Source organism: Grimontia marina, from assembly GCF_900060185.1.
GTDB lineage: Bacteria > Pseudomonadota > Gammaproteobacteria > Enterobacterales > Vibrionaceae > Enterovibrio > Enterovibrio marinus.
The window spans coordinates 1-57,100 of record NZ_FIZY01000028.1; the positions used below are offsets into that span (position 1 = coordinate 1).

The 57,100-nt window shown below is 46.0% G+C and carries 56 protein-coding genes (1 of these 56 cut by a window edge); 22 read left to right on the forward strand and 34 right to left on the reverse strand.

The features are described from left to right. On the reverse strand, positions 1–634 hold a 634-nt coding region (locus tag GMA8713_RS14780; protein ID WP_157515568.1), incomplete at its 3' end, for an IS630 family transposase. Between the two features lie 77 nt (positions 635–711). Between GMA8713_RS14780 and GMA8713_RS14785 the strand changes: the two genes are divergently transcribed. Then, entirely contained in the window at positions 712–2,256 is a 1,545-nt protein-coding gene (locus GMA8713_RS14785; protein ID WP_232314452.1) for a DUF2813 domain-containing protein, read from the forward strand. Here GMA8713_RS14785 and GMA8713_RS14790 read toward each other — a convergent pair. The 13 genes from GMA8713_RS14790 to GMA8713_RS14850 form a co-directional block, all read right to left on the reverse strand. After that, the gene (locus GMA8713_RS14790) at positions 2,253–2,765 is read right to left on the reverse strand and encodes a DUF3833 domain-containing protein (RefSeq protein WP_198159515.1); all 513 of its coding nucleotides are present in this window, start codon (positions 2,763–2,765) and stop codon (positions 2,253–2,255) included. The genes GMA8713_RS14785 and GMA8713_RS14790 overlap by 4 nt on opposite strands. 8 nt (positions 2,766–2,773) lie before the next feature. Then, positions 2,774–3,370 carry a chalcone isomerase family protein gene (locus GMA8713_RS14795; RefSeq protein ID WP_157515632.1) on the reverse strand — a complete coding sequence of 199 codons (597 nt, stop codon included), beginning with the start codon at positions 3,368–3,370 and terminating at the stop codon, positions 2,774–2,776. After that, a complete protein-coding gene (locus GMA8713_RS14800; RefSeq protein ID WP_062711378.1) occupies positions 3,316–3,852 on the reverse strand; it encodes a DUF2878 domain-containing protein in 537 nt (178 codons plus the stop codon). The genes GMA8713_RS14795 and GMA8713_RS14800 overlap by 55 nt, the downstream gene beginning before the upstream one ends. 24 nt (positions 3,853–3,876) lie before the next feature. Beyond that, complete coding sequence (locus GMA8713_RS14805) at positions 3,877–5,115, reverse strand: SAM-dependent methyltransferase (RefSeq protein WP_062711401.1); 1,239 nt, start codon at positions 5,113–5,115, stop codon at positions 3,877–3,879. A 2-nt stretch (positions 5,116–5,117) separates the two neighbouring features. Further along, complete coding sequence (locus tag GMA8713_RS14810) at positions 5,118–5,855, reverse strand: DUF1365 domain-containing protein (protein ID WP_062711419.1); 738 nt, start codon at positions 5,853–5,855, stop codon at positions 5,118–5,120. Continuing rightward, positions 5,852–7,144, reverse strand: coding sequence for an NAD(P)/FAD-dependent oxidoreductase (locus GMA8713_RS14815; RefSeq protein WP_062711441.1), 1,293 nt, complete (start codon positions 7,142–7,144; stop codon positions 5,852–5,854). Before GMA8713_RS14815 ends, GMA8713_RS14810 begins: the two co-directional genes overlap by 4 nt. Beyond that, positions 7,144–7,872 (reverse strand): SDR family NAD(P)-dependent oxidoreductase, encoded by a 729-nt coding sequence (locus tag GMA8713_RS14820; protein WP_062711443.1) that lies wholly within the window; start codon positions 7,870–7,872, stop codon positions 7,144–7,146. Before GMA8713_RS14820 ends, GMA8713_RS14815 begins: the two co-directional genes overlap by 1 nt. Beyond that, the gene (locus GMA8713_RS14825; protein ID WP_062711445.1) at positions 7,869–8,318 is read right to left on the reverse strand and encodes a nuclear transport factor 2 family protein; all 450 of its coding nucleotides are present in this window, start codon (positions 8,316–8,318) and stop codon (positions 7,869–7,871) included. The genes GMA8713_RS14820 and GMA8713_RS14825 overlap by 4 nt, the downstream gene beginning before the upstream one ends. Next, positions 8,315–9,766, reverse strand: a complete 1,452-nt coding sequence (gene phrB, locus GMA8713_RS14830; protein WP_062711447.1) for a deoxyribodipyrimidine photo-lyase — start codon at positions 9,764–9,766, stop codon at positions 8,315–8,317. The genes GMA8713_RS14825 and phrB overlap by 4 nt, the downstream gene beginning before the upstream one ends. Before the next feature lie 12 nt (positions 9,767–9,778). Further along, complete coding sequence (locus tag GMA8713_RS14835; protein WP_062711450.1) at positions 9,779–10,618, reverse strand: MerR family transcriptional regulator; 840 nt, start codon at positions 10,616–10,618, stop codon at positions 9,779–9,781. Next, a complete protein-coding gene (locus tag GMA8713_RS14840) occupies positions 10,608–11,567 on the reverse strand; it encodes a YbgA family protein (RefSeq protein WP_062711452.1) in 960 nt (319 codons plus the stop codon). Before GMA8713_RS14840 ends, GMA8713_RS14835 begins: the two co-directional genes overlap by 11 nt. Positions 11,568–11,739: 172 nt before the next feature. Then, positions 11,740–12,744 (reverse strand): peptide antibiotic transporter SbmA, encoded by a 1,005-nt coding sequence (gene sbmA, locus GMA8713_RS14845; protein ID WP_062711456.1) that lies wholly within the window; start codon positions 12,742–12,744, stop codon positions 11,740–11,742. Positions 12,745–13,024: 280 nt separating this feature from the next. Then, entirely contained in the window at positions 13,025–14,548 is a 1,524-nt protein-coding gene (locus GMA8713_RS14850) for an EAL domain-containing protein (RefSeq protein WP_062711459.1), read from the reverse strand. A gap of 713 nt (positions 14,549–15,261) precedes the next feature. Here GMA8713_RS14850 and GMA8713_RS14855 point away from each other — a divergent pair. Next, a complete protein-coding gene (locus GMA8713_RS14855) occupies positions 15,262–17,343 on the forward strand; it encodes a putative bifunctional diguanylate cyclase/phosphodiesterase (RefSeq protein ID WP_232314453.1) in 2,082 nt (693 codons plus the stop codon). Positions 17,344–17,378: 35 nt separating this feature from the next. On the opposite strand, the gene GMA8713_RS14860 is transcribed toward GMA8713_RS14855, so the two are convergent. From GMA8713_RS14860 to GMA8713_RS14870, 3 genes are read right to left on the reverse strand one after another with little or no spacing between them, the layout of a single operon-like run. Continuing rightward, complete coding sequence (locus GMA8713_RS14860) at positions 17,379–17,927, reverse strand: YaeQ family protein (protein ID WP_062711591.1); 549 nt, start codon at positions 17,925–17,927, stop codon at positions 17,379–17,381. A gap of 13 nt (positions 17,928–17,940) precedes the next feature. Next, positions 17,941–18,252 (reverse strand): GIY-YIG nuclease family protein, encoded by a 312-nt coding sequence (locus GMA8713_RS14865; RefSeq protein ID WP_062711460.1) that lies wholly within the window; start codon positions 18,250–18,252, stop codon positions 17,941–17,943. A 14-nt stretch (positions 18,253–18,266) separates the two neighbouring features. Next, a complete protein-coding gene (locus GMA8713_RS14870) occupies positions 18,267–18,905 on the reverse strand; it encodes a YceH family protein (RefSeq protein WP_062711461.1) in 639 nt (212 codons plus the stop codon). A 273-nt stretch (positions 18,906–19,178) separates the two neighbouring features. Between GMA8713_RS14870 and GMA8713_RS14875 the strand changes: the two genes are divergently transcribed. Continuing rightward, positions 19,179–19,607 carry a bactofilin family protein gene (locus tag GMA8713_RS14875; protein ID WP_062711462.1) on the forward strand — a complete coding sequence of 143 codons (429 nt, stop codon included), beginning with the start codon at positions 19,179–19,181 and terminating at the stop codon, positions 19,605–19,607. Between the two features lie 114 nt (positions 19,608–19,721). After that, positions 19,722–20,156: a DUF3069 domain-containing protein gene (locus tag GMA8713_RS14880; RefSeq protein ID WP_062664349.1), complete on the forward strand. Its 435-nt coding sequence runs from the start codon at positions 19,722–19,724 to the stop codon at positions 20,154–20,156. Between the two features lie 77 nt (positions 20,157–20,233). On the opposite strand, the gene GMA8713_RS14885 is transcribed toward GMA8713_RS14880, so the two are convergent. The 3 genes from GMA8713_RS14885 to nhaD form a co-directional block, all read right to left on the reverse strand. Beyond that, complete coding sequence (locus GMA8713_RS14885; RefSeq protein ID WP_062711463.1) at positions 20,234–20,512, reverse strand: peptidylprolyl isomerase; 279 nt, start codon at positions 20,510–20,512, stop codon at positions 20,234–20,236. Between the two features lie 54 nt (positions 20,513–20,566). Then, positions 20,567–21,025 (reverse strand): dCMP deaminase family protein, encoded by a 459-nt coding sequence (locus GMA8713_RS14890; protein WP_062711464.1) that lies wholly within the window; start codon positions 21,023–21,025, stop codon positions 20,567–20,569. A gap of 113 nt (positions 21,026–21,138) precedes the next feature. Further along, a complete protein-coding gene (gene nhaD, locus GMA8713_RS14895; RefSeq protein ID WP_062711465.1) occupies positions 21,139–22,566 on the reverse strand; it encodes a sodium:proton antiporter NhaD in 1,428 nt (475 codons plus the stop codon). Positions 22,567–23,307: 741 nt separating this feature from the next. Here nhaD and GMA8713_RS14900 point away from each other — a divergent pair. The 4 genes from GMA8713_RS14900 (at position 23,308) to GMA8713_RS14915 (ending at position 26,782) form a co-directional block, all read left to right on the forward strand. Continuing rightward, on the forward strand, positions 23,308–24,276 hold the full coding sequence (locus GMA8713_RS14900; protein WP_062711468.1) for an ABC transporter substrate binding protein: 969 nt from the start codon (positions 23,308–23,310) through the stop codon (positions 24,274–24,276). Positions 24,277–24,294: 18 nt separating this feature from the next. Further along, on the forward strand, positions 24,295–25,206 hold the full coding sequence (locus GMA8713_RS14905; protein ID WP_062664361.1) for an ABC transporter permease: 912 nt from the start codon (positions 24,295–24,297) through the stop codon (positions 25,204–25,206). Further along, entirely contained in the window at positions 25,203–25,997 is a 795-nt protein-coding gene (locus tag GMA8713_RS14910) for an ABC transporter ATP-binding protein (RefSeq protein ID WP_062711471.1), read from the forward strand. Before GMA8713_RS14905 ends, GMA8713_RS14910 begins: the two co-directional genes overlap by 4 nt. Before the next feature lie 161 nt (positions 25,998–26,158). Next, positions 26,159–26,782 carry a LysE family translocator gene (locus tag GMA8713_RS14915; protein ID WP_232314454.1) on the forward strand — a complete coding sequence of 208 codons (624 nt, stop codon included), beginning with the start codon at positions 26,159–26,161 and terminating at the stop codon, positions 26,780–26,782. A 72-nt stretch (positions 26,783–26,854) separates the two neighbouring features. On the opposite strand, the gene viaA is transcribed toward GMA8713_RS14915, so the two are convergent. The 3 genes from viaA to GMA8713_RS14930 form a co-directional block, all read right to left on the reverse strand. After that, positions 26,855–28,303: an ATPase RavA stimulator ViaA gene (viaA, locus tag GMA8713_RS14920; protein WP_062711477.1), complete on the reverse strand. Its 1,449-nt coding sequence runs from the start codon at positions 28,301–28,303 to the stop codon at positions 26,855–26,857. Positions 28,304–28,312: 9 nt separating this feature from the next. Further along, complete coding sequence (locus GMA8713_RS14925; protein ID WP_198159516.1) at positions 28,313–29,947, reverse strand: AAA family ATPase; 1,635 nt, start codon at positions 29,945–29,947, stop codon at positions 28,313–28,315. A gap of 296 nt (positions 29,948–30,243) precedes the next feature. After that, positions 30,244–31,092, reverse strand: coding sequence for a sulfurtransferase (locus GMA8713_RS14930; RefSeq protein WP_062711481.1), 849 nt, complete (start codon positions 31,090–31,092; stop codon positions 30,244–30,246). Positions 31,093–31,179: 87 nt separating this feature from the next. Here GMA8713_RS14930 and GMA8713_RS14935 point away from each other — a divergent pair, with 87 nt between their 5' ends. Further along, complete coding sequence (locus GMA8713_RS14935; protein WP_062711484.1) at positions 31,180–32,082, forward strand: lipid A deacylase LpxR family protein; 903 nt, start codon at positions 31,180–31,182, stop codon at positions 32,080–32,082. Between the two features lie 54 nt (positions 32,083–32,136). Here the strand turns inward: GMA8713_RS14935 and GMA8713_RS14940 are convergent, their stop codons facing one another. After that, positions 32,137–32,658, reverse strand: coding sequence for an NUDIX domain-containing protein (locus tag GMA8713_RS14940; RefSeq protein ID WP_062711486.1), 522 nt, complete (start codon positions 32,656–32,658; stop codon positions 32,137–32,139). A gap of 499 nt (positions 32,659–33,157) precedes the next feature. Between GMA8713_RS14940 and GMA8713_RS14945 the strand changes: the two genes are divergently transcribed. The 4 genes from GMA8713_RS14945 (at position 33,158) to GMA8713_RS14960 (ending at position 36,766) form a co-directional block, all read left to right on the forward strand. Beyond that, positions 33,158–34,312 carry an HD-GYP domain-containing protein gene (locus tag GMA8713_RS14945; protein WP_062711489.1) on the forward strand — a complete coding sequence of 385 codons (1,155 nt, stop codon included), beginning with the start codon at positions 33,158–33,160 and terminating at the stop codon, positions 34,310–34,312. A gap of 104 nt (positions 34,313–34,416) precedes the next feature. Beyond that, positions 34,417–34,839: a DUF3010 family protein gene (locus GMA8713_RS14950; protein ID WP_062711492.1), complete on the forward strand. Its 423-nt coding sequence runs from the start codon at positions 34,417–34,419 to the stop codon at positions 34,837–34,839. Positions 34,840–34,987: 148 nt separating this feature from the next. Further along, a complete protein-coding gene (locus GMA8713_RS14955; RefSeq protein ID WP_062711495.1) occupies positions 34,988–36,274 on the forward strand; it encodes a bifunctional transcriptional activator/DNA repair enzyme AdaA in 1,287 nt (428 codons plus the stop codon). A 9-nt stretch (positions 36,275–36,283) separates the two neighbouring features. Continuing rightward, entirely contained in the window at positions 36,284–36,766 is a 483-nt protein-coding gene (locus GMA8713_RS14960) for a methylated-DNA--[protein]-cysteine S-methyltransferase (protein WP_062711498.1), read from the forward strand. Position 36,767: 1 nt separating this feature from the next. Here GMA8713_RS14960 and GMA8713_RS14965 read toward each other — a convergent pair whose 3' ends face one another. Together GMA8713_RS14965 and pdsO are read right to left on the reverse strand one after the other, a co-directional pair. Then, the gene (locus GMA8713_RS14965) at positions 36,768–37,217 is read right to left on the reverse strand and encodes a GNAT family N-acetyltransferase (RefSeq protein ID WP_062711501.1); all 450 of its coding nucleotides are present in this window, start codon (positions 37,215–37,217) and stop codon (positions 36,768–36,770) included. 12 nt (positions 37,218–37,229) lie between these two features. Further along, on the reverse strand, positions 37,230–37,958 hold the full coding sequence (gene pdsO / locus GMA8713_RS14970) for a sortase-associated OmpA-like protein PdsO (RefSeq protein ID WP_062711504.1): 729 nt from the start codon (positions 37,956–37,958) through the stop codon (positions 37,230–37,232). A gap of 224 nt (positions 37,959–38,182) precedes the next feature. Between pdsO and pdsR the strand changes: the two genes are divergently transcribed. Genes pdsR through GMA8713_RS14990 form a run of 4 tightly spaced genes read left to right on the forward strand, consistent with a single transcriptional unit; the run spans position 38,183 to position 42,409 of the window. Next, the gene (gene pdsR, locus GMA8713_RS14975; protein WP_062711507.1) at positions 38,183–38,878 is read left to right on the forward strand and encodes a proteobacterial dedicated sortase system response regulator; all 696 of its coding nucleotides are present in this window, start codon (positions 38,183–38,185) and stop codon (positions 38,876–38,878) included. Continuing rightward, complete coding sequence (gene pdsS, locus GMA8713_RS14980) at positions 38,875–41,061, forward strand: proteobacterial dedicated sortase system histidine kinase (RefSeq protein WP_062711510.1); 2,187 nt, start codon at positions 38,875–38,877, stop codon at positions 41,059–41,061. Before pdsR ends, pdsS begins: the two co-directional genes overlap by 4 nt. 41 nt (positions 41,062–41,102) lie before the next feature. Further along, on the forward strand, positions 41,103–41,726 hold the full coding sequence (locus GMA8713_RS14985) for a glutathione S-transferase (RefSeq protein WP_062711513.1): 624 nt from the start codon (positions 41,103–41,105) through the stop codon (positions 41,724–41,726). A 14-nt stretch (positions 41,727–41,740) separates the two neighbouring features. Continuing rightward, complete coding sequence (locus GMA8713_RS14990; protein WP_062711516.1) at positions 41,741–42,409, forward strand: glutathione S-transferase family protein; 669 nt, start codon at positions 41,741–41,743, stop codon at positions 42,407–42,409. A gap of 81 nt (positions 42,410–42,490) precedes the next feature. Here the strand turns inward: GMA8713_RS14990 and GMA8713_RS14995 are convergent, their stop codons facing one another. Next, entirely contained in the window at positions 42,491–42,838 is a 348-nt protein-coding gene (locus GMA8713_RS14995) for a helix-turn-helix domain-containing protein (protein ID WP_062711520.1), read from the reverse strand. Between the two features lie 175 nt (positions 42,839–43,013). On the opposite strand from GMA8713_RS14995, the gene GMA8713_RS15000 reads away from it, so the two are divergent. Beyond that, positions 43,014–43,220, forward strand: coding sequence for a DUF3283 family protein (locus GMA8713_RS15000; RefSeq protein WP_062711524.1), 207 nt, complete (start codon positions 43,014–43,016; stop codon positions 43,218–43,220). A gap of 31 nt (positions 43,221–43,251) precedes the next feature. Here GMA8713_RS15000 and GMA8713_RS15005 read toward each other — a convergent pair whose 3' ends face one another. The 5 genes from GMA8713_RS15005 to GMA8713_RS15025 all read right to left on the reverse strand — a co-directional run bounded on the left by GMA8713_RS15005 (position 43,252) and on the right by GMA8713_RS15025 (position 50,787). After that, the gene (locus tag GMA8713_RS15005) at positions 43,252–43,920 is read right to left on the reverse strand and encodes a methyltransferase domain-containing protein (RefSeq protein ID WP_062711527.1); all 669 of its coding nucleotides are present in this window, start codon (positions 43,918–43,920) and stop codon (positions 43,252–43,254) included. Positions 43,921–44,169: 249 nt separating this feature from the next. Beyond that, positions 44,170–45,783, reverse strand: coding sequence for a sensor domain-containing diguanylate cyclase (locus GMA8713_RS15010; protein WP_062711530.1), 1,614 nt, complete (start codon positions 45,781–45,783; stop codon positions 44,170–44,172). 181 nt (positions 45,784–45,964) lie between these two features. Further along, positions 45,965–46,630 (reverse strand): cupin domain-containing protein, encoded by a 666-nt coding sequence (locus GMA8713_RS15015; protein ID WP_062711533.1) that lies wholly within the window; start codon positions 46,628–46,630, stop codon positions 45,965–45,967. A gap of 316 nt (positions 46,631–46,946) precedes the next feature. Further along, entirely contained in the window at positions 46,947–48,818 is a 1,872-nt protein-coding gene (locus GMA8713_RS15020; protein WP_062711535.1) for a DEAD/DEAH box helicase, read from the reverse strand. 304 nt (positions 48,819–49,122) lie between these two features. Continuing rightward, positions 49,123–50,787 (reverse strand): GGDEF domain-containing protein, encoded by a 1,665-nt coding sequence (locus GMA8713_RS15025; RefSeq protein WP_062711538.1) that lies wholly within the window; start codon positions 50,785–50,787, stop codon positions 49,123–49,125. A 237-nt stretch (positions 50,788–51,024) separates the two neighbouring features. On the opposite strand from GMA8713_RS15025, the gene GMA8713_RS15030 reads away from it, so the two are divergent. Beyond that, entirely contained in the window at positions 51,025–53,022 is a 1,998-nt protein-coding gene (locus tag GMA8713_RS15030) for an exoribonuclease II (protein ID WP_062711541.1), read from the forward strand. 1,021 nt (positions 53,023–54,043) lie between these two features. On the opposite strand, the gene GMA8713_RS15035 is transcribed toward GMA8713_RS15030, so the two are convergent. Further along, on the reverse strand, positions 54,044–54,289 hold the full coding sequence (locus GMA8713_RS15035) for a DUF1127 domain-containing protein (protein WP_062711544.1): 246 nt from the start codon (positions 54,287–54,289) through the stop codon (positions 54,044–54,046). A 96-nt stretch (positions 54,290–54,385) separates the two neighbouring features. Between GMA8713_RS15035 and GMA8713_RS15040 the strand changes: the two genes are divergently transcribed. Continuing rightward, the gene (locus GMA8713_RS15040; protein WP_062711547.1) at positions 54,386–55,252 is read left to right on the forward strand and encodes a LysR family transcriptional regulator; all 867 of its coding nucleotides are present in this window, start codon (positions 54,386–54,388) and stop codon (positions 55,250–55,252) included. A gap of 191 nt (positions 55,253–55,443) precedes the next feature. Beyond that, positions 55,444–55,971 (forward strand): C40 family peptidase, encoded by a 528-nt coding sequence (locus tag GMA8713_RS15045; RefSeq protein WP_062711550.1) that lies wholly within the window; start codon positions 55,444–55,446, stop codon positions 55,969–55,971. Here GMA8713_RS15045 and GMA8713_RS15050 read toward each other — a convergent pair whose 3' ends face one another. Further along, the gene (locus tag GMA8713_RS15050) at positions 55,972–56,676 is read right to left on the reverse strand and encodes an SDR family NAD(P)-dependent oxidoreductase (RefSeq protein ID WP_062711553.1); all 705 of its coding nucleotides are present in this window, start codon (positions 56,674–56,676) and stop codon (positions 55,972–55,974) included. A 125-nt stretch (positions 56,677–56,801) separates the two neighbouring features. Between GMA8713_RS15050 and folM the strand changes: the two genes are divergently transcribed. After that, positions 56,802–57,100, forward strand: partial view of a dihydromonapterin reductase gene (folM, locus tag GMA8713_RS15055; RefSeq protein WP_062711556.1) — the beginning only. The gene runs 415 nt beyond the window's last position; only the first 299 of its 714 coding nucleotides appear in the window; the start codon lies at positions 56,802–56,804; its stop codon lies beyond the right edge, outside the window.

The following is a 57,100-nucleotide window of genomic DNA, read 5'->3' on the forward strand; positions in this document are numbered from 1 at the left end:
TGCAGTTCTGTCCCGGTGTGACCACTTTTTTCTGCTGGCCTTTTACCGTCCAGTCAGCCCCAATTTTGGGGTTAAGGTCGATATCAACTTCGTCTTCATAAAACACCGGATGGTCAACACTGCATTTGTCCAGCGCCTCACTTATCTGAGCGAGCTTTTCTTCCTTGTCAGGGTCTCGAATATTGAGGGTAGGTGCCGCCCTACGCCAGACGATCCCGATTTTCGGTAACCAACGCCTGACCGTAGAAGCCGCCACTGTACTTTGGAATACATCATTGAGCTGCATCGTTAAAAGCTCTGTACTCCAGCGGCTTCGCTGATAACCGAAATCCTGCGGGGAAAACTGAACCAGAATAGTCAGCATCGCACACATTTCGCTAACGGGAAGCGTTGGCGGTCTGCCAACAGGCAAAGCGTGCAGGGCATCCATACCACCTTGAGTAAACCAGTCAATCCACCTACCCACTGAGGAGCGGGCTGCACTGATAATACGGCAGACATCGACAATCGTTTTGCCTTCGTGGAGTTGCATGAGAGCAATAAGTCTGCGGGCATAATCCTTGTCCTTGGTAGTCTGTATCGCTTTTTTCATCCTACGACGTTCGCCACGAGGTATCGGTGCTATGATGGCCATCACTCAGTCCTTTTGTCGGTATGTTTCGGTTTGGCGATTGATCAGATCGCACAAAGCGGACTGAGTTTCTCTTATCTTTGAGATCTACTATTAGGAACAGCTATTTAGATGCCCTTTCCCTTTGCCTGCCTTCTTCTGGCGAACAATACGAATTCATTCGCTCTGATTTCCATATCGACTACACATTAGGCAATGCCCAAACCAACCAAATCCAAATTATTTTCCGTTGGATTGAGTCCTTCTCTGGTGAACATAGAGCAAGGCGCTATCGCCAATTCAATGAGGTTTGGAATGGCTGTGACGACAATGGGCTGCGCCGATTAGATTTCCATATCAATGCGCTCCACGTTGATGGGAAGATCACGGTAACGCGTGACTTTCTTGGTCAAGACGGTGCCATTATTGAAACATTAAATAGTGAAAGCTTAGCGCGTAAACTTATTCTCTTACACCCTATCGTTCGCATTCAGGATGCGCGTCGTCTACGAGACAACGATCTGGATCTAAATGGTAACAAAACGCGTCTGGAAAAGCGGCTGGAAAACACAGTCAAGCGACTTCAGCAAAAGCCTGGTCATGTTAACAAAGGGGAAGTCCGTAGTGGCTTGAAAGCTATGCGTACCCTTCTCGACCACTATTTTGCGTTTGACAGTCACAACCGTTCTCCGGCGGAAATCGAACCTTCCAGGCACCTGAATATGCGCGCCAACTACGTTCATCCCTTGGAGTTGGTTGCAAATAATACGTCAAACCATAGTCGTCTCTTGTTGATGGGCTTGTTGAGTACCTTTGTTCGTGCCCGCGGCCCAAAGCAACTGAAAGCCAATGCACGACCCATTGTGATCTTCGAAGATCCGGAAAGCCGCCTACATCCAACCTTACTCAATCAGGCATGGCGCCTTATCAGTATTATGCCCATGCAGAAAATTCTGACGACCAATAGCGGGGATTTACTCTCAGCAGTACCGCTAGCCAGTATCCGTCGCTTAGAGCGTGGTGCAACACTTACAGAATCTCACCAAGTGCCACCAAAAAGTTTAAGTAAAGACGAAGAGCGCAGAGTATCGTTTCATGTAAGGTTCCATCGTCCAAGTGCCCTTTTCGCACGTTGTTGGCTGCTGGTAGAAGGCGAAACAGAAGTCTGGTTATTCAATGAGATGGCACGTATTCAGGGTTACGATCTGGCAGCGGAAGGCGTACAACTGATCGAATTCGCACAAAGCGGATTGAAGCCTCTTATTAAGCTCGCAATTGCTTTAGGTATTGAATGGCATGTCATCGCAGATGGCGACATGGCAGGCCAGAAATACGCACATACTGCTCGCAGTAAACTAGATGGAGAGAAAGAGAAACATCGCCTTACCCTGCTGCCTGACAGAGACATTGAGCATTATCTGTTTAGCCACGGGTATGAGCCGCTGTTTCGGGAGATGGCAAAGGCTGAAGGCGATACCCACATCGCCCCTAAGAAAATTATTGCGCGTGCACTAAAAAAGTACGCGAAACCTGATGCCGCCCTAGCCATCATTGAGTACACAGAACAACATTTAGAAGATGATATACCGCTGTTACTGAGGTGGGTTGTCCAACGGGTAGTCAGTATGGCACGAGGCGCCGGTTAGTCTTGCTTCTCAAAGAATATCGATATCCTACCGACCTCCACGCCGAATTTTTTCATCGAAGTTAGGTTAAAGGCGCGTTTTTCATCCTGACGGTAAAGCCAGTCATCAAGTGTCAGTACATAAGTACTGTCGCCGACTTCTACGCTGAGATCGTAAATCCAGTTGAGGGCATTGCCTGACTCACTTCCTTTCGCAGTGCCTACAACATCACCCGCTGTCCCCTCGTAACTGCCATCTCCGAGTCGGGTGATAGTCCAGATGCGCTTCTGTTTTTCACCATCATCGAAAATAAAGTCTTCGTCCAAGGTAATCCGGTCTCCTTCTACCGTACCAATAATGCTCACCTCAAAACGTCGGGTTTGCTTTCCTTTGTAATCCTGTACCATCCCCCACGCGAGAGTTTTCCCGTCAAAGTACTGAAAAAGATTAAACTTGGGGCTGGTTGCTTTGTAATCTTCCAAAGAAGCAGAACAGCCAATCAATGCGGTGATCAATGCGAATACTGTGATGAGTTTTTTCACTCAGCATTTCCTCCAATGAGAGCAAGACGTAGAGATGGGTAAGCCGTCGCAGGCGAGAGCCAAATTGCCGAGAAAGCATTGGCAATATCCGAGGTGTTTAGCGTTCCAGAAGCCGATGCTTTTCCATTTCTTGGCTGATAGAAAAATTGCCCTTTGTCTTCTGACAAGACATAAATCAGCCTGTCACCTTCTTTCACATCCGGCCAGACATTCTGCATTTGCGGCAGCCAACCTTTAATTTGCTGGTTACTGAAGCCAAGGTGTTCCCATTGTTCGACAGTCGCATCAAGTAAATCGTCTGCGTCGATATCGCGGCTGTATGTGATCACCAGAGCAAGCGGCTCTCCTGTGGCGGGGACAAACGCTCCACTCGGGGTGCGCAATTCGCTGTCGTAAATTTTCCAGAAGCCCCAGGAAAGAGAAGCCGAACCAACAGATTTCCACCATACCCAATCGTCAGTTGATGCTTGTGTTTTAGGACTGGCATTGAGAGTCGTTGACAATGAGAAAGCGAGAAAGAGCGTTAAAAGTAATCCCGCTAGTCTTTTTCCGCCAAAGACTTTTCCGTCATAGAAAGATGTGGTTTTATACATGCTTCCCCCTTCCGTGAAAGACGCTTCAAAATGACCAGAAACACTGTGCTATAGATAAACCAAGCAGCAGCAAGCACAAGTGCTGTGCTGGTAGGCGACATCGAGAACTCTACCGCTCCAAGACGCGCTCCGCCGAGATAACTCCCCGCGCCGCCGACTGCGCCTGTAGCCACCAAAAGCCAAAATGGCTTTGTAATTAGCCAATCTCGAACAAGCCATATGTAGGTACCAAAGCCTGCCCAGAGAAACCCAAGCCAAAGCGGCATAAAGGACGTCTCGAATTTTAAGATTTGTAGATGGATGAGTACGGTATCGCCCGCTATACCGATCAGTGTGAACAGTGGCACTGCGAAAAGCACACCACGATCGAGCAATACTGCGCCGATGAGAGCTAATACAAGAAAAGGAAGCATGCTGTTCTGGCCCAACACCGCGGCAAACCAGAAAGCATTGAACGTCAAAGATATCAGAACTATTCGCATACTTCCTCCTAACCCACAGTGGCTTTATTCTCGCCAGTCCGGGCGGCTTAGCACTAACTGAACCGTACTGATGGTACGCTCGCGGAAGCCACCTTCGCAGTAACAGAAATAGTAGCGCCACAAACGTGAGAAACGCTCGTCGTAACCCAGCTCTGCCAGTTCTTTTAAGTTTTCATTAAAGCGTTGATGCCAATCTTCCAACGTTCTAGCGTAATCAAGACCAATGTCTTTAAGGTCGCGAACAACCAAGTCAGTTTTAACAGTGAACCGGTCCAGAAGGACACTGACCGAAGGAAGGAAACCACCTGGGAAAATGTGTTTTTGAATGAAATCCACGTTACTGCTGTAGTACTCGTATCGCTGGTCGGCGATCGTTATCGCCTGCAAGGCCATCAAGCCATTTGGCTTCAAGAGAGATTCACACTTCTGGATGTATGTGGTCAGAAATTGCTTACCAACAGCTTCGACCATTTCAATCGAGACGAGCTTGTCATATTGTCCTTCAAGATCACGGTAGTCTTTCTTCAATAAGGTGACCTTGTCGTTTAAGCCTTCTCGTTCAACTCGACTCTTAGCCCACTCGTACTGTTCATCGGAGATTGTCGTCGTCGTTACACGACACCCATAATGCTTAGCCGCATGGATCGCCATACCTCCCCAGCCCGTGCCGATCTCTATGAGATGGTCCGATGGAGTCAGCTTTAGCTGGCGACACAACCGATCCATTTTGATGAACTGGGCCCGTTCAAGGTTATCAGTGTCGTTTTCGTAAATACCGCTTGAATAAAGCATTTCCTGATCGAGGAAGCGTTCATAGAGATCATTACCAAGGTCATAGTGCGCGGAAATATTTGATCGCGAGTTCTCTTTGGTATTGCGGTTTTTCCAGTGGGCTATTCTAGTGGCGATATTGGCAATCCAACCCACTTTGTTTTCTAGGCGATCTAACGCTGGCAGATTACGACACACTGCGCGAATCACCGCCGTCAAATCGGGCGAATCCCACCATCCATCAATGTATGCTTCTGCAGCACCAATGCTACCGCCTGTCAGCACGCGCCGGTAGAAACCGGGATGACGAACAATGACCTCAGCATGGAGATCAGCATTGGGATCGCCCAGATTTTTTGTTTGCCCATCGTAATCGACTAAGGTTAGTGAAGCCCCATCTAGGTGGCCAAGCGTGGAAACCAACATACTTCTCGCGAAGGTGTCCTTCTTCGTGGCTGGCCAGGCTGATGTTTCGATATTGCTTGAATACATAATTACTCCTTTGCCTGCGCAGGATGACCGTAAAATGGCGCGCCTTTTATCCAGAGTTTTAGCGCTTGCCAGTAAATAGAAAACACGACTTTCACCGTCATGACGGGAGTTCGTGCAATAAGCTTGATGAGCTCAGACGACGTAAACGGGTTCCTTTTCATCGCGAGCGTTGCGTCGAATTCCCTGTTTTCACGATGAGTTTCCAAATGTACGAACGCTGTCTTGTCGACAGGACGTAATTTCCATACATACGTTTGCTCTATGGGATTAAAGGGCGAGACATGAAATGCTTTACTGTTCTCCCAGTGCTTTCCCGCTGGGATTGCATAGTAATGTCGCTGATTCCAGGGCGTGTTGCTAACCTCAGCAAGCAAATAGACCCACTGCCCCTCATCATCGTAAAGGTAATAGAAATTCACCGGGCTGAAGTAGAGGCCAAAATAACGGAGGTGGCAAAGAGCCAACACCTTACCGTTGTAGCGTTTTCCAGTCAGTGCAAAGACCTTCTCCTGAACCGATTTTTTGGTATCTTCATGCCCTTCCATGTAGTCAGGTCGGTGAAAAGCAGCCATTCCCCACTTTTTAGTCGTGAATCCCCTCACCGACTCGGCCAGTTCCTCGACTTCATCTAAATCGATGAGCGGCATAAACATCGGGTAAGAGAACGCATGTTCCACTGGCGTAAAGCGACGATGACGGACACTCCCGACAAATAAGCCACTCAGTGAATCGCTGTTCATGACGCTGTCCGAAGTGTCATTAGTTCTACGTTAGAGTTAATTCCCTCCACCACATCAAGTGCACTTCGGACACCGTCTTCATGGAAACCGTTGTACCAATAAGCGCCACAGAACCAGGTGTTGTTAATGCCCGATATCAGTTCGCGTTTATTTTGAGCGGCAATACATTTCTGGTCGAATACAGGGTGGGCGTAGACAAACTTTCTTAGAATTTTCGACTCGTCTATGTTCTCGGTTTGGTTAAGGGTGACGCAAAAGGTTTCAGGCGATTTTATGCCCTGGAGAATATTCATGTTATAGGTCAGTGCAGCAGGGCGTGATTCAAGGCCATCGCTTTTACCAAGGTGGTAGTTCCAACTCGCCCACGCGGCTTTTCGCTTTGGAAGCAGTGTCTCATCAGTATGCAGAACAACATCATTGTCTTGATAACTTATATCGCCTAGTACCTCGATTTCATTTTTAGACGGGTCTGCTAAGAGTGCCAATGCTTGATCACTGTGACAGGCGAATATGACCTTATCAAAGTATTCATCGCCTTTGTCAGATTCCACCACAGCGTGGTCGAAGTAGCGGAAAACCCGATTGACGCGCGCGTTTAAACGGATGCTGTTTTCAAAGGGAGGCACCATCTTTCGCACATACTCACGAGAACCGCCGGGCACGACATACCACTGGGGGCGGTTAGCTACTTCAAGCAGGCCGTGATTGGCAAAAAACCGTAAGAAGAATTTCAATGGGAATGCACGCATGTCAGACAATGTTGAAGACCAAATTGCTGCCCCCATCGGGAGAATATAATTCTGGCAGAAATAATCGCTGAACTTGCGTCGCGTAAGGAAGTCTCCCAAAGTTTGCTCTACGAGCGGGTCACCATGGGTAGACACGGCGTACGCTTCTCGCGCCTCTTTATTAAATCGCAAAATTTCAGAGATAAATTTGTAGAATTTTGGATTAAGCAAATTTCGCTTTTGCGCAAACAGCGATGTCAGACTGTGTCCATTGTATTCAAGGCCGTTGTCATCGTTATGAACACTGAAGCTCATCTCAGTTTCTTGCTCACCAATCCCGATATCAGCCATTAGTCGTTGGAAGTTCGGATAGGTACGATCGTTGAACACGATAAATCCGGTATCTATCGCATAGTGCCCACTGGCAACTTCGACATCAACGGTAGCGGTATGACCACCCACGTAGTCATTGAATTCAAACAACGTGATGTCGTGCTCTTTGTGCAAGTAGTGGGCACATGTGAGGCCTGAGATACCCGAGCCGATAATTGCAATTTTCATCATGCTTTCCTTGTTATTTTTCTTACCAGCGCCAGTTGCATTGCCATTGGTAGTGAAGACAAAAACTTTAGGAAACAAGTGAACTTCTTCGGAAAGTGCACTTCGGCTTTCTTTTTCGCCAAGCCATGTCGGATTGATGCGGACGCCTCTTCAGGCGTTACGAGCATCGGCATAACGAAATCGTTTTTGTCAGTGAGTGGCGTTTTTACAAACCCAGGGGAAATAAGTGACACGGAAATGCCTTTGTGTTCCAAATCTACTGAAAGCGAACGAGCTAGGTAGGAGACAGCAGCTTTCGACGCACCATATGCTTCAGCTCTTGGTAAGCCGAGATAAGCTGCGGTAGAACCCATTAGCGCAAGGTGGTTGCCCTGTTGGAAATTGGCCTGAAGCGCTTCTATACAGTTCAGGACCCCAAAGAGGTTGATGTCGAAAACGCGTTTAAATAACGATACGTCAATGACGCCGAAGTCGATGTATTCGCAGGTGCCTGCATTTAAGATGATCAGGTCGTAGGATAAGCTGTCGTTTGACAACGCTGCTTTCGTCGCCTCGGTATTTGTCGCATCGAAACTAAGTACTGTTACGTTGTCACGACCCTCAGCCCAAGTTTGAAGCGCTATCACATTGCGACCACAGGCAGTCACGTCCCAACCGTCGCCGGCATAGTCCTTTGCCAGTTGCAACCCAATACCCGATGTCGCCCCTGTGATGAGTACACGTTTCATTGGCCAAGTCTCTTCTTGATGATACGAACCGCTATGCCCAAGACTGGCAACGCTTCATAAAGCATTTCTCCCAAGTCGAAGTAGTCGCGGTGCAAAATGACGCGACCTTCTTTTAACACCAAACGTGTACACCCGTTAACAGCCCTTTCCGCACCACCTTCCAGCTTTGGGTGAGAGAGTGTCATCGTCCAACTAATAAAGGCGACCTCTCCGTTTACAGCGTGATCGTGAATATCGAAGCGGCAGTCGGTGACATTGGCGTACATGGTTTCAAAGTATCGCGAAAGGTTGTCATATCCTTCAATACGATGTGCAGGGTCCTCAAATACGACATCCTCACTGTAAATCTCTTCCAGTGTGCTGAGGTTATCCTTGCGGAGCGAAGTGTAGACAGTGATAAAGCGGTCTAACGCGTCGCTGTGGGATGTCGTTGCTGCATGTATCATGATTCGGCCCTATGCGTGCTCTGGTAGTTTTTTGCCACGTCGAACATTTGGATGGCTTTTTCCCTCGCCGCCTTGTGGTTAACAACCGGCTTTGGATAAGAGAGTTGAATTCCGTTTTTTTCAGCCCAAGCGTGTGGCTCATGAAGTGACTTGTCTGGAACTGACTCCAGTTCTTTCAACCATCTACGGATAAAGCGCGCATTAGGATCAAACTTCTTGCTTTGCGCCGTTGGGTTAAACACGCGAAAATAAGGTTGGGCATCGGTACCAACAGATGCCGACCACTGCCAGCCACCGTTGTTAGCAGCAAAATCACCGTCGATGAGCTTACTCATAAAATACTGCTCACCCCATCGCCAATCGATATGTAGGTCTTTCACCAAAAAGCTTGCCACGATCATGCGAAGGCGGTTGTGCATCCACCCAGTGTCGTTCAACTGATGCATTGCAGCATCAACGATTGGGTAGCCCGTACGGCCTTGCTTCCAACGCTCAAACAATAACTCATCTTGACTCCACTCGATCGAATCTGTCCATTCAAGAAATGCTTTGCCTTTGCTGATATCGGCATATGCCGCAACGATGTGCTGGTAGAACTCACGCCACACTAACTCTGACAGCCAGACATTTGCACCACCGGAGCTTTTGTCGAAACAATGAGGTTCTTCCACCAGCAAACGAGCCAAACACTGGCGAGGAGAAATAGCGCCAATAGCCAAATATGGCGAGAGTTGACTAGTGGCAGGGATAGCGGGGAAATCCCTTGTCGATTCATACTGTTCGACACGGTAACGGCAAAAGTCTCTGAGTCGCTGTATGATGGCGCTGTCATCAATCGGCCAACCAACAGAGTCTACTTGGGGATATCGCAGTGAAATACTGCACGCTTCGCTAAGAAGCGATGAAGTAATGACATTGGTTTGGACAGGTTCAGGCGTGTTCAACGGTGATAAATCTGCCTGCATAGCCTTTGCTATCCACGCTTTTTTGAATGGCGTAAAAACTCGATACGTATTACCCGCTCCATTGGTCACTGTCCCCGGAGCAAAAATACACTTGTAGTCAAAGCTGTGAAGCATTGTTCCTGTTAAGCTGAGCATGCCTGCAATCGAATTGTCGCGGTCCACTTCATCAGACTCGTAATCCTTTGTGCAGTAGATATCTGCAATCTGATATTGCTGGCAAAGTTGCGCCAAAGACTGGTTAATATCTTTAAACGTATCAACAGATCGCACAATTAGAGGAACATTTAGTGCTTCTAGTTCTTGCTTAAGAACAGCGAGGCGGCGATGGATTAAATCGGCCTGAATCGGAGCCATCCGATGCGCACGCCATTGGATCGGTGTTTCGAAATAGATAGCAATAACAGGCTCACCGTTTCGGCAAGCTTCCGTCAAAGCAATGTTATCTTTAATCCTTAGGTCTCTGCGGAACCAAACCAGCTTCATCTTCGCGCTCCCTTAAACATTACTTGGGGTTTTGTTGCAATCTACTGCGCTTGCCATTGCAAGTTCTGGATAAATCTTCTTACATTCACCTGAAACTTCTATATCAATAGACGGTAAAACAACAAGCTCAGCAATCTCCCGTCTCATCACTGGTGTGAAAGCCTGATCAGAATGAATAACAAAACGCTTCACACCTTTTTCCACCAAGCTACTGCATAGAATGGACAAACCGGAACCTATTCCATCCAAGGTTGTGACGACGTAACCTTCCGACTGCAGCAAAAGTGCTTTCAGGTAGAAGTGATAACTTTGGTCCCTTGAAATACTAACAATCCAACAACGGTCCTTACCTTTCACTTTCTTACTCATAAGCAAACAGTGGACCAGTACGTTAGTCAGTTCAGCACGCCATATCTGCGTAAAAAGAACTCCAGCTTCCGAGGATTGCGCGTCAAACCAATCGGTTAAAGGTTGAAACAATTTCGCTTCAAGCACGTGAATGGGATAGGTTTTGGTCAGCTCATAGAGGCGTGTCTCCAAACCTTTCAAATCTAAGCTCATCACAAGGGCTTTTAACGTATCAAACTCCGGCAAGTTTTCAGTTTTTGCAAATTGACTAGGGTTTGTCCCCAAGAGTTCCTTGACTTGGCTGACGGGAACTCCCTTGTCGAGCCAAGAAAGGATTTCCCGAATGTGTTTAACATCCTGCTCCGAGTAGAGTCGGTGGCCTTTAGGTGTTCTTTTCGGGGTGATAAGGCCATAACGACGCTGCCACGCACGCAAAGTCACAGAGTTCACTCCCGTATGTTCTGACACTTCGCCAATGGACAGCATTTTTTCTTTAGAGTCCATATCGTAATCTCAGACTATCCGGATAAGGATGCAGGTAGCTTTGTTGTTGTAAATAAGCGTCCGGGTTTTGATTGAGGTGATGATTGATAAGGGTCAACGGGGCCAAGAGGGGCATAGTGCCCTTTCGGTAAGCATGTATTAAGTCAGCAAGCTCCGCTTTTTGCTGCTTATCAAGCGCACGCTTAAAGTAACCTTGGAGGTGCATAAGCACATTCGTGTTATTTTTACGAGTAGCACGTTTGGCAATAGCCTGCATGAATCGGGTTCGGTATTCGGCGAAAAATTCGTTAATATCGTGGTTGGCGATATCCGCCACAAATTTGCCTAACGCCTTGTAATCCGAGGGCGAGTGAGCCATTAAAACCAGTTTGTAGCGAGAGTGAAAAGCTACGATAGCATGGCGTGTTACTCCGTCAGCCACAGAATCATAGAAATCTCGTAGAGCGAAAATGCGGAAAACAAAGTTCTCTTTGAGTATCGGGTCATTCAGGCGGCCATCCTCTTCTATTGGAAGCCAAGGCATACGCTTCATGAGCGCCTGGGTGTAAAGACCAACTCCAACTTTTTCTGAGGCCACATACCCGCTCTCCCTATACACCTTGACTCTTTCCATGCCACACGTAGGCGACTTCGCGCAAACGACGTAGCCACAAAGCTCTAAACCCGATAGGTGCTCTGCTTTGTCTCTGCTGAACTTGGCCATTTTCTCTGTGTAGTCGGCATCGGCGTCTTTCGTTTCCACCAAACGCACACCGATTGGCTCTCCACGGTCTAGCAAACGGATAGTTGGGCGCGGTACGGGTAGGCCTATGCCGACTTCTGGGCAAACGGATACAAAGTCAACGAAAGGCTCTAGCTCGCTGGCCACAAAGTGGCTGCGTTTGTGTCCGCTGTCAAAGCGAACTTTATCGCCAATGACGCATGAGCTTACGCCGATTTTGATAGTCATGATGTTGCTCCTAGTTGTACACGTTTTACTATTTGTACAACTTAAGCATAGGGAAGGATCACTCTTGTACAAAAAATATTTTCTGTACAAGTTGATAAATTGAGCAAAAAATAAAAAGGCACCTCTCCTATTGCAATGAGAGGTGCCTGTCGCATATGGAGCGGTTCTTCAGTTAACCAGTTGCCGCTGATTTCTCTGCTTCAATAGCTAAATCGATTTGTTCTTCGAAACCTTTTAAGCGCTTATAAATAGACATCAGCTCAACAATCGTAGACCAAGAGTTCACCAGAAACTGGAATGAATCCTCAACCTTGCCAAACGCTCGGATAATTTGCTGAAGCACACCCAAGGTAACTGCACCGGAAACAATCGTTGGACCAAGTGCAATGTAAGGTACGATCACTGCTCCCTGTAAATATGACCATTTCGCAATATCGAAATACAAGTAATGGCGGTAGAGATTGAAATAGTTGCGTCTGACGTTGGAGAACAACTCCCTGAGCGACTCAGGCTCTGCGCGCTCTGCATGGTCTTCGCCAAACACCAATTCTTTTCTGTAAGCAGCTTCAACTTTCTGGTTGTTAAACTCCAACCCCGGTAGTTTGATGCCCACAACCGCCAGTAGCACGGTACCAAACAACGCAGAGAGAATAGCAAGGTAAACGAGGGAATGAGCCACTTCGCCAATCCATGGTAACTCAGTAACGTTTTCACTCAGTACCCAAAGGATGGGCAGGAAGGCAAAGAGTGTCATTATCGAGCGCATAAAGCTCACACCTAACGACTCCACAATTCGGGCAAAACGCATCGTATCTTCCTGAATACGCTGTGATGCCCCTTCAATATGGCGAATTTTCCCCCAGTGCGAAACGTAATAATCATTCATAGCAGTCCGCCATCTGAACACATAGTGGCGAATGAAGAACTCCAACAAAACAGCGACCACAATATAGATCAGGGCGATATACAGAAAATCAATACAAGAATCTTGGAACTGTTCAAACGGCACGCTGTTGGGTTCGGAGAGCGCTTCCTGAATAAGGTTGTAGAAGGTTCCAAACCACTCGTTAATCCTAACATCCAGTTGCACCTTGTACCAAGTCACGCTGAGGATCAGCACTGAGCCTAGTATCGACCAATGAAACCAGCGCCTATTCAGAAAAAAAGATTTAAACATAAAACACTTCCTAAAACCCTGTTTGACTCTTTGAGTGTCTAAAACTCAAAGAGTTTCTCTTGCTTAGACCAAATCTATCTGAGGTCAATAAAATGAACGTCTTTCCAATCAGAATATTTCAAGTCTAGCCATTAGTCTGCTGATTTACGAAAAGATAAGAAATTGATCTCATTGATTATTCTATCACTTCAATGAGTATTTATTGATGAAGCTCACACCTTATGGAATTGTGTGAACTGAGTGACGAAATAGCGGCCGATCAGACCGCAATCGGGAGGGATTATTGAAGAGCCATGTTTTGAGTTTCAATGAGATCATCACTGTCAACAAGCTTGCGGAACACATCAAAGGGTACAGGATCTCCGAAATATGAGCCTTGCAACATCTCTACGCCTGACTTGATGAGATAGTCCGCCTGCACTTTGGTTTCGACCCCTTCCGCCACCACATGGAGCTTTGACTCGCGTGCAAAAGCGAGTATTGAATCAAGAATGGTGTTTTTAAAATCTTCCAAACCAATACCGTCAACAAACATGCGATCAATCTTAATCGTGTCGATGTTTAAGACATGAAGGTAAGAAAAAGCGCCGTACCCTGTCCCACAGTCATCGAGTTTGATAGAGATACCCTTGTCTGTCAGCGCTTCAATACAAACCGCCGCTTTGTTCAAGTCACCAAACTTTGTGCGCTCAGTGATTTCGAGCGAGAGTAAATGTGGGTCCAACCCTGCCGCTTCGATTTTCCTAAGGATATTACCAGCGGTATCGAATTTCTCTAGGTAGCTTGGCGACACATTCACACTCACAAAAAAGCCCGAGGGAACCTGGATATCGTTCAAGTGAGCCAAAACATTATCAATCAATTGATCCGTTATACGGTCAATCGAACCGTTCTGCTCGGCAAGCGGTATAAAGGTATCCGGCGGTATAAACTCACCATCACTTGCCCGCCAACGAACCAGCACTTCCGCACCCACTATCTTGTAGCCGTTGTCATGAGGCATCACTATCGGTTGATAGAATGGCTTTAGCGCATTAGATTCAATCGCTTCGTTCAATAAACCGGTCAGGCCCTTTCGCTCTGACTGATTTAGCTCCACACCAACAGCAATTAACACACCAAACAAAATCACCAGCCCCGCAAACAAGGTCACCAGATCTCCGACTAGGTACTCGACGCCATCTTCATTGATATACAAACTAACGTTGAGGTCGCCATCAAGCTCAGCGCTATAAACTTGGCGATAAGGTAGGTCGTTGCGTTGATAGAGCGATATCTCCCGGCCGTTTACCTTTACCACCATGTATAAGCATTGGTTACAGCTAGAAAGGAAGTTTCGCGGCTGTTGAAAGATGAAGCGAAGCAACCCTTGCTCATTACGAAGTCGCATCTCTTCAAACTGATTATCACTCAAAATCAACGACACTTTGTCGAATATAATCTCATCCTCCGACGAGATGGAGATCATTTCTCGTCCAGCTTGATCGCTATTGTAAATTGAGCAGGAGCGCCCGTTTGGTAGATGAAGGTCCACATATTCAATAAACATGTTTTCGTCTTTCGCTTCACTCAACAGCTCAACATCGTCAATGTCACATTGATAGAGCAGGTTTTCTTCGAGTGATCGCATCTGCTCAAAACTCTGGCGATAGAGTTCTGAGTAGAGCTGTGATAGCACCGAAACATCTTCCTTTATCTTTTTCTTCACCAGCCAGTTAGAAACAGCAAACTGAGAAAAATAAGCAAAAAGAACAGAAAATAAAATTATTGATAGCGCTTTAACGTGTTTTCTGAGCCAAGCCACTGCGGCTCCTGTTGAATCCCAAATCATTGCTTCTAAGCATAGGATAAATATCAATGCAAACTTTGTAAAAATACGAGACTAATTCAAAATTATTCTCACGCTTTGCATAATCTCCAAAACGTACTGCTTCGTTAGAGAAACCTCTAATTTATCCATATCAATCATAAATAAAGCAGTTTCTTGGTGTTTAATTCTGCTGTTTAGATAGTTAAGGTTGAACTCACAATATTAACCACCTTAACCAACGATTTCGATTTAACCGCGTTTTTTCTCCATTCTTCGACGCCTTCACAAGGTCAAAAAAACAGCTCGTGTTGCCGAAGCGAGATCTTATATATCCAAATAAACTGAAGATGCTCGCATTCAGAGGGCATCAATGTGTTCAATTCGAGGCAAATTGCACGTAGAACAGTTGTTAAAGAATCAGATTCTTAAAACCATTGAGAGGTTCTGAGTTTCTGGGATTTTTATACTATTTCACATTGCTATCTCATATATATGACATAGACTTTATAAAGAGACACATGGCTCATTTATAAGGGTTAAATTTGCCTTCTGTACCGCTTCTTTCTGATAACATCACATCCACAGACTCCAATGCACCAAGATTTTTATCACTACTGGGCATTGTGGTGGTTTGCGTTTTTATCCTGATTTCGACCTTCACACTATATAAAAGTGCACTCTCACGGCAGATAGATCTCCAAAACCAGATGTTGAACGTAGAAGTGAACCGGGTTCAAAGAGCCATTGAGGTCAACTTACAGAAAGAAGCCTACTTTTTGGTTTGGCTAGCTAACGACCTTCAGAATAGAGGCCAAGTTGATCAAAACATTTGGAAAATTGCAACAACAGGTATTGAACGCACTTTTCCTTTTTTCTCTGGAGTCTACTGGCAGGATAAGGATCAGAAGATCCTCTATTCCACCCCCTCATACTTTGTTCCGAAACCGGTAGACAGTGCTTGGCAGATAGCACCTTCCGTCAGATTTACCAACATGCCTGTGCTTTCCCAACTCTCAACGTCAGATGTTAGGATTACGTCCGATGGCACAGTCTCAATTGAGATGCTTCACCCTGTTTTGTTTGAAGGTCGAGTTACAGGCTACTTGGGCGCTAGTTACAACATTGAACAAATGGTCAAAGCTATTGCTGCGGAATTTCTTCGCCCTGAGCAACATTTGGTGTTAAGTGATGGCTCCTCACCTTTTATTGGCGAGCTCCCCGATTTCAGTGGCGCGATGTTGAATACGGTTGAATTGTCGCCGCTTAATGAACATTGGCAACTAACAGTCTGGCAACGACCTGAATCCGATCAGGTTTATTTTTCCCTACCTATGCTGATATTTCTGGCTGGATTAGTCGTGACTATTCTCGTTGCTATCTCGCTGTATCTTCTTGAGGTCAACATCATTGGCCGCCGCGCAGAGTCCAAAACAGTACATAAACTCAAGAAAGAAATCATTCAGAGGCGTGAAGTCGAAGCACAGCTCCAATTTACGGCGAATCATGACCCACAAACCCACCTTCCCAACCGATTTGCTTTGCAGTCGTATCTTGATCGCGCACTATGTTCTGAACAAGACATTGTGCTCATGTGTCTCTCTCTCGACAAACTGCGAGAGATAAATGATATGTATGGCCACATCGTGGCTGATCAGTTGGTTTTTGAAGCCGCCAAACGCTTTAAAACTGTATTACCCCCCCATGCCATTCTTGCCCGCACTAACCACGATCAATTTATGGTTACTTGCGCCGGTATGTCTCAGTTGGAAGCGGAAATGCAGGCTAATCAATTAAGAATGTGTCTGGAAGAAGAGTTCTACATCGAAGACAATGACATCCTAACCAGTTGCGCCATCGGTATTGCGTATCGTTACAGTGATGATCTCCGTGCCGAAAATATGGTTCGCCATGCTGACACCGCCGCAAATAAAGCCCGTGCCCTCGGCAACCGTAAAGTCGTTGCGTACAACCAGACCATGCAAGATCAGCTCAATCACAAAAAAGAATTGGAGCGAGCGATTAGAAAAGCGATCAACAATGACGAACTAGAACTCTATTTCCAACCTCAGGTAGATTTACGCACAAGGCAGATTGTCGGTGTTGAAGCGTTGGTCAGATGGGAAGCAAAAAATGGTTCGGCAATAAGCACCGACATCATTATCAAAACTGCGGAAGAAACAGGCTTAATGCAGCGCCTTGGTCACTGGGTTGTCGATACTGCGCTCAAGCACTTCTCCCATATGCTGGATGAGCGCTGCGCGCCAAAATGTATCGCCATAAATGTGTCGGGACACGAGTTCCAAGACGGCTATCTGGCAGACTATGTGATCCGCTCAATTACCCGCTACGATATTCCACCATCCCGTGTCCAAATAGAGTTGACTGAACAAGTATTCATCGAGAACCTCGAGCGTAACCAGCACATACTTAACCGACTGACCACATCTGGCATCAGCCTCGCCATCGATGACTTTGGGACTGGCTATTCCTCGCTTGCTTACCTGAAACACTTTCCGGTTAATACGGTAAAAATCGACCGTGGCTTTATCAAAGATTTGCCGCAATCAAAAGATGATTTGGTTATTTGTCAGGCCGTCGTCAGCATGGCGAATTTGCTTCAATTGAAAGTGGTAGCGGAAGGTGTGGAGACGATTGATCAGCAAGAGTTACTGAGAAACATTGGATGTAACTTCGCTCAAGGGCACTATTACTACGCGCCTATGACCGCGGAACAACTGATGAAGGAACTCAAAAAACAAAGAACCGGGCGTTTATACCCGGCTTCTTGATTAGCAATGCCATCGCATATTGCAAAGCATTCTGGTTATGCCGTTGCAGCTTTCCAGACATCTGGTTGAATCGAGATGACTGAATCCCCTACTGAGAACCAAATCTGACCATCTTCGATGGTGGCCTGAATAGTCATGGTGCGACTGCTTGCTGCCGCAGCAGCGTCCAATACTTCATCAATCACGTTGATTATTGTCAGGTTCTTGAACGGAAACAGCTTGTTCAACATGTTATCTTTCCAAACACTAGCTGCGTTGTCGTCATAGGTAAACAACACAACTTCCTTTGCTTGTGTACAAGCTTTCTTCAGTCGTTTCTCATCAGGAAGGCCAAGTTCTACCCAGAGTTCAATTTCATCACTGTAGTTTTTGATCCAGAGATCTGGCTCTGTCTCTTCGCACAATCCTTTTGTAAATTGCAGACGCTCATCAGCGTTCATGGTCCATGCAAGCAGACGAAGCATCATACGCTGTTCAGTTTCTGATGGGTGCTGAGCCAGCGTGACTGAATGGTCGAGATAAACGCTTCTCGACATGTCAGCCACATTGATTGAGGCTTTATACACCGTTGCTTTAAGTGCCATGTTTATACCCACTCTAAAATTTGTCATTCAATAAGACCTGTATACGGCCAGGCTCTTTGCAAAGTTGTTCTTTTTCGCGTTTTGTTAGCCGCTTGATGTACCACTCCAGCGACATCGCCTGTTGTTTGGTTCCCACCTCATACGACCAGGCAAGTGTAAGAGGTTGTTTACCTCTCAAATACTTTGCAGTTTTCGTGCCGTTTTGCTGGTGCTCATCAAATCGACGTATGACGTCAGTGGTGACACCACAATACAAAGAGTTGTCGCGCGCACGAATGAGATAGACGTGCCAAAGAGGCACGTCATTGGAGGAAGTCAAAGTCATAATGTAAAGACGTGTTAGTCCTGGGTTTCCAAGAGTTGGTTTACCAACGCTTTCAGTTCCGCGACCTCACTTTCTAAAGCTTCGACACGGTCAGCCAAAGCACCTTCTTGCGGTTTGGATGAGAATGAAGGCGCAACAGTTTCAGTTGGCGCTTCCAAGCCAAACAGGTGCACATAACGGCTTTCTCGTTTGCCAGGCTCTCTTGGAAGTTGCGCTACATAGCCCTTTTCGATCATGCCGCTGAGTGCTGATTCGACCTGGCTCATATCGCTGAACTCACACAAGCGGTTTGTGCGGGTACGAAGCTCACCCGGTGTTTGCGGGCCACGCAGAAGCATCACACAAATAATGCCCTTTTCCTGCTCAGAAAACTGCAGTGAGCCAAACTCTGTGTTGCAGAATCTGTGTTGGTACTTGGTCACTCGACTACCGAAACCCTCCAGGTCGCTAATTAGTCGTTTGGATTTTAGCGACTCTACAGTATCGAGTACTTCCGCTTCGCTCAGCGTATAAACAGGTTCACGGTTACTTTTTTGGTTTGCTGCGGTCGTAAGGCTGTTGAGGGTCAAAGGATAGAGATCCGGCGTAGTGACTTCTTTTTCTAATAAACATCCTATCACTCGCGCTTCGAAAGTGTTGAGTTCAATCGCCATGGGAATACCTCAGTTAAATCCTATGCTGCGGTTTATAACAATCAACCAGTAACACGGCAACTGCACATATGTCTATTTGCCGTATGATCGAGGTAACTGCCGGAACTTTGTTCAATTTATGGAATGCTGAACTGTAAATCCGTCTTAGCCTTGTGATTTTGACTCAATGAAGAAAATTTTCTGTCTCGTGATTTGCCAGTTTTCATATATGATCTGTCGCATTGTGGTTTTGCGGCATAGATTTTGTGCCGTTTGAAGTATCAGGAGAAAGTAATGGGTATGTTCGGAAAGAAGACAGCATCGAACCCATGTCTGTCACTTATTGCTAAAGAATGCCGGGTCATTGGTGAGTTTGATTTGGAAGGTGACATCCAGTTCGACGGCCAAGGCGAAGGCACCATCATTCACGCCCGAAACGTTGTTATCTCTTCTACTGGCCATTTTAAAGGCGACATTCGTGCAGAACATGTAACCATAAATGGCTATGTTGAGGGCACCTGTATTGCCCACGAAGTGAACATCCTGAGCTCAGGTAAAATGAAAGGTCAAATCCAAAGCGAGCAGCTTACCATCGCGAAAGGCGGATGCCTGATGGGCGAAAACAAGCTGAAAGACGAGCCTTCACTCAAAGTCGTAAACGAAGAGAAAAGTGTCTCTGACGAAGTAGCTTCTAAGCCGAAGAAAACTTCAGCCTCCGCTTAAATTCCTATTCTGATGCAATGATCAACAGTTGAATGCCCTATTCGCTTTCAACTGTTGACTTCATTGCCCAACATTATACGATCCGCGAAATTAAGTAATTTCGGAAGTACGAAGATGTCTGAACAAGCAAACCAAGCGCAAGAAACTGTAAAGCTGGAAGATCTATCTGCTGAGCTGCAGCAAGTGATTAAATACGAACAAGTTCCAGCTGAACTGTTTACCATGCTAGCTTCTATTCATGAGGCATCTGAAAGTGTTGTACGCGAAGCTTGGGATGCAATGCCAGCAAGTGCACAGAACATTCTTGATAATTTCGAGCAGTTTCATGCTCTGGTTAGCCTGAGCCAAAGCTACGCAGGTCTGGATTTCATGCAAGAAACCCAAGACATGAAATTCGATGACATGGATGACGAGCAAACCGCTGAATACAAAGCGGTATTGTTGGACAAACTTCTACACAACTGTGTGAAAGATCTGGTTAAGCAACTCAAACAAGCACGCCTGAAGCCAGCTATGAAGCGCGAATTCCGCGAAATCTTCACCAAGTAATTTCAGATTTGCCGCTCAACAATAAAAAAAGAGGTGACGCTGTCACCTCTTTTTTTATTGTCAAAGTAGTATATGCCTTATGTTCTGTAAAGAACCTTTACTACGTGCCAACCAAAGCGGGTTTTCACGATATGGGGCGTCAGCACTTCGGCGTTAAAACACACTTTATCAAACTGCGGAACCATTTGACCGCGTTTGAATTCGCCCAAATCGCCGCCTTTCTTACCTGACGAGCAGGTAGAGTATTTCTTTGCCAGCGTCTGAAACTTTGCGCCTTTCTTCAATTGGCTAACGATATCCTCTGCCTGATTCTGGTGTTTAACCAAAATGTGGAGTGCATGCGCTGTTTTGGCCATAGTTGTGCCCTTTGCTGCCTTCTTTCATTGGCCGCGGATTATATCGCCGCAACCCTAGCTAGCGTTAGTATTTTTCAATGCTTCGAGCGGCAGCCAAGTCACTTCTACACCCGCTTGTTTAAACATATCTGCGCTAACTTTTATTTTCTCTCCCCAGCGGGAAAGGAAATCTTCTGTCTGTTCTGGGCAGTGAACCTGCGTAATGCCAGTCTGTATAATCTTTGCCGCGCAGTTAGGGCATGGGAAATGCGTCACCCAGATTTCGCAGTCAGCAAGGTCTCGTTTGGCAAAGAGAATTGCATTTTCTTCAGCGTGTAGTGTCTTTAGTAGCTTCATTTCACGATCATCCGTGTCCGCACTGTCTGAAATGCCATGTGGATAGCCATTAAAACCGACAGAGACAATACGGTTACCTTTAGTAATAACGGCACCAACCTGTGTTGAAGGATCTTTGCTCCAAGAGCCGACAAGCTCTGCCATTTGATAGAAACGTACTGCCCACTTTGAGATCATCGCTTTTCCAATAAGTTACCCATTCGCAATACCGCTATTTTGCTTAATCCATAAGCTGAGCTCAACAAAAAAGCGGCCTTGAGGCCGCTTTCATAGTGAAATGCCGAAAATAACTAGAATAAAGACTCATTAATTACCAAATGGCACATGATTGCCGCCGCGTAACCCAACATAATAACTGGGCTCCACTTCAAATGACCAAAGAAGGTATATTTTCCACGGGCCTGACCCATCAGCGCCACACCCGCCGCAGAGCCCAATGACAATAAGCTGCCGCCTACTCCTGCTGTAAGGGTGACAAGAAGCCAATTGCCCATCGACATTTCCGGCTGCATTGTCAGCACGGCAAACATGACCGGAATGTTATCAACAAGCGCGGACAGTAACCCGACGATGATGTTGGCCCAAATAGGATCCCATTGCAGGTACATGACGTTGGAAATCGTTGCGAGGTAGCCAATCAAGCTGAGGCCCCCAACACACATTACAACACCATAGAAGAAGAGAAGGGTGTCCCATTCCGCATGTGAAACACGGCGGAATACATCGAACGGAATGACTGAGCCCAATCGTTTCAGTGCTGCTTCATCTTGCTTCGCCTGTGCGACTGCACGTTTTCTTGCCAATGAACGCGGTAATGTTTTGCGCAAATAGAAACCAAAGAATTGCAGGTAAGCCAGACCCATCATCATGCCTATCACGGGTGGGAAGTGAACGACACCGTGGAAACCTACCGCCGTTAAGATGGTAAAAAGGAAAAGCACAATAATACGCTTAGCGCCGCGTTTGATTTCGACAAACTCGTTCACCACGTCTGGTTTATCTTTTGGAATAAACAAGGACATGATGAACGCTGGCACTACATAGTTGATGACCGACGGAACAAACAACGCCCCAAATTCAGAGAAGCTAACCAATCCTGCCTGCCAAACCATGAGTGTGGTGATATCACCAAATGGGCTGAATGCACCGCCGGCATTGGCAGCAACAACAATGTTTATGCAAGCCAGATTGATAAATCTTGGGTTATCGCCACCAATTTTCAGTACTACAGTGCACATTAGAAGCGCAGTGGTCAGGTTGTCAGCAATTGGGGAGATGAAGAAAGAAAGGATACCTGTAATCCAGAATAACTGACGGAGATCGTAGCCCTTGCCGACGATCCAAGCTTTCAGACCATCAAACAGGCGTCGCTCTTCCATCGCAGAAATATAGGTCATAGCAACCAGCAGGAAAAGCATCAGCTCTGCATATTCGAGCAAGTTATGTTCTATGGCACTTTGTGCCACTTCGATTTCACCGGCGTTTGAATAAACAAAACCGAGCATCAACCAAATTAGGCCAGCCGCCAGCAGGACTGGTTTTGACTTCCTTAAATGGAGCTGTTCTTCGAGCATGACCAGAGTGTAAGCTGCTGCGAAAATGATAAGAGAGATATAGCCGACAACTGATTGGGTTAAATCTAGCGGGTTACTATTACCTGTACCAGCGGCGAATGCGTTACAAGAAAACAGCAACACAAACGCTATTAAACACTTCATCCTTGTGCCTCCAAGCGAATTTAAATGAATTTCGCGAGGGGCATTGCCGAGATACATGCTCGTTCTATACACTCACAGACGCAACGCCCCTAAATCATGACTCCCTGATATATATAGTTTTATTGTTACCCTTAGTGTGGACATGGGTCGGGAGCCTAATTGTCGCGGCCAAATGATAGATCTTGTTACAGAATAATGCAGAGTAAATTGTTTACTTTTCCGGCATAACCCACAAACCTGATTTTTTGCGCGTAAAGCGATGTTTCACTGTTGGTAAATGAGAGGATGATCGGCCATTTCAATTCCGAAAAATGCTATGGGCTCTTTCTAAGAGCCTGCCGTACCTACTCTTTCGATTTACAATGTAAAAATCCATGAGACGATCTACTCAGATCAAATTTTTTACAAAAAGCATAGGCAACCACTGCAAAGTAATTGTGACATATCATTCACTGCTTTATAACTTAACTAAGAGATCTGTCGCTGCTTAAATTACGACTATGAAGTGCATACCTTGGTATGCACAAACTTTAAACAACATTTACTCATGACTAGAAAAGTTATCTTATTTATAGGGTTAACAGGGAATATGCTAATAAGACCTCTGCAATCATGTAAACGGTCGTCTTAATCTGCAACTTTAGTGCCTGATTTAGCATCAGATTTTGGATATAACAATGGATTAACACTGGCGGAAAGATTGGGTGTAAAGCCCAGTCGCCAATCATCACGGAGAATGATATGAACGTGTCCAAACTACTTCTGTCGGCTTGCTGCGCCGCAACACTTTTAACTACCCCATTAACAGCAATGGCTGATACTGCAAAAGTGGCTGTTTCTCAGATCGTTGAGCACCCAGCACTTGATGCAACCCGCAAAGGTCTGCTGGATGGCCTAAAAGCCAAAGGCTATGAAGAGGGCAAAAACCTAGAATTTGTTTATCAAACTGCACAAGGTAATCCTGCCATCGCGGTACAGATTGCCCGCCAATTTGTTGGTGAGAAGCCAGACGTACTGGTCGGTATCGCTACTCCTTCTGCACAAGCACTGGTTGCGGCAACTAAGTCTATTCCTGTCGTATTCACTGCTGTCACTGACCCTGTTGGCGCAAAACTCATCAAGGACATGGCAAAACCAAATGCAAACGTGACAGGCCTGTCTGACCTCTCTCCTGTGGCACAGCACGTCGCGCTGGCAAAAGAGCTTCTTCCAAACATCAAATCTATCGGTGTCGTCTACAACCCAGGCGAAGCCAACGCTGTCACTCTGGTTGAACTACTTCGCGAAGCTGCTAAAGCGCAAGGGCTGAAAGTTGTAGAAGGCACTGCACTGAAAAGTGCCGACGTTCAATCCGCAGCACAAATCGTCGCTTCTCAGGCTGATGCTATCTATGCACCCACTGATAATACAGTTGCCAGTGCGATAGACGGTCTTGTAGGTGCAGCTAATCAAGCGAAGAAACCTGTTATCGGAGGTGCAACCTCATATATCCCTAACGGTGCTGTAGCTGCACTGGGCTTCGATTACTACCAAATCGGTGTTCAAACGGCTGACTACGTCGCTGCCCTGCTGAATGGCGAGGAAGTATCTGCGCTACCTGCAAAAGTAGCAGTAGGTTCTGATTTGGCGATTAACTTAAAAGCAGCTCAAAAACTGGGTCTGGAAGTGCCTCAGGCATTGCTGGACCGTGCGACAACCGTAGAAAAATAATAACGTCAGGAGCAGTACATGACCTCAATTGCCTTTTTTGGCACGCTGGAAGTAGGTCTGGTTTATGGCCTGGTCGCTCTGGGCGTATATCTGACTTTCCGGGTTTTGGACTTTCCGGATCTTACTGTTGATGGCAGCTTCCCTATGGGAGCTGCTGTTGCAGCCACTCTGATCGTTTCAGGTGTTGATCCTTGGATTTCCACTTTTGCCGCCATCATTGCCAGCTCCATGACAGGTTTGATTACTGCATTTCTAACAGTGAAATGCGGGATCTTGAATCTACTGGCTAGTATTCTGACAATGATCGCCGCATTTTCTATCAATATCCGCATCATGGGACGCCCAAATATCGCATTATTAGGCGTGGATACCATTCTTACTCCATTTGAAAACATGGGCATTGACCCTGTTTACGCCCGCCCGCTGGTGGTTTTCGTTCTGGTTGTACTCAGTGCGCTATTTGTTATTCGCCTACTCAGCAGTGACTTTGGTTTGGGTCTGAGAGCGACTGGTGTCAACGCCCGCATGGTGAAAGCACAAGGAGCAAGCACTGCCTTTTACACCTACTTTGGCCTCGCATTATCCAATGGCTTTGTTGGTTTTTCAGGAGCCCTTTTTGCCCAAACCAATAGTTTCGCAGACGTTACCTCAGGCGTGGGAACCATCGTTGTCGGCCTTGCGGCAGTCATCCTCGGCCAGACCTTGCTGCCAGGAAGAAAAGTCTGGGTGGCTGTGGTAGCCGTTATTCTTGGTTCGGTTTTGTACCGTTTGGCAGTTGCGTTTGCGCTCAGTTCTGGCATGTTCGGTTTGGAAGCATCCGACCTGAACCTTGTAACCGCTGTACTGGTGGCACTGGCGTTGGTTGCGCCGAAAGCGAAACAGCAGTACCAGAAAAATAAGAAAATGAAAGAAGCGGGGGCGGTGAAATGATCGAACTAAAAGACATTCAAGTCACCTTCAACCCAGGTACCGTATTAGAAAATCGCGCCCTTCGCAGCGTTTCGCTTACGGTCCCTGAAAACCAGTTCCTGACAATTATCGGTTCTAATGGGGCAGGTAAATCTACATTATTGGGTGCGGTATCTGGCGAAACTCCCATGGTTGGCGGTCGCGTGATTATCGACGGTACGGATGTGACTAAACAGCAGGTCCACCAGCGTGCTGCTCTCGCCGCCCGTGTGTTTCAGGATCCGCTAGCCGGCACTTGTGCTTCTTTGAGCATCGAGGAAAATCTCGCATTGGCCTATAAGCGAGGAAGTATGCGAGGCTGGAACCTTGCGCTGTCTGGCAAACGTCGGGATATATTCAAAGAGCGTATTTCCATTCTCGGACTTGGTCTGGAAGACCGTCTGGGCGACAGCATTGGCCTGCTTTCCGGTGGTCAGCGTCAGGCTGTGAGTCTGGTGATGGCAACACTGTCTGACAGTAAACTATTGTTGCTAGATGAACACACAGCCGCGCTTGACCCTAGAATGGCAGCCTTTGTTATCGATCTGACCAAGAAAGTCATCACAGAGTTTGGTTTGACGGCACTCATGGTGACTCACTCTATGAAAGATGCACTGGCTTGTGGCGATCGCACAGTGATGCTTCACCAAGGTGAAATTGTTCTGGATGTCGAAGGTAAAGAACGCACCAACATGGGTGTTCCGCAGTTACTGGAAATGTTCAGCAAAGTCCGTGGTGAAGAGCTTGCTGACGACAGCTTACTACTAAGCTGAGTGACATCTCTAAAGATGAATCTTAAAGGGCAGTTTCGACTGCCCTCTTGTTTTTATGCGGCAGTATTGGGCAGGATTTCAAACCTACAACGAGTAAATCAAGTCGATTGGTGACATAGTCAAGAAATAGGATCTGATTACCTTTGATAGAAAGGAAGGAAATGATGGTAAGTTTAGAGTTTCTAATAACCTCTCTGGTCGTTGTGCTGATCCCCGGAACTGGCGTGCTTTATACTGTTTCTACTGGATTGTTTCTTGGCTCAAGGGCAACCATCTGGGCATCTTTAGGCTGCACCGTGGGTATTGTTCCTTCTATGCTTGCCAGTATTACTGGACTAGCCATCATTTTGCATACCAGTGCAATTGCTTTTCAGGTAGTCAAATACGTGGGTGTTGCATATCTCCTTTACCTTGCTTGGACCATGTGGCGTTCGAGCAGTGTCCTTTCACTTAACGAAGAAAAAGAACCGATGAGTATGGTGGGCGTAGCCATTAAAGGCTGCCTGATGAACGTGCTTAACCCTAAACTCACGATTTTCTTTATGGCATTCTTACCCCAATTCGTTCCTGCCCAAGTTACCTCTCCAACCACCAACATGTTGGTGTTGGGAAGTCTTTTCATGGCGATGACATTTATAGTGTTTCTGATTTATGGCGCCCTCGCGGCTTTGGTGCGTGATTACATCATCAATTCCGAGCGTTTAACGGTGGGATTGCAAAGAGCGTTCGCAGGAAGTTTTGCCGCTTTGGGTTTAAAACTCGCATTTTCAGAGCGAACCAATTGATATCGTTTTTGAACTGAATGTGAAAAGCCCCAGTTTTGCCGGGGCTTTTTGATCAAGTCCTGATTTAGGTCGTTAAAACCGTTTCAACAAACGTCCCATCAGTGATGGATGGTAATCCCAAGTGTGATCGAACATTTCCATCAACTTTGGGTTTCCATATTTGGAAAGATTAATGGCGTGGAAGCGGTTGTACTGCTGTTTCAACGCGTCCACTTTATCTTGTACTTCTTGCGGCTGAACCGGGGCGATAAAGTCAGAGATAACCACTAGATCCGCATTACGGTATTTGTCTGTTCCCATCAAATCAATCGAATGGTTCAGGACAGGCTCTAAGTCTGTCCCACCGTGGAATGAATAAGACAGGAAATTCAGTGCCTCTTTCAAACCCTGCTCACCCGTCAATTCATAGGTAATGTGGTCAGTCGAGAAAATCATCACAGAACAATCGCGGTCTTCTTTCACCGCGATTTGCATCAACGCGTAAGCCATTGCTTTCGCACACTGCTCCGGAAACCCATTCATAGAGCCTGATGCATCCACGCAAATCAGAAAAGGCCCTTTCTCAATTTCTACCTGCTTACATTCAGGCTTGAAGGATTTGACCTTTCGTAATGTACGCTGCATACCTTGCATGCGATAAGTCAGTAGCCGTTTGTCGGCAAAGTGTTTGTAGAAAAGAACTTCTAACGCGGGTTCAGCGAGATAAATCGTTTCATTCGGTACGATGCGCTCAAGGTTATCACTTTGGTGAACACCAACAATGTCATCAGCAACATTGTCATCAGGTTCTTCAACCAGCTTCAACTCTTCTGCCGGTGACCGGTGTAGTGACGGGTCATCGACCTCATTCGCCATGCGACCAAGTTTCTCGGCAATCTCCTGAAGATCCTTGTTCTCTCTCAGGAAAGTCACAAAGCGTTTCAGTAACTCGACATCCGTTTGGGTCACCTTGGATGACGCTAAATCCCACAGGCGCCCAACCTTTTCGATGGTTCCATATTCTTGAACGTTTTCGAGTGTTTTGTATGTTTCAATGCGTTGATAAAGCTCTTTGAGTAGTTTATCTTTGTACGCCTCAAGCTCTTTTTGCTGAGCTTGCTGAATGGCACTCGCTAAATGCTCATACCACTTATTACAAAAGTAGGCCTGAAACATTGGGGTTTCTTTCGCTATGTTCTTCTCTAGTATTCTACGTGCTTCAAGATAGAAAGCTGACTTTCCTTCGAGTTTCCTGAACATCACTTTCGCCTGATTGGCAAAGTCATGCTGAGGAAGAGCAACTGCTTCTTGGTATAGCTGTATCTCTTGTTTTAAGTCGTTGGTAATACAATCTGTACTGAGACGGCGCTTCACTGAATGGCGCCATTTACGAATATGCGCCCGCACTGCTGATTTTGCGGAAGGACTGGATTCCGTAATCACCAGAAGTTGCGGCTTTGCCATCACCTCAGTAACTGCGTGTTCCAACATCCCAGTTTCCGCAAGCATCATACCTAGATGGAGGCTTTCTGGACTGACCATAACTCCTCCTTACTCGAAGTATTCCGTTAACATTCGTGTTCTGAACGCACCTTTTTCAAACTTCGTTGTTTGACGCTGCAACGTTTCTTCTGCATCAGTAATGCTGTTTGCGAGCAGTTCCAATAGTTCGGAATTTGCAAAGTGATGCGGTAGCGTAGCGTTGATTTGTGTTCTGGCAACCCGAATTAAATGTTTTGCATCATCAATTTTAGCAATGGACGCTTCATTGCGCGTTTGCCACTCAGAAAAGGTATTCGTATCATTGTCATCAACTCCCGCAATTGCGACGGGTACCGGACGGTTTGCGATATCTTTGATCACCAGCCGGTGCTCACCATCAACGTCAAACTTCAACAAGCAGAGATTAGGATTCTTATTGACGTAGCCGTACACGTCGCACGCTCCGTTCTTGATTTTCTTTTCAAACTCAGTGGCATCAACATATACCCAACGACTGTCACCCTTCTCTTTCTCTGACACAGAAGGGTTGGAGTCCAACATCACAAACTTGACCAAATTATTCGCCATATTGACCGAATAACGGCGCGCACCTGACAAGTCGATGCGGTTCTTTTCTTTGCGCATCGAAAGCTCAGTATTTGCAGTGTGACCGAGTACATTCTTAATTTCTTCAGCCAACTCGCGACTGTCCTCATTCGCTTCATTAGCAATGGCTAATGCTTCTTGTTGGTTGAAGCAAATTTCCTGCGCAAAGCGGCGCATCACATCAGTCACGACATTGCGTGACTCAGGGCTGTGCCATAAACATTCCTGCAGCAGCAAGAGATCGACAGGATTAACATCATTTCGACCATTGAAGAACGCACTTGCCTTGAGAAGACGAACCGCTTTTTTCCAACGGCGGTCAGATATGTAGAGTTCTTCTGGTGGAAAGTTATTCCCTCCTTCTTCCGCTTCCCTTTCCAATATCATCTTTAACGCATAGATTTTTTCAAACACGTCGTCAGACAATGAAACATTGTCGATCTGATGCTGCCATTGTTCGTATTCATGTGCCTTGATAGAAATATCACTGCCAATAGAAATCTCAGCCTCTCCGCTTTCCCCCGTCAGCAAGCGCTTGAAGTTGCTTTTCTCCTGAATGCGGTTGACGAAGATACGCACCAGCATGCGGTCGTACAGCGCGTCTAAACCGCTGTCTGGTTCTGGCAGTTCGTTAGAGGCAGTCACAAGAAGGCGCATCGGAACCGGCAGTACTTCACAACCGTTACGGAAAACACGCTCGTTAACAACTGTCAGTAAGGTATTTAAAATGGCAGGACCGGCTTTCCAGATCTCATCCAGAAACACGACGTCTGCGGTAGGCAGGTAGCCATCAGTTAGGCGTACATATTTGCCGTTGTCTTTGAGTTCCTGAATAGAAAGTGGGCCAAACACCTCTTCAGGCGTGGAAAAACGGGTCATCAGATACTCGAAAAAGCGACTGTCATCAAACGCTTGAATCAAACGTTTTGCGATGTAACTTTTAGCGATCCCTGGAGGCCCCAACAAAAAAACACTTTCACCGCTGAGTGCTGCAAGCAGACAAAGACGAATAGTGTTCTCCCTCTCGTAAACGCCATTTGAAAGGGCATGTACAAGTTTCTGAATGCGTTCTGGGAGTAAAACATTATTTGTAGTCATAGCGATTTGATTCGTCACGTTGCTGCTCCGTGTATATTAATCAACAACATGAATTCACTCTTATCATATTGTTAACACCTTGTAACCATTAATATCTGCTTACATCTTGTATACCATTTCAAGTTTGATCCCTTCCACCTTTCAATCTTAGTTTTCATTTTTGTTGCATGGAAATTACGCAACACATATCGACTTTTACATCGTTTCATTCACACACTGGCAACATCCAAAATTTTCTTTGAGCAGCAGACATAAAAAAGCCCCCGCATTAGCGAGGGCTTTACTCAATGGGTTAGCTAGTCTTTCACCACTGGAAGCTCAGTGTTACTGCCCCACTCGGTCCAGGAGCCATCATAAACTGCTATCTTGGTACCCAACGCCCATTCCGCCGCCAGTGCAAATGTACATGCAGTCACACCTGAACCGCAGGAGGACACATTAGGCTTATCTTTAGATAGGACTTGCGAGAGAAGCATTGACAGTGTTTCTTTTGACTTGAACTTGCCATTCTCGGTGAGTGAAAGAAAAGGTAAGTTTTTTGCGGTTGGCATATGTCCACTTCTCACACCAGGTCTAGGTTCAGCAACACAGCCAGAGAAACGATCCGCAGGTCGAACATCAACGACATTCAAAGATTCCGCCTCAATACCTGCCAAGAGGTCTTTTGAGTTAATGACACCCTCTTTATCAAGCTTTGCCTTATAGCCGGTCGAGGTCGGGGATTGAGGCACATCGGTATCTAACTCGCCGCCAATACCTTCCCAAGCCGGCATCCCACCATCCAACAGTGCGACATTCTGGTGGCCCATGACTTTAAACATCCACCACACTCGCGGGGATGAGAAGATACCTGCTGTATCATAAACAACGATGTCATCTTCATTACTGATCCCCAACTCTGCGACAGCGGCTTCAAATTGGGCTTCTGATGGCAGCATATGCGGGAGAGGAGAAGTTTTATCATATATCTCGCCATCAAAATCGAAATACACTGAACCGGGGATACGTTTCGTTGACCATTCAGATTTGGCGTTTCTGTCCGTACCTGGCATAAACCAACTGGCATCTACCAGCTTAAGTTTCGGTGAGTCAAGGTTATCTCTTAACCATTCAGCACTGACTAATACTTCATTTATCTGTAGCAAATCACTCTCCTTATAGCTAGCCGTCGTAAGACTCTGTCGAATGGTATAGCATGGGCCAAGTCGCTATTAAATAATACAAAGGACATTATGTTGTCACGCAGATTCATTGGCGCAGCGATTTTCGCTTTACCCCTGTTTAGCGCCACAAGTCAAGCTGCCACGGTTTCATTCTCCATCGATAATGATGGGGCATTAGGCACTGACAGGGATTATACCAGCGGCCTTTTCCTCCGGTGGTCATCCGACCCAAGCGTGATTGGCTATAGCCTCGAAATTGGATCACAAATGTGGACGCCTTCAGATATAGAGCTCACTAAGCCACAACCCAATGAACGTTCTTATGCCGGCTTGGTTTATGGGATGGGCCGTGCATATCATCAAACCGACTTCTACGCTCTTAAAGGAAGTCTGATGCTTGGCACAGTAGGACCTGACTCTTATGCGGAAGAAGCGCAATCTATTGTTCATGAAATCATCGGTTCACCCGATCCCAAAGGGTGGAATTATCAAATAGATAATGAATTCATCTATCAAGTTGGGCTTGAAGCCCACCAACTGATAACACGAAGCCCTATTGGAGAGTTCAGCGCGTTTGGTCGTGGTCAGGGTGGTAACTTCCAGAGTGAAGTCGCCGTCGGCGGCACCTATCGCTTTGGTTTTGACCTTGGGAATACCTTCGGCTCAACATCTGTATTACCCGGTAACGCGGTCGATGTTGGCCTACTCAGCCACTCAGACAATGGCATGTTCTTCTTTACATCCGTTGAGGCACGATATCGATTTGGTGACATAACTATAGAGGGTGATAAACCACCCGAGAATGGCGATGTTCATGTGGAACGCGTACAAGCCGGTATATCTGGTGGAGTCACTTGGTATTCACAACATTGGGGTGCAGTGGCTTCTGTCACCGCGCATTCTAAGCAATATGAAGAGTCAGAGCGGAATCACAGTGCCTATGCAAACTTTACGCTTTTCTATCGCTACTAGTTAACTCTGCAATAATAGCAAAGGGCTGGATATCCAGCCCTTTCTGATCCGATGCTACAAGCCTAATTCTTTGACAATAAGCTCCAACAGATACGTTTCACGCTCAATCGATAAGCCTCGCTTATCATTATTAGCTATAGTCTGTTTGTTGTGGGCAATAGCCTCATGGATATTAACCCACAGTGGTCGCATTCCATTTTTCACTTCGTAATCTTCTAAGGATACTTCGCCAAGCTCATCATCAATGTCACACCAGAAACAATAAGACATCATGTGCACCGTATCAAAATCCGGCTTGTGCCAAGGGCGGAACTCTTCGTAAGCGCCAAATTCACGAATGTTTCGAATATTTTGCGCTCCTGTCTCTTCGCTAAGTTCACGGACTAAACCTTGCACTTTATCTTCATGCTCATCGATACCACCACCAGGGAGCGAATAGTCATAGTAACGCTCAGTGAACAGTAGGAGGATTTTGTCCTCTTTCACGACGATTGCGCGCGCCGCGCGTCGGTGGAAACTGGTCTTATCTTCGAGAGGAAGAACACTAGGATGGTAGCTGGTTTTTAGAATCTGCATGATTTAACTCAGGTAGCTTACTACGCGAAGAGACGAACTCTAACGAGTACAAACATATAGGGCAAATATAAAATGCGATCGACCTAACGCTTTGAGTTAATGAGAAACATAACAGTTGTTGCAATTCGCAATTAGCTTCTTAGAATACATGAAATCTTAAATGAGTCCCGTAATCTAATGATCAGATTGGCGATTGTGGCGATTGTGAAATGGTGACATATATTCATCGCACGGATACGCTTCGACACTTTCTAAACAGTAAAGTCAAATAAATCATTAACCTATACCAGATGAAACCTCTACATATATAGCTATTACAGAATATCATTCGGCGTTTTTGAAATTTTATCGACAAATTTGTTTCATTTTAGAGATGCCAGTTTGTATTTTGTATATAATTATATTCATCAATAACGTAGTAACCCCAATTACTTTTACAGCATGGCGTGGTTTAAAAAGTGAGAGCCTATCCGAATGATTTTTAACGGAGCAAGCATTAATGCTGCAGAAAGTCGCCATTGATAATGTTGAGATCGGCATGTACGTCGAGCAAATTGAATCTCAATGCGCCCGCACAAAGATGAAAAAGCCCGGTTTCATCAGACAAGAAGAAACCATTAATAACCTGCGATACAAAGGCGTGCTTTTCGTTTATGTCGACGCAGACCAAGTCATTTCCGATGACGAAATTCAGTATCACGAAACAAAAGTGGGTGAGCACTCGTCTATTAAAGGTAGCGACGAGCTCGTTGCCGCCAAAGAACTGGTAGACAAATCAAAGAAACAACTGAGCAAACTACTCAACGATGTCTACGAAAACAAACCTGTCGACATTGAACCCATCAAGCAAGTCAGTTCCGATATCGTAGAGAATATTTTCGAGCGGAGAGACGCCGTTTTTTGGATCAGCGGCATCCGTGAAAAAAGCGCCTACCTGCTCGATCATTCAATGAATGTGGCATTCCATCTAGTGAATTTCGGTCGGTATCTGGAACTTGACCGCCAGACGCTGGAAGAGCTCGCCATTGGTGGCCTTGTACACGACATTGGCAAGATCCTGATTCGTGATGAAGTGCTAAACAAGCCGGGCAAGCTTACCGACGAAGAGTTTCTTCACATGAAGGAGCATCAAACACTGTCGCAGCCAGTTTTGGATAGCATGATGGATTTACCCAAGCTCAGTAGAGACGTCAGCTTGATGCACCATGAAAAGATTGACGGCAACGGTTACCCGAATGGACTAAAAGGTGATGAACTTACACTAATTGGACGCATGTCCTGTATTATCGATATTTACGATGCGTTAACTGCCGAGCGTTGTTACAAGCCTGCTTTATCAGCGTCAGAGGCGTTCAAGATAATGCTTGGTCTAACACCTTTCCATCTCGACCCAGATCTTCTTAAACAATTCATTCGCTGTGTTGGCTTCTATCCTATCGGATCTGTGGTAGAACTTAGTAACGGTAGGGTTGGATTGGTATGCAAAGAAAATCCGGATGACTTGATGACCCCAACGGTGAAACTGTTCTATTCCGCGAAAACTGAATCTTTTCGTGAAGTTGAGTTCATCGACCTAAAAAAACGACCTGATCTCAAAATCATACGTGGGCTGACTGAAGCAAAGCTCAAAACAGATTTCTCCGAATTCCGTTAATCGTTCTATTCTTCACCAATCGCACTACTTCTCTTTTTTATTTCATGACCTAGCCGACAGTTTTTCTTATACTTGTCGGCTCTTTTAATTGTGGAACTGAAACAATGCGTATTTGTGCTGTCGATTTAAAAAGCAACGAAGCAAACATTTGCCTTCTGGAATCTAATCAAGGTCTGTTTGAAGTGCCAGAGTGTCGCGCGCGAAAATTTACGATTACTGACGCGGCAAGTGCCGAGCAGATCCGCAACTTCAAAAAGCAAGTCGCCAAGCTGGTGGAAGACTACAAAATTGAAAAGATTGTTATCCGTGAGCGTCCTACCAAAGGTAAATTCGCGGGCAGCGCAGTAGGCTTCAAAATGGAAGCAGCACTGCAACTTCTAGATGGCATTGAAGCAGAAGTATTCACCTCATCTGAAATGAAAGCTTCACTCAAACGCAACCCTATTCAGGTTTCACTGAAAGAAGTTGGCCTGAAGCAATTTCAGGAACAAGCGTTCCTTACTGCTTGTGCCTACCTGAACAAGTAATCCTCAGTATTAACGAGTATCGAGGGCTGCTTTCGCAGCCCTTTTTCTTTCTTTAGGCTCAAGCCTGACAATCTATTCAGTTCCGTTTCTGGCTAATGCCCTTCATTCATGATGATATGTTTATTAAAACGATCATCAAGACCTACATATGACGGACACTACTACCTACAAACAAGCCAGAATATCCCGCGATGCCCGCTTTGATGGTTTGTTCTTCATTGGCGTGGTGTCGACAGGTATCTACTGTCGCCCTATCTGCCCTGCTCCTTCCCCAAAAGAAGAGAACGTTCGTTACTATTCCTCTGCGATTGAAGCAGCAGCTCAGGGGTTTAGGCCCTGCCTTCGTTGTCGCCCCGACAGCGCTCCCGGTTCACCAGCCTGGATGGGAAAAGAAACCACCTTCAGGCGAGCATTAAGCTTCATTAATGAGGGCTACCTGCATGAGCATAGCGTACCAGAATTGGCCGAGCGGCTTGGTGTCAGCGATCGGTATCTACGAAAGCTGTTTACTGAATCGCTAGGTTGCTCACCAAAACAGTACGCTCAATATCAGCAAATTCTGTTTGCTAAAAAGCTTCTGCATGAAAGCCAACTCTCAGTAACTGATATCGCTTTTGCCTCCGGATTTAACAGTGTTAGGCGTTTTAACGACTGCTTCCTACAACAGTTGTCACTGTCACCCACCCAGGTACGTCGCAAAGAGTTAAAAAGTCATGAGGCGATAACTTTGAGCATGAGTTTCCGACCACCATACAACTGGGCTGCCTTTAAACGATTTATGGCTCCTCGGATGATTTCAGGCTTGGAATGGCTCACTGATACTAGCTATGGCAGAAGGTTTGTCCACCAAGGGCAACAAGGCAGCTTTACCGCCACACTGCAGAAAGACAAAAATGCTTTTCTAGTGGTCATCGACACTGAAGATCCAAAGCTTCTCTTTCAGGTTGTAAACCGTATTCGATATTTACTGGATTTGGACGCCAACCCAGAAGTAATTGATGACACTTTGAAAAATAATTCATCTTACGAGTGCTCAAACGGCATACGCATCCCTGGTTGTTGGGATATGGAGGAAGCGGGGGTAAGAGCCTATTCAGGAGAGACCTTAAGCACCTCTCACTCGCCTGCCTCTCACATCAACTCATTTTTAGATAGCACTGAATCAAGTCAGGCGTCTTTCCAAGAACACTGGTCAGCAATTTGTAAGCGATTCAAGCATGAATCCTGGCCAGAAACTTCACCGTCAGTACATCTTAGTCAGGCGCAATACGCTTATGCTCGCCTTCGAGGATTAAGTCTCCCAGATATATCAGATCTTGACCTATTTAACGCAGATCTGACGACTTCAGCAAAACCTTGGAGAAGCTATCTCGCCCTGGCTTTCAATGACATTAACGCATTAAGTCAAGCCAACACCGTCTTGGGCAATGAATAAGGACACATCATGAAACAGTACCGTTACGAATACAAGTCACCACTCGGCGCGATAACCCTCACAGCTTCAGACAAAGGGCTGACTTCCCTCTCACTGCCCGAATACAAATACGATATTCCGGTATCAGACGAAGAGGTCATAACTCGCGAACCTTTCGAATCCATCATTTCCCAGTTAGATAAGTATTTCGCCGGTGAAGTCATTAAGTTTGATGTGCCATTGGATCTTTTAGGTACTGCTTTCCAATGCGAGGTTTGGGAGGCACTACAATCAATCCCACCGGGTGAAACACGCAGCTATGGTGAACTAGCGGTTGATGTTGGCAGACCAAAGGCCTCTCGCGCAGTTGGAGCAGCGAATGGCCAGAACCCTGTAGCGATTATTGTTCCCTGCCACCGGGTTATTGGAAAGGATGGAAAGCTGACAGGATACGCCGGAGGGTTAGATGCCAAGGCCTGGTTGCTGAAGCATGAACAGGCCATGGCGAAATAGTTTAACTCGCTGCCACCAGCACACGTTGAGCCAGTAGTTTGATAAACCGAAGCGGCGTAATGCGGTACCCCAAATGAAGATAAAACCCATGCGCCTCTTCGCGACTGATATGACTGGTCACTTCAATACGATGGCAATTTTGTTTTTTAAGGTAAGCTTCAGCATGTTCGAGTAACTGCTTTCCAATACTCATATCGCGAAAATTTTCATCAATAACCATGGATGAAATTCTTCCCCAGGGCATGTCGTCGTGAACAACATCAACGGTATGTACTGCGATATACCCCACCACCAAGTCACACAACTCTGCGACAAAAAGCGCATCCCTCGGCTGCTTCATGATCTTTTCTAAACGCAGCTCGGTGTTTTCCAAATCAGACGGATAACCCAGAGTGTGGCAGAGCGCATTAATGCGCTCTGCATCTTCTAATGTTGCTGGACGAATAATCATATCCAGCTCCCTTTATTGGTTATTGGCTGTAGGCATAGCATCAGACACTGAGCGCAGGCTAACTCGGCGGTCGAAGAAGTAGCCTTCACGATCGCCTTCTTTTTCAAGAGCCAATTGGTTACCAAATGCTGTTTGTTCCAACTGAGAAGGATTGACACCTTGTTCAACCAAGTAGCCGTAAACTGCCTGCACACGCTGAAGTGACAGTTTCAAATTATACTCTTCATTACCACGCACATCAGCATGCCCCTCTAGATCCCATTGCACATCCGGCTGTTGGCGCATCAGTGCGGCGATTTCATCAAGCTGTAGTTGGAAATGAGGCTCTATCTCAGATGAATTGGTTCTGAACTGAATATCCATCGCTAACTCCAATGCGATTTCTTTTTCATTCATCTCAGCTTTGAGTTTTGCCAGTTCGATTTCGTTTTCAGCATATAGCGAGCGATAAGTTTCAAGTTGTACGTTCTGTTCGTTGATATCAGCAATCACCATCGCCTGCTGCTCATTTTGCTCTTCGACACTGGCTACCTGGCCAATCAAACCACCCACAATGGCACCCGCGACCGCGCCGACAGGACCTCCAATCACAGCTCCCAGTGCAGCACCTCCACCAAAGCCAATCATTTCTGTTGTTTGGTCACGCTCAGTATTCAGAGTTTGGTCTGCAGCGTAAGCCGTAGAGACAGTCATAGGAATAACCAGAGAGATTGCTGCCAGTGTTTTATTCATTTTGTTCATCGTTATATCCTCATCCATTTCAGTTTGTGAAGGGAGAACCCGTTCGTTGTTTCGATGAGGTCATTAAAACAAGGCAAAATGGCACGGACTGGGAACAAAAAAGGCAATGCTCGGGGCAATTGTGGCAAAAAAATGGCTTTTGCCCTGAATCAGCCAGATCCCCTTTTTCAAGGCGTAATTTGCGGTATAGTCAAATCATCTTCTGTTTGATTACCCGAGGAAAAATGAAACGTATCGCTATCGTTGAAGACGAACCCGCCATTCGCGAAAACTACGCAGATGTATTGCGAAAACAAGGCTATTCGGTTTCTACCTATGCCAACCGCCCTGACGCTGAAGAAGGCTTCAAGCAACGCCTGCCAGATTTAGCGATTATCGATATCGGTCTTCAAGGCGAAATTGATGGTGGGTTTCAGCTTTGCCAATCGCTACGTGCCATGTCCGCCACGATTCCGATCATTTTCCTTACGGCAAGAGACAGTGACATCGATACGGTTGTCGGCCTGAGAATGGGAGCGGATGACTATCTCACGAAAGACATCAGCCTTCCGCACTTAATGGCACGTATCGCGGCGCTATTTCGCCGTAGCGAATTACTAAGCCTGGCATCTACGCAGACAGAATCTTTATTGGAGCGCGACAATCTCACGCTGGACCTCAATCGAATGCAAGTGAAATGGAAAGATCAAACTGTGGATCTGACTGTGACCGAATTCTGGATGGTTCATGCACTCGCAAAACGCCCGGGGCACGTAAGAAGCCGTCAGGATTTGATGCAAGAAGCCCACGTTGTAGTGGATGACAGCACCATCACTTCTCACATCAAGCGTATCCGTAAGAAGTTTATTGCTCTCGATGATAAGTTTGACCATATCGACACTGTTTATGGCATGGGTTATCGCTGGGACAGCACTAAATGACGTTTATGACCGAACAGGTATGGCGGTGGCTATCTGGCATCCGCACAAAAATCGTCCTGTTGAGCGGGCTTTTACTCTTGCTGCCCTTCATTGGCTACAACTATGTCTGGGAGTTGGAAAATGTGCTTAGACAAGGTCAGGAGCAAACCTTAATGGGTTCTGCCCGAGCTTTTTCTATGGCCCTGAATCAACAACCTGAACTGTTTGAACGCCAGAAAAAAACAAAACCAAGATTAGAAGACGGGAAAGATCTCTATGCCATGGCACTGGACTCTCCCATCGACATTGATGGCTCAATCTTGGACTGGGAGCGTTATAAAAGCCATCGAACAAATTATGCTGACTCCCACGTTATTTTTAGCCGAACGCCGTATCAATCAAACGAGCTCAACTTTGACTTAATCATGGCCAGTGACGGTGATGATTTATACGTATTGATTGATATTATCGATAAATCTCCGGTACTCCGGCGCGAAAACACAGCAAGAATCGACCGTAATGATCACTTAGTAGTCACTTTAACAACGCCTAAAGGCGAGCTGAAACGTTACGGCATCACTGCAAGAAAGAGTGGCAAAGCAGATATCTACCTGATTGAAAATACGATAGAAGATACTGAGCATAACTTTCTCTCAGAAGCCATTCAGGGCTGGTGGCAAGAAACTGCGCAAGGCTATGTGGTTGAACTTGCCATTCCGGATTGGCTTGTTGGTGAAAAGCTCAGTTTTGCTTATTATGATGTCACTAACCCTTACAGCCGCGATGTAGAAACCATCCTCGCGACTTCGAATCCTCGTAATGCAGAAACACTGGGGACCCTACTGGTTCCTTCTCCAGAGATTGAGCGTGTGTTGAAGCGAATGAACGATGGAAGTTCCCGAGTCTGGGTTGTCGATCAACATGGGCGTGTACTGGCAAAAACGGGAGACCTGCAATCGTCAAACGGAGTTTGGGAAACGACGATTAAATATCAAGAAGAGCCGTCGGGTATCATGGGTTGGATTCAAAATAAGATCCTCAATCCCTTCTATTACCGTTTGCTGGAGCGCCCGCCCGAGAAAATCATCGACGCAATGCACAATGCTGCTGTCTTCCGGGGCGTTGAAGTGCAACAAGCGCTCATAGGGCGCCCTTATGCCAACTGGCGTCTTACACCGGATGAAAGCACCACGATCCTCTCTGCTGCTTACCCTGTTAAGGTTGGATCCGATGTAGTGGGCGCTGTCGTGGTTGAAGAAACCACAAAAGGAATAAAAACCTTACGTAACAAAGCACTGGAGCAACTGTTTAATGTCCTGCTTGCCGTCATTTGCACAGGTGTCGTTGTATTGCTGCTTTTCGGATCGCATATCTCCCGACGAGTCAGGAAACTTCGTGATGATGCAGAAAGCGCGGTTGACTCCCAAGGTCGTGTGCTACATCAACTGGAACCCGCCACCAGCAAAGATGAAATCGGGGATTTATCCCGTACATTGTCTACCATGGTGACTCGCCTTTCCGACTACAACGCTTATTTGGAGAAAATGTCTTCCAGTTTGTCGCACGAATTACGTACACCTGTGGCAGTTGTCCGTTCATCACTGGAGAATCTGGCTTTCGTCACCAAAGAAGATGATCAGGCTCGCTATATAGAACGCGCTCAGGAGGGAGTCACGCGATTGGCAACAATTCTCTCGAGCATGACGGAGGCCACCCGTCTCGAACAGAGTTTTGAACATGCAGAACGCACGGAATTCCTACTTGATGAAGTGATATCCGGCTGCGTACAGGGCTATGAATATGCCTATCCTAAACAAGGCTTTACATTGCATATCAAAGGTGGCAATTACCAGATGTCCGGTGTGCCAGAATACGTAGCGCAACTGTTGGATAAGCTGGTAGCGAATGCCGTTGAGTTTCGTCAGGAAAATACCGATATCGAGATATACATGTTAATTCATGACAATTTGGCACGCATCACAGTCTCTAACATTGGGCCTAAATTGCCTGAAAATATGGGAAATCAATTGCTCGGCTCAATGGTCTCTGTTCGGGAAGAGAAGCATAAATCAGACAAGCCTCACCTTGGCTTGGGTCTTTACGTGGCAAGATTGGTGGCAGAATTTCATCAAGGTCGCCTTTCGCTCGCCAACCGTGCTGATGGCAAAGGCGTTAATGTCACCGTTTGGCTGCCCTTGTCTTAAACTTCCAGAAGCTGGATACCCATTTCGTCAAAGGAGTGAATATGAAACTTTATGAATTAGGTGCCGCACCCAGTGCTCGACGTGTCAGTCTGTTCTTGGCGGAAAAAAGAATCGACATTCCCCGTGTTCACGTCGATATCCGTGGTGGTCAAAACCTAACCGATGATTTCAAAGGGAAAAGTATTAACGGCCGGATCCCTATGTTGGAACTGGATGACGGTATCACAATCAGTGAATCAATGGCCATTTGCCGTTACCTTGATGCGGCTTTTCCTACTGATCACCATCTTTTCGGCAGTACACCTATCGAAATAGGGCAGGTAGAAATGTGGAACCGTATAGCAGAGTTCCAGGGTCTGTTTACCGCATTTCAGGCTTTCCGTAACATTACTGGCATATACAGTGATAGAGAGCGCTGTGTTGAAGCTTGGGGACATGAATCCAAAGAGCGAGTGAAAGAGTTTCTTCCTACGCTGGAGAAGCGACTTTCTGCGTCTCCTTACCTAGCCGGCGAACATTTCTCAGTCGCAGACATTACTGCTTATGTGATGGTTAGCTTTATCAAAAACATGGATATTCACATTGATGAATCCTTACCTGCGATTTCTGCCTGGTACAAATCGCTACTCGAGCGAGAAGCATTCATCGAAGCACAACCAAAGTAAATAGGATTAAGTAAATGATAGAGCTATATACCGCAGGCACACCTAACGGATACAAAATCTCAATTGCCCTTGAAGAGATGGGGCTAGCCTACGAATACAATGCACTGGATTTAATAGCGGCAGACCAGAAAAAGCCTGAATTTTTGGCCATTAACCCAAACGGACGTATCCCTGCCATCGTGGACAAAGATAACGATGATTTTGCAGTGTTTGAATCAGGTGCAATTCTGATTTATCTCGCAGAAAAAACGGGTAAGTTACTGCCAACCGACCAAAAAAAGAAAAGCCAAGTGCTGCAATGGCTAATGTTCCAAATGGGTGGCGTTGGGCCAATGATGGGTCAGGCTAACGTTTTCTATCGCTATTTCCCAGAGAAGATCCCAGCAGCAATCGAGCGTTACCAGAATGAGGGACGTCGTCTGTTCGAAGTCATGAACGGGCAATTGGCTAACAACCGCTATTTGGCTGGTGATGAATACACAATTGCAGATATCTCTACCTGGCCTTGGGTTCGAATCCACGAGTGGAGCGGCGTTGATATTTCTGGCCTTGAACATCTTCAACGCTGGGTTGATGAGTTAGCACAAAGACCAGCATGTCAGAAGGGTCTATTGGTTCCACCACCGTCCAACCTTTCTGACGAAGAGAAAGCGCAACAAATTTCCAAAATGGTAACCAAGTAGCGCTTATCTTCACCAGTAAACCATAAAACCGCTTAACAGAAATATCCAACTTTACGGGGTCACCTCAAAATAGGCGGCTTTCTAGATTTCTTTAATATATTCGATAAATACCTGATCGCCAGAATACTCTACCTTGGCAATGGTACCGTCAACCGTCAGAGACGTTCTGACCATAATAGGCTCATTACTCGTTATTTTTTTGTTTTCTTTCAAACTCGGCAATGAACTCCCTGGGTCCAATCCCATTTCCTTACAGAATCGGAAGACGAAGTTTCGATCCATCGGAACGTCACCCCGCATTGTCTTTGAGAAGTCTAGTTGACTGACCCCGAGGCGTTTGGCCATCTCTATCTGAGTGATACGCAATTTCGCTTTGTAAGACATCCACGCATCATAGAGCATCTGCCTGTCATGATAGGTAAATTCCATAAATCCCCACTTGCTACCTACCTCTCCATAAGGAAATCGTAGTGGTTAGACCCTTTCTCAATGTCAGCTAGGCGTAAGTAAGCTGTAAACACTTGTCGAAACCGGTGCTCTTCGTTATGTTATCGCCCTGTCCGGGGTTTCATTCTGGGCACATTATGACAAAGAGAGAGTTATTATGAGCCACAACCTTGCATTGCTGCCACCAGATAAAAAACAGGAAATTGAACTTGATAAGCAGGCAGCTTATTCAGTTTGGCAGGTTAAGAATGCGTTGGCAGAAAGAAGTATTCTTGCGCAGCAAGCGAAAAATATATCAGATGACAATGAGCGTGCACACTTTGTAGATTGCGTTGATAAGTATTCAAAAATAATGGGGCTATAACGCCCCATTGCTATATACCTAGTTCAATGAATTACCGTTTGGTGAGTAAAGCAACGTATTTGTTGCTGTCATCGCAGTAAACGATACGACAGTTAAAATCTTTACTGTCAGCGACTCTTCTTAGCGTAGACATACCGATATCAAACCACGGTACTTCCTCGCTAACTCTCCCGTCAAACTCAAATGTCAGATGACGTGTGCGATAGCCCTCATAACGAAGGTTCTCTGAGCTCAAAATCAGTCGGCCCCCCGGATAAAGATTCCGGTGTGCCAGGTTAAGAAAGTGCTGAAAGTTACGGATGTTACCTAACTGACCAATCGCACCGCGCAGCGCCAACCAGGTAAAGGTGCGATCAAACATTGGATGCTGATCAAACAGATGACCACAAATGACCGATGGCACACCACGTTGGTGCATGATCGCGCAAGCGATAGGTGAACTGTCAATCGACGTCACTTTAATACCTTTCGCAATAAGGTAAAGAGTGTGTTCACCACTCCCTGCGCCCACGTTCAATACGCTACGACGACAATACGACAGTGCAATTCTGTCAGTAGCAACATCTTCCGGCCGGCGGAAGAAATCGGATGTAGGGATAACAGACGTACCATTGTTTTCCCTAACAATGAGTTTCCCTGATTTATTGCCGTTGTAATAGCTGGCAAGCGCGGTACCAAATACCTCAACAACACTCTGCATGGCCATTCCCCCTGTTATTCAACCAAGAGAATACTTTGAAGTGTTACACCTATCTGTCTCATTTATAAAACAGTAGATGGGTATCAGAAGAAAGTCTGAGAAGACTGAAGTTTATTGGTTTATACCCGCGGGAAAAATCAGATTGAGCTTGAAAAGATCAGTTGGTTAGGTGGTTAAGAAAGCATGAAATTGAGAGAATCCCCCCAATTTAGTTAACAAAATAAGGAAGTAAGCGCATCACGTTATTTTCTAATACTTTCGGCTTAGACGGGATTTCTTTCGGGCTCGTTTGTGCTGGTACATCGTTTTGTCTGCTTCGCTAAGCCATTGTTCTACTGAAATGACTTTCTCAGACAACTCGACTGCCCCAACACTAATGGAAACTTTGACACCTTCAGGTAAGCCTTCGCACTCAATATCGCATTTCAAGCGTTCAAGAATGTGTGGGATCTCGGCTTTGGCCGTGTGCCTCAAAAGCACAACGAATTCATCACCACCTATACGGCCTGCAACATCCGAGTCACGGATATTTGACGTGAGGTGGCCAGCAATGGCTTTCAGTACTTTGTCGCCGACATCGTGGCCATAAGAATCGTTGATACTCTTGAATCCATCAGCATCGATATAAACCAGCACCGAAGCATCACTAACGCGATCATAACCTTGGAAGGCTTCCTGAATGTCAGTCATGATCGCATGGCGAGATTTAATACCAGTAAGAGAGTCATACTCCACCAGTTCACGCAGTTTTTTCGCCATGACTACCACGGTGTCACGTTGATCAATTTCCGCCGTAATATCAGTCAGGGTTCCAACGCGATAAATAAGCTCACCGTTTCCATCAAAAACGCAATTCCCACTGTCTCGGATATGTTTCACTCTGCCATCATCAAACAACAGTCTGTAATTGATATTCCAAGAATCAGTCGATGATGAAAAGCGTGTGCTTTCTGCCATTTCACGTTCGGCTGGGTGAATTTTTGCCAGGAAAGCGTGAGGGTTACTGTACAAGGCTTCAACCCTTTCTTCCCAAATCGTGTCATAGCATTTGTTAACATAAAACAAACGCATAGGGTCTGCAGCCGAAATCCACACAACTGAGCTAACATTCTCAGCAATCGCCCGAAAACGCCTCTCCGATGTCATGATCGTTTCCTGAAGTTGCTTTTCTTCATGAATATCCAACACAGCAACCAAATACTGCTGTTGGTTGGTGTACTTGCAAACGATAGAAGAAACAAACACGCGCACCCAAATTTGATGCCCATTTTTATGAATGTAACGTTTATCAACCCGGTATTGATTGCCAGACCCTAGTGTAAGGTTTTCACGTAACGGTCTCTCGCTATTAGCGTCAGAATGGTAGGTTAAATCAAATTCAGTGATCTGGAGCAAGTCATCGACTTCGTAGCCCAATAGGTCAAGATAAGCAGGGTTAAAGCTAATAAACCGACCTTCAGTATCTACGCGCACCATACCCATTGGCAGCCTTTCCTGTAACGCCTCATTGACCTCGTCATCTTGTTGATAGAGGGTAAATACTGCGATAAAGGTATTAGTCGGAACTGTATTGACCAAATTGACTTTCAGGACATAGATATCTTTGCTAAGTGCCAAGCGAACGAGTTTGGTGAACGGCTCGTACTGTGGCGAGTTAGAAACGACCTCAAAATAGCGAACAGCTTCGTTCCACGCGCTCTCTGTTAAATAGCCATCAATATTGGTTTCATCTGGCTGTCCGTGAAACAACTGTAGGCACTCACGGTTGCTTTGAATGATCTCTCCGAGTTCATTCAGTAGAACCATGGGTACAGGCGCAAGTTCAAAAAACTGCATCTGGGGAGGGCTTTGAGTCTGAAACATCCGGGTTCGTCATGTCCTGTCGCCATTGAGGCATTTTCAAGAAAAAGCTCGAACATTCGAGCCTTGTCCTCAACCAACATACTAGCGATATATTGGGTTTACATCTGTCTCACTTTTACGCAGAAATAAAAAAATATGCAATCCCTCATCCCGTAGTTGATTAATCTGTACATTCCTTTGCCTACCTCACACCAGGGTAAGGGAGGTGCCCAACCTTCACCCAAAGGAGCGTATCTTCTTCTGCGTAAGGATTATATTCAAACATGTGCGGGTTTCTTATCCAGGTACCTGGTCCATATTTACCATACTCATCCCTGTATTCTCCTTCCAATACATAAACCTCTTCACCACAGAAATGTGAGATGTTGAAAAAGTGTTGCCCTGCTGGCCATTTAATCATGGCCACCTGTTCACCATTGAATTCATGCAGCGGCCGAATCATCAAACGTCCTTGACCTTCAATCCACCCCTGCTCGTTTAGCGTGTTAATGCAGACTTTTTGATGATCGTTTGCTGAAAACTGATGGAGTTTGATTAACAAACAACAACCAATATCACTGAATGGTGTATGGGAATAATTGGGGGGATTCCTGAGATAGGTGCCTACCGGATAGTCACCGGTTTCATCAGAAAACATTCCATCAAGAACAAGAATTTCTTCGCCTAGAGGGTGCGCATGTTGTGAAAAGGAAGAATTTGGGGAGTACTTTACAATACTGGTTGCATGACCAGGCTCTACCTCCTCCCGCGAGAGAGGCTTGCGAAAAACAGCCTCCACCGACGATGACTGCCAGTCCATTTTGCTGGTGTTTATTATCACCCGCTTATCAAACTGCATGTTCAGCATAAACAGTCCTCAAACAGGGAACAACATATACGAAAACAACCTCAACCCTTGTTCTATCCAAGGTGAATCGCTCAAGGAGCATTTTGAGGCAGCTTAGGTATACCTCCAATTAATTCAAACAACTATGAATTGATCGGTAATACACTTAACGCCCAGTTTCAGCTTGCTGCCTCAATAATATAGCAACGCTAAGCCGACCGTTTCGTCCCAATCATTAGAACACCGTCCATTACTTTAGCAAACACGCAAATAGACAAATATATACAAAAAAGCCCGCTTAAAGCGGGCTTAGAAATTTTTCGGCAACACAAGCGAATTATGCGTCTGCGTGACGTCGCTCACCACGGAAAGAACGCTTGTCACCACCACGGTCACGGTCGAAACGACGGCCACCTTTATCACCACGACCTTCACCACGGTTGCCACCACGAGGGCCACGGTCATCAAATCGACGTGGGCCGCGCTCACCACCGTTACGATCACCGCCATTGCGACGACGCGGTGGAGACATATCTACGTGACCTTCAACCAACTGAGCGTCAGTCGCTTTCTGGCGAATGCGCAATTGCTTCAGTTGACCCAGGATCTCTTTAGGCATTTTCTTCGGCAACTGAACATAGGTGTGACCCGTTGCCAGTTTGATTGAACCGATGAATTGCTTCTCAAGGCCTAGTTCGTTCGCAATTGCGCCAACGATATCTTTAACCTGAACACCTTGGTCACGGCCAACTTGCAATTGGTAAGTGTCCCAATCTGCAGCATTGTAGCTACGACGCTCGCCACGATCTGAACGATCACGCGGGCCGCGGTCATCACGGCGTGATTCACGGCGACGGCTGTCACGTTCCATAGCAGCAATCATTGGATCTGGGCCGTTATAGAACAGTGGACGTTTGCCTTGCTGACGCTGAAGCAGCATGGCTGCCAAGGTTGCAGTATCAACCTCGATTTGCTCTTGCAGTTTCTCGATCAGGCCAACAAATGCTTCCAGGCTCTCAGAGTCTTTCTGTTCTGCCAGATCCGCAGCTAGGCGAGCCAGACGTGCTTCAGCAACTTTATCGCGCAGTGGAAGTTGAACCTCTTCCATGCGAGTAGAAGTTACGCGCTCGATAGTGCGCAGCATGCGAATTTGGTTAGTGCGAACCAGCAAGATTGCTTTACCTGCGCGCCCAGCACGACCAGTACGACCGATACGGTGGATATATGACTCAACATCGAACGGAATGTCGTAGTTAAATACGTGAGTAATACGTGGCACATCAAGACCACGAGCAACTACGTCAGTCGCTACCAGAATGTCGATAACACCACGTTTGATATGGTCAACAGTACGCTCACGAAGCGACTGTGGAATATCACCGTGTAGAGCAGCAGCTTTGAAGCCACGCGCGCTCAGCCAATCAGCCAGACGCTCAGTGTCCTGACGGGTACGCACAAATACGATAGACGCATCAGTTTCTTCAGTCTCAAGAAGACGAGACATGGCTTCGTCTTTCTCTACACCTTTAACAACCCAAAATTGCTGTTCTACTTTCTCAACAGTACGATTGCTGCCAGCAACGTCAATACGAACAGGTTCGCGCAGGAAACGATCAACAATTTCTTTAACCATTGGAGGCATGGTGGCAGAGAACAATACGCGTTGCGCTGATTCTGGTGCTTGCTCCATGATCCAGGTCACGTCGTCAACGAAGCCCATCTTGAGCATTTCGTCAGCTTCATCCAGAACGAAGGTGTGAACTTCGTCTAGTTGCAGACGTTCACGGTTGATAAGGTCTTTAACACGACCAGGAGTACCAACAACAATATGTGCACCGCTACGCAACGCACGCATCTGATCAACGATTGAAGCACCGCCATAGATTTCAAGCACTTTCAGGCCATTGATGTTTTGACCCAACAGCTTAACTTCAGCTGCCACCTGTATAGCCAGTTCGCGTGTTGGTGCCATAACGATGGCTTGTGGTTTGTGTTGTTTCAGATCCAGTTTATTCAACAGTGGCAGAGAAAATGCAGCTGTTTTACCAGTACCGGTTTGCGCTTTACCGAGTGCATCAACACCGGTAAGCAGAAGAGGAATCGAAGCTGCCTGGATAGGAGTCGGCGCCACAAAACCGATTGCGTCAAGAGCAGAAAGAATGTTTTCAGCCAGATCTAACTGGCGAAATTCAGTAACAGTATCTTGCATTGGGATCCCAATATATAGACGAAAGTAACGGGGCCCCTGCTAGCGGTTTCGCACTGTTATTTTTCACTGATACAGGGTCACTCAAACAAAAACACGGTGACAACCTACTCTCTGTAACAGTATCTAACGCTACGGGCCTCGACAAATAAGGCGTGCATTCTGCGTCACTAGACCAAAAAAAGCCAGAAAAAATTGAACAAGTTCACAATTCTTTCTACGACTGATGGCTTTTTGACTGCAAACGCTTATTTCCGTAGCAATTTGCTGTTATTTCAGACAGCCAATTTCCTAATGGTATGATTTCTTAGTCGAGGCATACGCGGTTTTGCCCCAGTTTTACCGCCGTCGTCTTGAGCTTTTCTGCCCGTTTCATAATTTTCAGTTTCTGAGTAAATAATGAAATAGACGTTAATGTCATTCCCAAACTCAATGTTACTCGCTGGTAACCTGACGAATTCTTGTTGGGAATATTGAGATGGTAAACAGCATGCACCATATTTTCGGCCACTTCACGCAACATCAAATCATCGTCATGCAATAAAAGGAGAGAAAACGTACCTGATGATTGGTAGCTAAGAATGCCAGGAAGTATTGTCCCTGCCTGCCTTTCTAGAACGTCAGCGACCATTTTTACCAAGTTAGACGCTGCCGATTTTCCATAGAATTTTCTATACCCATCAAAACAATCTATGTCGATGGAAATTGCTGCGACGCGCTGTTTCTCTTTTCTGGCCTGTTTAAACAGACCGGGCAATGCCATATGTAAAGCCTGTTCATTTGGCAAGCCAGTATCAGCATCGCACAGGTTCATCCAGCGCTCATTACGTTTCTTCGCAAAGAGTTTGTACTTCAGCGTTTTCAGCTCTGATTCCCGCTTGCTGTTTATAGATATCAGTTCATCAAAGCGTATGCTGGAAGCTTCTGACTCCCTCACTTTGACTATTTTTTGGCAAACGGACGCAGCAAGGAGTTTAATAGCCTCTTTCTTAGGCTCATCAAGTGGTGTTCCATAGATAAGGTTGTCACCCGCCAACCAACCAATACACTCGTCACCATTCCACATCGCCATCATGATGTTCCATCCAATACCAACCTGCTCCTTACCGAAATATAAAGGCACATTTTCTTTTACAATGAGTTCGTTCTTCTTGGTGAACGCCTCTTCCATAAACATCGTTTTTGGCATTTCCTGGCAGAACTTTGAGCGGTCGACAACGTTACCTTGAGGGTCAGTTCCCCATGTCCCCCACATCTTGTGGGTTTCCATATCGCAAAGGAATATTCCCATCCTGTCGACCTGGAGTTTGTCTCTGCCAAGTTCAACCGCAATCCGGCATAGTGAGTGAATGGTCGTTGCCTTAGTAAAGCGAAGTGAAATCTCGTGGAGGTTTTTTAAGTAAGTGAGTTGAGAAGAGAGAGTATGATTATCCAGAGCGAGATCTAATTCGCTCTTTCGGTTAGTGACATTCTGTTGATTCAGCCTATGCGCCAGGACTTTACACTTTAGGTGTGTATGCGTATTCGCCTGCAGCCAAGAAAAGTCTTCAGGAGACAAAGAGCAATCACGGGTAGTCGTTTCTGATTCCACCAGTAAATACCCCAACTTCTCCTCTCTCTTACATAAGGGAATAACCGCATGTTCCCAGAGTTGATTCTCTTGCTCCCAGTCTCCGTTAAAGGGCAATTCAGAAATAAAAGAAAATTGGTGCTGATACTTATTGGCGAGCGCCTCCCAATCGATATAGTAACCACTATATTCCTCTGAGGGTTTGAAAGCGGGATAGAAGTTAAAAACATCCTGTGTCTGACTTGCGGCAAGTCTTAGTTCGTCATCAACCCAGATAAAAAGTGCGATATTTCTGATTCCATTTCGACTAACCAATCGACTGAATATATCTTCACACCATTTGTCCAGTGCGCTACACACATCTTCGGCTATACCAATAACCCGCACTTCAGCACTATCCATTCGCTAAACCGTAACATCCTTTTACCGAACGGACATTCTGTCACTAATGTCGAATTAGGTTTCTTTGTTACATCAAGTTTGCGAAAGAAGTTACCATTTCTGTTTCATTTCGACGACTTAGCTCTCAGTTTATGCCATTACGTATCTTCAACTGCAATACACCTTTAATATGTGATGACTTGGTTTTAAGGCGGTGAATCCGTATAGTGTGGCGGTTCACAATCTGAGACCAGGCTAATGTTTCAAGACAATCCATTACTAGCGCAGCTAAAGCAGCAAATTAAAGAGAGCATTCCGAAGAAAGAAGGCTCTATCAAAACAACCGAAAAAGGTTTCGGCTTCCTTGAAGTTGATAGTAAAACCAGCTACTTCATTCCACCTGCGTACATGAAAAAAGTCATGCATGGTGACAAAGTCGTCGCGCTTATCCGCACTGAAAAAGAAAAAGAAGTGGCTGAGCCAGACGAACTAATTGAACAGTCGGTTGATCGTTTTATTGGCCGAGTGAAAATGATTCGCGACAAGCTGAATGTGGTTCCTGACAGCCCTCAGCTTAAAGATACTATCCGTGCTAAAACCAAGAAAGGCCTTAGCCACGACGCGCTGTCTGAAGGCGACTGGGTTGTAGCAAACCTTATCCATCACCCTTTGAAAGGTGACAACAATTTCTTTTGTGAAATCAGCGAAAAAATCACGGACTCAAACGACAAGATTGCACCTTGGTGGGTAACGTTGGCGAAGCATAACTTGCCAAATCAAGAGCCATCTCCACAAGATAACTGGGAAATGCTTGATGAGTCGTTGGTTCGTGAAGATTTGACGCACCTACCGTTTATCACAATCGACAGCGAATCCACCGAAGATATGGACGATGCTTTGCACACGGTAGCAAATGAAGACGGTACATTCGAACTGACTATTGCCATCGCTGACCCAACAGCTTATGTAGCTCAAGGTACAAGCCTGGACAAAGAAGCCCGTGAGCGTGGTTTCACCATTTACCTGCCAGGCCGAAACATTCCAATGCTACCTCGCGAATTGAGTGACGACCTGTGCTCCCTCCGTGAAGAGGAAGTTCGCCCTGCGCTTTGCTGTCGCGTTACCATATTGGCCGATGGCTCTATTGCCGAAGATGCTCACTTTTACTCAGCTACCATCAAGTCTCAGGGCCGTTTGGCTTACGATAACGTATCAGAACTATTAGAAACTGGGTCATGCAGCAAATGGCAACCAACTGAAACTATTGCTGAACAAGTCAACGCCTTGCACAGCCTGGCCAAAGCGCGTTTGACGTGGCGTGAAACCAATGCAGTGACTTTCCCTGACCGTCCTGACTACCGTTTCGAACTAAGCGAAGACAACGATGTTGTCGCTATTCATGTGGACCCTCGCCGTATCGCGAACCGCATGGTTGAAGAAGCAATGATTACAGCAAACATCTGTGCTGGCCGCACCCTTCGCGAACACTTTGGTTTTGGTGTATTCAACACCCACGCTGGCTTCTCTCCAGAGAAAATGGCTGACGCGGTTGAATTGATAAACAATAACGGTGGCAATGTTTCGGCAGAACAACTTGAGACTATCGAAGGTTTTAGCGCACTACGTCGTTGGTTGAACGAGCAGGAAACCACTTACCTTGATAACCGTATTCGTAAATACCAGTCTTACAGCGAAATTGGTAATACCCCGGCCCCTCACTTCGCAATGGGTCTTGATGTTTACGCAACTTGGACATCACCAATCCGTAAATACGGCGATATGGTTAACCATCGCCTTCTGAAGGCTATAATCCGTGGTGAAGATACCGCACAAACTCCGGACGAAATGATCGGTGAGGAGTTGGCTCTACACCGCAGACACCATCGTATGGCCGAGCGTGATGTCGCTGACTGGTTGTATGTTCAGCTACTGAAAGGCAGCGTCGCTGAGAAAACAACTTTCACTGCGGAGATCTTTGACATTAACCGTGCTGGTATGCGTGTACGCCTACTGGAATACGGGGCGATGGCGTTTATCCCTGCGCCGCTGATTGTTGATAACAAAAAGCGTATTGAATGTAATAGTGATATTGGGAACATCTCGGTAGATGGCGTTAAAGCATTCCAACTGGGCGATACCATTGAAGTCGTTTTGTCTGATGTTAAAGAACCTACCCGTTCGATTGTTGGTAAACCGACCAGAGAATTTGCAGTGATTGCGGAAAAAACCGAAGAGATGGTAGAGAATAGCAAGTAACCTCTAACACAATGAAAAAAGCCAGACTGATGTCTGGCTTTGTTGTTTTTGGACAACACAGGCTGTTTTGTTCTTTGCTTGGACAATAAAAAACCCGGTCCATGGAAGCCGGGTATAGGTTACTATTTTGACTTTTCACGCAGCAAGCGAATGTAAAGTCCAGCTATGCAGTAACGCAAAATTTGGACCAATCATTAAGATGTCGGCGGCCAAACCAATTCCTTATGATTGTCTGCGTCCAATGATTTGCCTTTCAGCAAACGTTATTGTTATGAAAGAAATTCTACCAAGTGATGCTTAAAATCAACTGAACGACAGAGTTAATGTATATTGCTCAATCGCTCATTAATTTGCTGTTCGTCGCATTTTAACTCCCAACAGGGGTTCATCACAACCTTAATGGTGATAATAGTCACATAAATGAGAACCAGTTGTAAAGCTTTTGTCAACAACCACATTAAATGCATTCATAGAAATTATCTCAAATCCATTGGGTTACTAGTAAGTGTAGTAATACCAATTCATTGATGCCAAGCTTTCTATACATAAACGCCACTTTTTGCATATTTTTTCTAGACATCCTGTTGCAGATTAAAGCGTTGTAACTTTTCATTTGTATTAACAACACAAATTAATCCAGTTCAATTCATTACTCCATAACCAAACAAGCTAGTGCCTATCTCTTATACCCAAAAAACCTGAAGATGCTTGTATTAAGAGACCATCAATCGTTCAATTCGTGGGTAAATCTCACGAGGAATAGTGGTTCTATTTTCGTGGGATTTAACTAAGAGGTTGGCGCATTGAGAGCCTCCATTCGGGCGAGTTGACTGACTCCGTGCTCTTTGCTTTTCCTTGTTGATGGAGATGACTACACCTGAAAAGGCACGCCACGATCACAACGCCAGTCAATCTCGCCAAATCCTGCATCTTCAGGTCGTTTGTGTATATAAAGATAAAAAAACCGCAACACCAGAGTAGCGTGCGGCTGGATATGCGGAAGTATCCTAGGACTCGATTCTTAAAAAGGTTTACGACGGCGTAGCTTTTGAATTTCTCTTTCTACTTCTGCTCGAGTAAGTCCAACGTCTTGTAAAAATCGCTCATCATCCAGGTTTTTGGATAGCTCCTGAATTAAAAAGTGTTTTCGGTTGAAGTGCCACATTGCATGCACTAACTTTGCAAGCAGACCTCCTCGGTATGTGGCTCTAGCTAGGCTTTTCCAGCCTTCATTTATGAAATCATTGTTATTCGTTTTGACCACCATATCTTCTCTCTCCCTATTGACAGTTCAATATTTAATCAATTTAATTATTAAGAAAAGCCAATCTTTTTCACCTGATACTTCAAAGGAGCTGAAGTAATGACAAACTTCGACATAGACCAACTCCGCACTTTGATCGCGATAGCTGATTGTGGGAATTTCGCTGCAGCCGCAGACAGCGTCCATAGAACACAATCTGCAGTGAGTATGCAGATGAAAAAGCTGGAAGAATTGGCAGGCGTTGCCATCTTCCAAAAGCAAGGAAGACGACACGTATTAACTTCTCATGGTTTAACCTTGGTTAGCTATGCCAGACAAATTCTCAACTTGAATGATCAGGCAATTTCCCATTTTCACAGCCCAGACATGAATGGCATGGTCAAATTTGGGGTTTGTGATGATTACATGAACCTTATTTTCCGCCAGGTTCTGAATGGTTTTACTGAGCGCTATCCAAACCTTCAGCTGTCGGTGCAAAGCAACAGTAGTCAACGGCTCTTAAAACAGGTCCAAAATGGTCGACTTGACATGGCTTTAGTTAATATTCACGATGAGAGTTACCCTGTCACACAGCTATCTACAATAAGACTTGTGTGGGCCAAATCACGTCATGTTAGCTACTGCAAGGACAAGCCACTGCCAGTTGCCATAGAAAGTGATTGTCGTTGGGGTCGTTTAGCATTGGAACTACTGAATCGGGCAAATATTTCGCATCAGGTTGTGTTAACTGCCGCAGACTTCCACGGGCTTAATGCTGCCATTGAATCTGGCATGGCAGTCTCTCTTATCGCGGCGTGTTCAGTCACAGACAAAATGGATTTGCTTGAGCGGATAAACTGTCACTCTCTCGAAACCGCCATCGCGAATGGGTTAGCCATCAAGCCAGGAGCAAATGAGCCCGCAGTGCTTGCCTTGGCTGATTACATTACAGAATGGTATGTGCGCAGGAATCAAACCGCTGCATAGAGTTCCAGGCTTGAGATTTCGGTAACACCACGGATATTTCACTATTGCGCGACCAATTCTCTGCCAATAAACTCAATATCCCCAAACAACCTGAAGATGCTGGGGTATAGGTATCAAGCGTTGTGTTATTAAAGTGCATTCCAGCGGGAGGCGCTTTGACACTCCAGCCCAACAATTCGATGGAAACGATAATGCCGGGAAATTGGATTCTCTTTACCGTTTTGTTTTCCAGCCTCCTTTTGGTTGGCTGTGAATCTCCGAAATCTGACGACAACGCTGATTACTCTTCACATTATGAAACCAATCGCCCTGGCACACTTGGCCTCCCCAATTCCCAATTTGGAATATCAAAATACCAAGCACTGTTTGCCTATTTCGACGAATGGAAAGGCACACCATATCGATATGGTGGCGCTTCGAAACACGGGATAGACTGTTCAGCGTTTACCCAACAAGCGTTTCTTGCCGTCTACGAACACTCTCTACCTAGAACCACGAGACAACAAATCAAGGTTGGCGACAAAATTACTCTCGCAACCGCTGACCATGGAGACCTCATTTTCTTTAAAACAGGGGCCAACAGGTACCACGTCGGCATTTATATTGGTGAGAACGAGTTTATGCATGCATCTTCCTCCAAGGGTGTCACCATCTCCCGGATCGACAACCCATATTGGTCAAAAAGGGTAATAGACGTTCGTCGCTATCCCCTGCAATAGCTACCACGGAATAACACTTCCATCATGATGATACAATTTTCCCGTTCCTTCCGGCGACATACCCTCGAAAACGGAAACAATTCGCTCTGCCGTTAAATCGGGGCTATAAAGTTTGTCTTTCGGCCAGTTCTGAATAAAGGGATCTGACAACCCACTCGGTGTAGTTCCTGGGTGCATAGCAATTACTGAAGAGCTCGCAGCTCGCCTCCCCCATTCTATAGAAAGATTTTTAATGAACATGTTGAGCGCCGCTTTGGACATTCGGTAGCTGTACCATCCTCCTAATCCGTTATCTTCAATGCTACCGACTTTTGCGCTTAGAGATAACCAACGGAGATTTGATTGCTGTGTAACTAAGCTATTCAATGCCTGGGCCACATGAATGTGGCTTATTACATTGACGTGCATTGAAAGGTTGAGCCAATCAGCGCTGAGTTGTTTGAGATTCTTCTCTGGTCCACGAACCTCATCATGCAGAAATCCGACACAATGGATCACACCAGCAAGATTTTCAGCTCGCTCAGCTAGCCACTGCTCCATCACTTCCACACTTTCCGGCTCAGTCATGGCAATATTGAGATGATTGAGAGAGGAATCTTGACTGCGGCTGATTGTCAGGATCTCGTACCCGGCTATTTTTAGTTGTTTGGTAACGGCATTACCTATGGTTCCGTGTGAGCCAACCACCAATACGCTCTTTTGCATCCTTCCCTCACTCGCCGTTCTGCTAGAATCTAACCTACTGATTTAAAAAATATCATCGCCCAACTCTGATCTTTTTTGATCGGCATTCGTATTGGGTTCCGCACATAAAACGCTATAAGAGTTATATGACTGATAAAACAATTGTGATCACTGGTGCTGGTCAGCGTATCGGATTTGCGCTGGCGAGACATTTTCGGGCTTTGGGTTTTCATGTGATCGCGTCATATCGTTCGGAAAAACCCGGTGTGACTGCCTTGCGGGAAATGGGGGTCACTTGTATTCAGGCCAACTTTTCAGCCGATGGCGCTATCCATCAATTCGCAAGGGAAGTCGCTGAGCAGAACATTCAGATCCGTGCGTTGATCCATAACGCGTCAGACTGGAATGCCGAAAGTAAAACCGATGACTATGCCGCCCTGCTGGA

What these genes read in the sequence shown, in the direction of transcription:
- GMA8713_RS14795 (WP_157515632.1), bottom strand. Translation starts at nt 3,370, where the DNA reads ATGTATAAAACCACATCTTTCTATGACGGAAAAGTCTTTGGCGGAAAA.
- GMA8713_RS14800 (WP_062711378.1), bottom strand. Translation starts at nt 3,852, where the DNA reads ATGCGAATAGTTCTGATATCTTTGACGTTCAATGCTTTCTGGTTTGCC.
- GMA8713_RS14805 (WP_062711401.1), bottom strand. Translation starts at nt 5,115, where the DNA reads ATGTATTCAAGCAATATCGAAACATCAGCCTGGCCAGCCACGAAGAAG.
- GMA8713_RS14810 (WP_062711419.1), bottom strand. Translation starts at nt 5,855, where the DNA reads ATGAACAGCGATTCACTGAGTGGCTTATTTGTCGGGAGTGTCCGTCAT.
- GMA8713_RS14815 (WP_062711441.1), bottom strand. Translation starts at nt 7,144, where the DNA reads ATGAAAATTGCAATTATCGGCTCGGGTATCTCAGGCCTCACATGTGCC.
- GMA8713_RS14820 (WP_062711443.1), bottom strand. Translation starts at nt 7,872, where the DNA reads ATGAAACGTGTACTCATCACAGGGGCGACATCGGGTATTGGGTTGCAA.
- GMA8713_RS14825 (WP_062711445.1), bottom strand. Translation starts at nt 8,318, where the DNA reads ATGATACATGCAGCAACGACATCCCACAGCGACGCGTTAGACCGCTTT.
- phrB (WP_062711447.1), bottom strand. Translation starts at nt 9,766, where the DNA reads ATGAAGCTGGTTTGGTTCCGCAGAGACCTAAGGATTAAAGATAACATT.
- GMA8713_RS14835 (WP_062711450.1), bottom strand. Translation starts at nt 10,618, where the DNA reads ATGGACTCTAAAGAAAAAATGCTGTCCATTGGCGAAGTGTCAGAACAT.
- GMA8713_RS14840 (WP_062711452.1), bottom strand. Translation starts at nt 11,567, where the DNA reads ATGACTATCAAAATCGGCGTAAGCTCATGCGTCATTGGCGATAAAGTT.
- sbmA (WP_062711456.1), bottom strand. Translation starts at nt 12,744, where the DNA reads ATGTTTAAATCTTTTTTTCTGAATAGGCGCTGGTTTCATTGGTCGATA.
- GMA8713_RS14855 (WP_232314453.1), top strand. Translation starts at nt 15,262, where the DNA reads ATGTTGAACGTAGAAGTGAACCGGGTTCAAAGAGCCATTGAGGTCAAC.
- GMA8713_RS14860 (WP_062711591.1), bottom strand. Translation starts at nt 17,927, where the DNA reads ATGGCACTTAAAGCAACGGTGTATAAAGCCTCAATCAATGTGGCTGAC.
- GMA8713_RS14865 (WP_062711460.1), bottom strand. Translation starts at nt 18,252, where the DNA reads ATGACTTTGACTTCCTCCAATGACGTGCCTCTTTGGCACGTCTATCTC.
- GMA8713_RS14870 (WP_062711461.1), bottom strand. Translation starts at nt 18,905, where the DNA reads ATGGCGATTGAACTCAACACTTTCGAAGCGCGAGTGATAGGATGTTTA.
- GMA8713_RS14875 (WP_062711462.1), top strand. Translation starts at nt 19,179, where the DNA reads ATGGGTATGTTCGGAAAGAAGACAGCATCGAACCCATGTCTGTCACTT.
- GMA8713_RS14880 (WP_062664349.1), top strand. Translation starts at nt 19,722, where the DNA reads ATGTCTGAACAAGCAAACCAAGCGCAAGAAACTGTAAAGCTGGAAGAT.
- GMA8713_RS14885 (WP_062711463.1), bottom strand. Translation starts at nt 20,512, where the DNA reads ATGGCCAAAACAGCGCATGCACTCCACATTTTGGTTAAACACCAGAAT.
- GMA8713_RS14890 (WP_062711464.1), bottom strand. Translation starts at nt 21,025, where the DNA reads ATGATCTCAAAGTGGGCAGTACGTTTCTATCAAATGGCAGAGCTTGTC.
- nhaD (WP_062711465.1), bottom strand. Translation starts at nt 22,566, where the DNA reads ATGAAGTGTTTAATAGCGTTTGTGTTGCTGTTTTCTTGTAACGCATTC.
- GMA8713_RS14900 (WP_062711468.1), top strand. Translation starts at nt 23,308, where the DNA reads ATGAACGTGTCCAAACTACTTCTGTCGGCTTGCTGCGCCGCAACACTT.
- GMA8713_RS14905 (WP_062664361.1), top strand. Translation starts at nt 24,295, where the DNA reads ATGACCTCAATTGCCTTTTTTGGCACGCTGGAAGTAGGTCTGGTTTAT.
- GMA8713_RS14910 (WP_062711471.1), top strand. Translation starts at nt 25,203, where the DNA reads ATGATCGAACTAAAAGACATTCAAGTCACCTTCAACCCAGGTACCGTA.
- GMA8713_RS14915 (WP_232314454.1), top strand. Translation starts at nt 26,159, where the DNA reads ATGATGGTAAGTTTAGAGTTTCTAATAACCTCTCTGGTCGTTGTGCTG.
- viaA (WP_062711477.1), bottom strand. Translation starts at nt 28,303, where the DNA reads ATGGTCAGTCCAGAAAGCCTCCATCTAGGTATGATGCTTGCGGAAACT.
- GMA8713_RS14925 (WP_198159516.1), bottom strand. Translation starts at nt 29,947, where the DNA reads ATGACTACAAATAATGTTTTACTCCCAGAACGCATTCAGAAACTTGTA.
- GMA8713_RS14935 (WP_062711484.1), top strand. Translation starts at nt 31,180, where the DNA reads ATGTTGTCACGCAGATTCATTGGCGCAGCGATTTTCGCTTTACCCCTG.
- GMA8713_RS14940 (WP_062711486.1), bottom strand. Translation starts at nt 32,658, where the DNA reads ATGCAGATTCTAAAAACCAGCTACCATCCTAGTGTTCTTCCTCTCGAA.
- GMA8713_RS14945 (WP_062711489.1), top strand. Translation starts at nt 33,158, where the DNA reads ATGCTGCAGAAAGTCGCCATTGATAATGTTGAGATCGGCATGTACGTC.
- GMA8713_RS14950 (WP_062711492.1), top strand. Translation starts at nt 34,417, where the DNA reads ATGCGTATTTGTGCTGTCGATTTAAAAAGCAACGAAGCAAACATTTGC.
- GMA8713_RS14955 (WP_062711495.1), top strand. Translation starts at nt 34,988, where the DNA reads ATGACGGACACTACTACCTACAAACAAGCCAGAATATCCCGCGATGCC.
- GMA8713_RS14960 (WP_062711498.1), top strand. Translation starts at nt 36,284, where the DNA reads ATGAAACAGTACCGTTACGAATACAAGTCACCACTCGGCGCGATAACC.
- GMA8713_RS14965 (WP_062711501.1), bottom strand. Translation starts at nt 37,217, where the DNA reads ATGATTATTCGTCCAGCAACATTAGAAGATGCAGAGCGCATTAATGCG.
- pdsO (WP_062711504.1), bottom strand. Translation starts at nt 37,958, where the DNA reads ATGAACAAAATGAATAAAACACTGGCAGCAATCTCTCTGGTTATTCCT.
- pdsR (WP_062711507.1), top strand. Translation starts at nt 38,183, where the DNA reads ATGAAACGTATCGCTATCGTTGAAGACGAACCCGCCATTCGCGAAAAC.
- pdsS (WP_062711510.1), top strand. Translation starts at nt 38,875, where the DNA reads ATGACGTTTATGACCGAACAGGTATGGCGGTGGCTATCTGGCATCCGC.
- GMA8713_RS14985 (WP_062711513.1), top strand. Translation starts at nt 41,103, where the DNA reads ATGAAACTTTATGAATTAGGTGCCGCACCCAGTGCTCGACGTGTCAGT.
- GMA8713_RS14990 (WP_062711516.1), top strand. Translation starts at nt 41,741, where the DNA reads ATGATAGAGCTATATACCGCAGGCACACCTAACGGATACAAAATCTCA.
- GMA8713_RS14995 (WP_062711520.1), bottom strand. Translation starts at nt 42,838, where the DNA reads ATGGAATTTACCTATCATGACAGGCAGATGCTCTATGATGCGTGGATG.
- GMA8713_RS15000 (WP_062711524.1), top strand. Translation starts at nt 43,014, where the DNA reads ATGAGCCACAACCTTGCATTGCTGCCACCAGATAAAAAACAGGAAATT.
- GMA8713_RS15005 (WP_062711527.1), bottom strand. Translation starts at nt 43,920, where the DNA reads ATGCAGAGTGTTGTTGAGGTATTTGGTACCGCGCTTGCCAGCTATTAC.
- GMA8713_RS15010 (WP_062711530.1), bottom strand. Translation starts at nt 45,783, where the DNA reads ATGTTTCAGACTCAAAGCCCTCCCCAGATGCAGTTTTTTGAACTTGCG.
- GMA8713_RS15015 (WP_062711533.1), bottom strand. Translation starts at nt 46,630, where the DNA reads ATGCTGAACATGCAGTTTGATAAGCGGGTGATAATAAACACCAGCAAA.
- GMA8713_RS15020 (WP_062711535.1), bottom strand. Translation starts at nt 48,818, where the DNA reads ATGCAAGATACTGTTACTGAATTTCGCCAGTTAGATCTGGCTGAAAAC.
- GMA8713_RS15025 (WP_062711538.1), bottom strand. Translation starts at nt 50,787, where the DNA reads ATGGATAGTGCTGAAGTGCGGGTTATTGGTATAGCCGAAGATGTGTGT.
- GMA8713_RS15030 (WP_062711541.1), top strand. Translation starts at nt 51,025, where the DNA reads ATGTTTCAAGACAATCCATTACTAGCGCAGCTAAAGCAGCAAATTAAA.
- GMA8713_RS15035 (WP_062711544.1), bottom strand. Translation starts at nt 54,289, where the DNA reads ATGGTGGTCAAAACGAATAACAATGATTTCATAAATGAAGGCTGGAAA.
- GMA8713_RS15040 (WP_062711547.1), top strand. Translation starts at nt 54,386, where the DNA reads ATGACAAACTTCGACATAGACCAACTCCGCACTTTGATCGCGATAGCT.
- GMA8713_RS15045 (WP_062711550.1), top strand. Translation starts at nt 55,444, where the DNA reads ATGCCGGGAAATTGGATTCTCTTTACCGTTTTGTTTTCCAGCCTCCTT.
- GMA8713_RS15050 (WP_062711553.1), bottom strand. Translation starts at nt 56,676, where the DNA reads ATGCAAAAGAGCGTATTGGTGGTTGGCTCACACGGAACCATAGGTAAT.